Source organism: Microbacterium sp. NPDC077391, from assembly GCF_040686955.1.
GTDB classification, from domain to species: domain Bacteria; phylum Actinomycetota; class Actinomycetes; order Actinomycetales; family Microbacteriaceae; genus Microbacterium; species Microbacterium commune.
The window spans coordinates 53,884-107,895 of the sequence record NZ_JBFBMI010000004.1; the positions used below are offsets into that span (position 1 = coordinate 53,884).

At 70.5% G+C, this 54,012-nt stretch carries 58 protein-coding genes (1 of these 58 only partly in view); 26 read left to right on the forward strand and 32 right to left on the reverse strand.

Annotated features, from left to right (window positions below; translation table 11 throughout):
* Window positions 1-27: 27 nt before the first annotated feature.
* The gene (locus AB0O65_RS11120; RefSeq protein WP_363385139.1) at window positions 28-1,437 is read right to left on the reverse strand and encodes an MFS transporter; all 1,410 of its coding nucleotides are present in this window, start codon (window positions 1,435-1,437) and stop codon (window positions 28-30) included.
* Window positions 1,438-1,557: 120 nt separating this feature from the next.
* On the opposite strand from AB0O65_RS11120, the gene AB0O65_RS11125 reads away from it, so the two are divergent.
* A complete protein-coding gene (locus AB0O65_RS11125; RefSeq protein ID WP_363385142.1) occupies window positions 1,558-1,959 on the forward strand; it encodes a hypothetical protein in 402 nt (133 codons plus the stop codon).
* 88 nt (window positions 1,960-2,047) lie between these two features.
* On the opposite strand, the gene AB0O65_RS11130 is transcribed toward AB0O65_RS11125, so the two are convergent.
* The 6 genes from AB0O65_RS11130 to kynA all read right to left on the reverse strand — a co-directional run bounded on the left by AB0O65_RS11130 (window position 2,048) and on the right by kynA (window position 7,027).
* Window positions 2,048-2,392, reverse strand: coding sequence for a hypothetical protein (locus tag AB0O65_RS11130; protein ID WP_363385145.1), 345 nt, complete (start codon window positions 2,390-2,392; stop codon window positions 2,048-2,050).
* A gap of 106 nt (window positions 2,393-2,498) precedes the next feature.
* Window positions 2,499-3,143 carry a thioredoxin domain-containing protein gene (locus AB0O65_RS11135; protein ID WP_071641639.1) on the reverse strand — a complete coding sequence of 215 codons (645 nt, stop codon included), beginning with the start codon at window positions 3,141-3,143 and terminating at the stop codon, window positions 2,499-2,501.
* Window positions 3,140-3,979 (reverse strand): PaaX family transcriptional regulator C-terminal domain-containing protein, encoded by an 840-nt coding sequence (locus AB0O65_RS11140; protein ID WP_071641637.1) that lies wholly within the window; start codon window positions 3,977-3,979, stop codon window positions 3,140-3,142. Before AB0O65_RS11140 ends, AB0O65_RS11135 begins: the two co-directional genes overlap by 4 nt.
* Entirely contained in the window at window positions 3,976-5,202 is a 1,227-nt protein-coding gene (locus AB0O65_RS11145; protein ID WP_191712735.1) for an aminotransferase class V-fold PLP-dependent enzyme, read from the reverse strand. Before AB0O65_RS11145 ends, AB0O65_RS11140 begins: the two co-directional genes overlap by 4 nt.
* A 1-nt stretch (window position 5,203) precedes the next feature.
* Window positions 5,204-6,172, reverse strand: a complete 969-nt coding sequence (locus AB0O65_RS11150; RefSeq protein WP_363385150.1) for a hydrolase — start codon at window positions 6,170-6,172, stop codon at window positions 5,204-5,206.
* Window positions 6,173-7,027: a tryptophan 2,3-dioxygenase gene (kynA, locus tag AB0O65_RS11155; protein ID WP_071641630.1), complete on the reverse strand. Its 855-nt coding sequence runs from the start codon at window positions 7,025-7,027 to the stop codon at window positions 6,173-6,175.
* 132 nt (window positions 7,028-7,159) lie between these two features.
* On the opposite strand from kynA, the gene AB0O65_RS11160 reads away from it, so the two are divergent.
* Window positions 7,160-8,659, forward strand: coding sequence for a glutamate-cysteine ligase family protein (locus AB0O65_RS11160; protein WP_313480050.1), 1,500 nt, complete (start codon window positions 7,160-7,162; stop codon window positions 8,657-8,659).
* 6 nt (window positions 8,660-8,665) lie between these two features.
* On the opposite strand, the gene AB0O65_RS11165 is transcribed toward AB0O65_RS11160, so the two are convergent.
* The 3 genes from AB0O65_RS11165 to AB0O65_RS11175 are packed head-to-tail and all read right to left on the reverse strand — an operon-like array spanning window position 8,666 to window position 11,061.
* Window positions 8,666-9,220 carry a cysteine hydrolase gene (locus AB0O65_RS11165; RefSeq protein WP_071641626.1) on the reverse strand — a complete coding sequence of 185 codons (555 nt, stop codon included), beginning with the start codon at window positions 9,218-9,220 and terminating at the stop codon, window positions 8,666-8,668.
* A complete protein-coding gene (locus AB0O65_RS11170; protein WP_363385155.1) occupies window positions 9,217-10,662 on the reverse strand; it encodes a cytosine permease in 1,446 nt (481 codons plus the stop codon). Before AB0O65_RS11170 ends, AB0O65_RS11165 begins: the two co-directional genes overlap by 4 nt.
* Window positions 10,663-10,719: 57 nt before the next feature.
* Complete coding sequence (locus AB0O65_RS11175; protein ID WP_363385158.1) at window positions 10,720-11,061, reverse strand: metalloregulator ArsR/SmtB family transcription factor; 342 nt, start codon at window positions 11,059-11,061, stop codon at window positions 10,720-10,722.
* Window positions 11,062-11,143: 82 nt separating this feature from the next.
* Between AB0O65_RS11175 and AB0O65_RS11180 the strand changes: the two genes are divergently transcribed.
* Both AB0O65_RS11180 and AB0O65_RS11185 read left to right on the forward strand, forming a co-directional pair.
* Complete coding sequence (locus tag AB0O65_RS11180; RefSeq protein ID WP_363385161.1) at window positions 11,144-12,442, forward strand: NAD(P)-binding domain-containing protein; 1,299 nt, start codon at window positions 11,144-11,146, stop codon at window positions 12,440-12,442.
* A gap of 36 nt (window positions 12,443-12,478) precedes the next feature.
* Window positions 12,479-12,886: an arsenate reductase ArsC gene (locus AB0O65_RS11185; protein WP_363385164.1), complete on the forward strand. Its 408-nt coding sequence runs from the start codon at window positions 12,479-12,481 to the stop codon at window positions 12,884-12,886.
* Window positions 12,887-12,932: 46 nt separating this feature from the next.
* Here the strand turns inward: AB0O65_RS11185 and AB0O65_RS11190 are convergent, their stop codons facing one another.
* The 5 genes from AB0O65_RS11190 to AB0O65_RS11210 all read right to left on the reverse strand — a co-directional run bounded on the left by AB0O65_RS11190 (window position 12,933) and on the right by AB0O65_RS11210 (window position 16,487).
* Window positions 12,933-14,237, reverse strand: a complete 1,305-nt coding sequence (locus AB0O65_RS11190) for a M18 family aminopeptidase (protein ID WP_363385167.1) — start codon at window positions 14,235-14,237, stop codon at window positions 12,933-12,935.
* Between the two features lie 41 nt (window positions 14,238-14,278).
* Window positions 14,279-15,019 carry a membrane protein insertase YidC gene (gene yidC, locus AB0O65_RS11195; protein WP_363385170.1) on the reverse strand — a complete coding sequence of 247 codons (741 nt, stop codon included), beginning with the start codon at window positions 15,017-15,019 and terminating at the stop codon, window positions 14,279-14,281.
* A 73-nt stretch (window positions 15,020-15,092) separates the two neighbouring features.
* The gene (locus AB0O65_RS11200; protein WP_071641610.1) at window positions 15,093-15,377 is read right to left on the reverse strand and encodes a DUF6412 domain-containing protein; all 285 of its coding nucleotides are present in this window, start codon (window positions 15,375-15,377) and stop codon (window positions 15,093-15,095) included.
* A 100-nt stretch (window positions 15,378-15,477) separates the two neighbouring features.
* Window positions 15,478-16,035, reverse strand: coding sequence for an FHA domain-containing protein (locus AB0O65_RS11205; RefSeq protein WP_363385174.1), 558 nt, complete (start codon window positions 16,033-16,035; stop codon window positions 15,478-15,480).
* Between the two features lie 59 nt (window positions 16,036-16,094).
* On the reverse strand, window positions 16,095-16,487 hold the full coding sequence (locus tag AB0O65_RS11210) for a CBS domain-containing protein (RefSeq protein ID WP_363385177.1): 393 nt from the start codon (window positions 16,485-16,487) through the stop codon (window positions 16,095-16,097).
* 202 nt (window positions 16,488-16,689) lie between these two features.
* On the opposite strand from AB0O65_RS11210, the gene AB0O65_RS11215 reads away from it, so the two are divergent.
* Window positions 16,690-16,812, forward strand: a complete 123-nt coding sequence (locus AB0O65_RS11215; RefSeq protein ID WP_256221014.1) for a hypothetical protein — start codon at window positions 16,690-16,692, stop codon at window positions 16,810-16,812.
* Window positions 16,813-16,814: 2 nt separating this feature from the next.
* The gene (locus AB0O65_RS11220) at window positions 16,815-17,492 is read left to right on the forward strand and encodes a DUF6766 family protein (RefSeq protein ID WP_071641810.1); all 678 of its coding nucleotides are present in this window, start codon (window positions 16,815-16,817) and stop codon (window positions 17,490-17,492) included.
* 18 nt (window positions 17,493-17,510) lie between these two features.
* Here the strand turns inward: AB0O65_RS11220 and AB0O65_RS11225 are convergent, their stop codons facing one another.
* A complete protein-coding gene (locus AB0O65_RS11225; RefSeq protein WP_071641605.1) occupies window positions 17,511-17,816 on the reverse strand; it encodes a hypothetical protein in 306 nt (101 codons plus the stop codon).
* A gap of 69 nt (window positions 17,817-17,885) precedes the next feature.
* On the opposite strand from AB0O65_RS11225, the gene AB0O65_RS11230 reads away from it, so the two are divergent.
* The 3 genes from AB0O65_RS11230 to AB0O65_RS11240 all read left to right on the forward strand — a co-directional run bounded on the left by AB0O65_RS11230 (window position 17,886) and on the right by AB0O65_RS11240 (window position 20,912).
* A complete protein-coding gene (locus tag AB0O65_RS11230) occupies window positions 17,886-18,209 on the forward strand; it encodes an ATP-dependent DNA ligase (RefSeq protein ID WP_071641600.1) in 324 nt (107 codons plus the stop codon).
* A 100-nt stretch (window positions 18,210-18,309) separates the two neighbouring features.
* A complete protein-coding gene (locus AB0O65_RS11235; RefSeq protein WP_363385182.1) occupies window positions 18,310-19,269 on the forward strand; it encodes a TIGR03885 family FMN-dependent LLM class oxidoreductase in 960 nt (319 codons plus the stop codon).
* The gene (locus AB0O65_RS11240) at window positions 19,266-20,912 is read left to right on the forward strand and encodes an alpha-amylase family protein (RefSeq protein WP_363385185.1); all 1,647 of its coding nucleotides are present in this window, start codon (window positions 19,266-19,268) and stop codon (window positions 20,910-20,912) included. The genes AB0O65_RS11235 and AB0O65_RS11240 overlap by 4 nt, the downstream gene beginning before the upstream one ends.
* Here the strand turns inward: AB0O65_RS11240 and AB0O65_RS11245 are convergent.
* Window positions 20,861-21,154: a hypothetical protein gene (locus AB0O65_RS11245; protein WP_071641589.1), complete on the reverse strand. Its 294-nt coding sequence runs from the start codon at window positions 21,152-21,154 to the stop codon at window positions 20,861-20,863. The two genes, AB0O65_RS11240 and AB0O65_RS11245, sit on opposite strands and share 52 nt — an antisense overlap.
* A 207-nt stretch (window positions 21,155-21,361) precedes the next feature.
* Between AB0O65_RS11245 and AB0O65_RS11250 the strand changes: the two genes are divergently transcribed.
* From AB0O65_RS11250 to AB0O65_RS11260, 3 genes are read left to right on the forward strand one after another with little or no spacing between them, the layout of a single operon-like run.
* Window positions 21,362-22,246, forward strand: coding sequence for an SDR family oxidoreductase (locus AB0O65_RS11250; protein WP_071641587.1), 885 nt, complete (start codon window positions 21,362-21,364; stop codon window positions 22,244-22,246).
* On the forward strand, window positions 22,243-22,551 hold the full coding sequence (locus AB0O65_RS11255) for a hypothetical protein (RefSeq protein ID WP_071641585.1): 309 nt from the start codon (window positions 22,243-22,245) through the stop codon (window positions 22,549-22,551). The genes AB0O65_RS11250 and AB0O65_RS11255 overlap by 4 nt, the downstream gene beginning before the upstream one ends.
* A 53-nt stretch (window positions 22,552-22,604) precedes the next feature.
* On the forward strand, window positions 22,605-23,645 hold the full coding sequence (locus tag AB0O65_RS11260) for a DUF561 domain-containing protein (RefSeq protein WP_071641583.1): 1,041 nt from the start codon (window positions 22,605-22,607) through the stop codon (window positions 23,643-23,645).
* Window positions 23,646-23,664: 19 nt separating this feature from the next.
* On the opposite strand, the gene purU is transcribed toward AB0O65_RS11260, so the two are convergent.
* Window positions 23,665-24,516 (reverse strand): formyltetrahydrofolate deformylase, encoded by an 852-nt coding sequence (gene purU / locus AB0O65_RS11265; protein WP_071641581.1) that lies wholly within the window; start codon window positions 24,514-24,516, stop codon window positions 23,665-23,667.
* Window positions 24,517-24,591: 75 nt separating this feature from the next.
* Between purU and AB0O65_RS11270 the strand changes: the two genes are divergently transcribed.
* The gene (locus tag AB0O65_RS11270; protein ID WP_363385191.1) at window positions 24,592-25,053 is read left to right on the forward strand and encodes a glutaminase; all 462 of its coding nucleotides are present in this window, start codon (window positions 24,592-24,594) and stop codon (window positions 25,051-25,053) included.
* 60 nt (window positions 25,054-25,113) lie between these two features.
* Here the strand turns inward: AB0O65_RS11270 and AB0O65_RS11275 are convergent, their stop codons facing one another.
* From AB0O65_RS11275 to AB0O65_RS11300, 6 genes are all read right to left on the reverse strand, one after another.
* On the reverse strand, window positions 25,114-25,827 hold the full coding sequence (locus AB0O65_RS11275) for a GMP synthase (RefSeq protein ID WP_191712750.1): 714 nt from the start codon (window positions 25,825-25,827) through the stop codon (window positions 25,114-25,116).
* A 42-nt stretch (window positions 25,828-25,869) separates the two neighbouring features.
* Window positions 25,870-26,595 (reverse strand): LysR substrate-binding domain-containing protein, encoded by a 726-nt coding sequence (locus AB0O65_RS11280; protein WP_363385194.1) that lies wholly within the window; start codon window positions 26,593-26,595, stop codon window positions 25,870-25,872.
* Between the two features lie 128 nt (window positions 26,596-26,723).
* Window positions 26,724-27,131 (reverse strand): transferase, encoded by a 408-nt coding sequence (locus AB0O65_RS11285; RefSeq protein ID WP_071641573.1) that lies wholly within the window; start codon window positions 27,129-27,131, stop codon window positions 26,724-26,726.
* A gap of 79 nt (window positions 27,132-27,210) precedes the next feature.
* The gene (locus tag AB0O65_RS11290; protein WP_363385197.1) at window positions 27,211-27,984 is read right to left on the reverse strand and encodes a DNA-formamidopyrimidine glycosylase family protein; all 774 of its coding nucleotides are present in this window, start codon (window positions 27,982-27,984) and stop codon (window positions 27,211-27,213) included.
* Window positions 27,977-28,732 (reverse strand): EI24 domain-containing protein, encoded by a 756-nt coding sequence (locus tag AB0O65_RS11295; protein WP_363385200.1) that lies wholly within the window; start codon window positions 28,730-28,732, stop codon window positions 27,977-27,979. The genes AB0O65_RS11290 and AB0O65_RS11295 overlap by 8 nt, the downstream gene beginning before the upstream one ends.
* 12 nt (window positions 28,733-28,744) lie before the next feature.
* Window positions 28,745-33,442 (reverse strand): ATP-dependent helicase, encoded by a 4,698-nt coding sequence (locus tag AB0O65_RS11300; RefSeq protein WP_363385203.1) that lies wholly within the window; start codon window positions 33,440-33,442, stop codon window positions 28,745-28,747.
* Window positions 33,443-33,523: 81 nt separating this feature from the next.
* Between AB0O65_RS11300 and AB0O65_RS11305 the strand changes: the two genes are divergently transcribed.
* The gene (locus tag AB0O65_RS11305) at window positions 33,524-33,934 is read left to right on the forward strand and encodes a DUF6157 family protein (protein ID WP_191712755.1); all 411 of its coding nucleotides are present in this window, start codon (window positions 33,524-33,526) and stop codon (window positions 33,932-33,934) included.
* A 48-nt stretch (window positions 33,935-33,982) separates the two neighbouring features.
* Here AB0O65_RS11305 and AB0O65_RS11310 read toward each other — a convergent pair whose 3' ends face one another.
* Both AB0O65_RS11310 and AB0O65_RS11315 read right to left on the reverse strand, forming a co-directional pair.
* Window positions 33,983-35,647: an ATP-binding cassette domain-containing protein gene (locus tag AB0O65_RS11310; RefSeq protein WP_363385206.1), complete on the reverse strand. Its 1,665-nt coding sequence runs from the start codon at window positions 35,645-35,647 to the stop codon at window positions 33,983-33,985.
* Between the two features lie 260 nt (window positions 35,648-35,907).
* Window positions 35,908-36,564: an alpha/beta fold hydrolase gene (locus AB0O65_RS11315; protein ID WP_313480075.1), complete on the reverse strand. Its 657-nt coding sequence runs from the start codon at window positions 36,562-36,564 to the stop codon at window positions 35,908-35,910.
* A gap of 88 nt (window positions 36,565-36,652) precedes the next feature.
* Between AB0O65_RS11315 and AB0O65_RS11320 the strand changes: the two genes are divergently transcribed.
* The gene (locus AB0O65_RS11320) at window positions 36,653-37,246 is read left to right on the forward strand and encodes an NUDIX hydrolase family protein (RefSeq protein ID WP_071641561.1); all 594 of its coding nucleotides are present in this window, start codon (window positions 36,653-36,655) and stop codon (window positions 37,244-37,246) included.
* Between the two features lie 13 nt (window positions 37,247-37,259).
* On the opposite strand, the gene AB0O65_RS11325 is transcribed toward AB0O65_RS11320, so the two are convergent.
* Window positions 37,260-38,327 (reverse strand): low specificity L-threonine aldolase, encoded by a 1,068-nt coding sequence (locus tag AB0O65_RS11325; protein WP_363385211.1) that lies wholly within the window; start codon window positions 38,325-38,327, stop codon window positions 37,260-37,262.
* A gap of 82 nt (window positions 38,328-38,409) precedes the next feature.
* Here AB0O65_RS11325 and AB0O65_RS11330 point away from each other — a divergent pair, with 82 nt between their 5' ends.
* Entirely contained in the window at window positions 38,410-39,762 is a 1,353-nt protein-coding gene (locus AB0O65_RS11330) for an MFS transporter (RefSeq protein ID WP_363385214.1), read from the forward strand.
* A gap of 24 nt (window positions 39,763-39,786) precedes the next feature.
* On the opposite strand, the gene AB0O65_RS11335 is transcribed toward AB0O65_RS11330, so the two are convergent.
* Window positions 39,787-40,428 carry an SDR family NAD(P)-dependent oxidoreductase gene (locus tag AB0O65_RS11335; protein WP_363385217.1) on the reverse strand — a complete coding sequence of 214 codons (642 nt, stop codon included), beginning with the start codon at window positions 40,426-40,428 and terminating at the stop codon, window positions 39,787-39,789.
* 63 nt (window positions 40,429-40,491) lie between these two features.
* Window positions 40,492-41,922: a DUF6421 family protein gene (locus tag AB0O65_RS11340; RefSeq protein WP_363385220.1), complete on the reverse strand. Its 1,431-nt coding sequence runs from the start codon at window positions 41,920-41,922 to the stop codon at window positions 40,492-40,494.
* A 71-nt stretch (window positions 41,923-41,993) separates the two neighbouring features.
* Here AB0O65_RS11340 and AB0O65_RS11345 point away from each other — a divergent pair, with 71 nt between their 5' ends.
* Both AB0O65_RS11345 and AB0O65_RS11350 read left to right on the forward strand, forming a co-directional pair.
* Complete coding sequence (locus AB0O65_RS11345; RefSeq protein ID WP_191712759.1) at window positions 41,994-42,443, forward strand: Lrp/AsnC family transcriptional regulator; 450 nt, start codon at window positions 41,994-41,996, stop codon at window positions 42,441-42,443.
* A gap of 44 nt (window positions 42,444-42,487) precedes the next feature.
* The gene (locus tag AB0O65_RS11350) at window positions 42,488-43,453 is read left to right on the forward strand and encodes a 1,4-dihydroxy-2-naphthoate polyprenyltransferase (protein ID WP_071641551.1); all 966 of its coding nucleotides are present in this window, start codon (window positions 42,488-42,490) and stop codon (window positions 43,451-43,453) included.
* 54 nt (window positions 43,454-43,507) lie between these two features.
* On the opposite strand, the gene AB0O65_RS11355 is transcribed toward AB0O65_RS11350, so the two are convergent.
* Window positions 43,508-43,774 (reverse strand): DUF4229 domain-containing protein, encoded by a 267-nt coding sequence (locus tag AB0O65_RS11355; RefSeq protein WP_071641549.1) that lies wholly within the window; start codon window positions 43,772-43,774, stop codon window positions 43,508-43,510.
* 85 nt (window positions 43,775-43,859) lie between these two features.
* Here AB0O65_RS11355 and AB0O65_RS11360 point away from each other — a divergent pair, with 85 nt between their 5' ends.
* On the forward strand, window positions 43,860-44,201 hold the full coding sequence (locus AB0O65_RS11360) for a PLD nuclease N-terminal domain-containing protein (RefSeq protein WP_071641546.1): 342 nt from the start codon (window positions 43,860-43,862) through the stop codon (window positions 44,199-44,201).
* Complete coding sequence (menD, locus tag AB0O65_RS11365; RefSeq protein ID WP_363385225.1) at window positions 44,198-45,889, forward strand: 2-succinyl-5-enolpyruvyl-6-hydroxy-3-cyclohexene-1-carboxylic-acid synthase; 1,692 nt, start codon at window positions 44,198-44,200, stop codon at window positions 45,887-45,889. Before AB0O65_RS11360 ends, menD begins: the two co-directional genes overlap by 4 nt.
* A 41-nt stretch (window positions 45,890-45,930) precedes the next feature.
* Here menD and rmuC read toward each other — a convergent pair whose 3' ends face one another.
* A complete protein-coding gene (gene rmuC / locus AB0O65_RS11370) occupies window positions 45,931-47,499 on the reverse strand; it encodes a DNA recombination protein RmuC (protein ID WP_363385228.1) in 1,569 nt (522 codons plus the stop codon).
* Window positions 47,500-47,555: 56 nt separating this feature from the next.
* Here rmuC and AB0O65_RS11375 point away from each other — a divergent pair, with 56 nt between their 5' ends.
* A complete protein-coding gene (locus AB0O65_RS11375; RefSeq protein ID WP_363385231.1) occupies window positions 47,556-48,410 on the forward strand; it encodes a polyphosphate kinase 2 family protein in 855 nt (284 codons plus the stop codon).
* A 9-nt stretch (window positions 48,411-48,419) separates the two neighbouring features.
* Here the strand turns inward: AB0O65_RS11375 and AB0O65_RS11380 are convergent, their stop codons facing one another.
* Window positions 48,420-49,133 carry a class I SAM-dependent methyltransferase gene (locus tag AB0O65_RS11380; RefSeq protein WP_071640324.1) on the reverse strand — a complete coding sequence of 238 codons (714 nt, stop codon included), beginning with the start codon at window positions 49,131-49,133 and terminating at the stop codon, window positions 48,420-48,422.
* A gap of 41 nt (window positions 49,134-49,174) precedes the next feature.
* On the opposite strand from AB0O65_RS11380, the gene AB0O65_RS11385 reads away from it, so the two are divergent.
* The 5 genes from AB0O65_RS11385 to AB0O65_RS11405 all read left to right on the forward strand — a co-directional run.
* Window positions 49,175-49,729, forward strand: coding sequence for a DUF402 domain-containing protein (locus tag AB0O65_RS11385; protein ID WP_363385234.1), 555 nt, complete (start codon window positions 49,175-49,177; stop codon window positions 49,727-49,729).
* A gap of 83 nt (window positions 49,730-49,812) precedes the next feature.
* A complete protein-coding gene (locus tag AB0O65_RS11390; RefSeq protein WP_363385237.1) occupies window positions 49,813-51,081 on the forward strand; it encodes an isochorismate synthase in 1,269 nt (422 codons plus the stop codon).
* A 58-nt stretch (window positions 51,082-51,139) separates the two neighbouring features.
* Complete coding sequence (locus AB0O65_RS11395) at window positions 51,140-52,201, forward strand: polyprenyl synthetase family protein (RefSeq protein ID WP_071640318.1); 1,062 nt, start codon at window positions 51,140-51,142, stop codon at window positions 52,199-52,201.
* Between the two features lie 13 nt (window positions 52,202-52,214).
* Window positions 52,215-53,588 (forward strand): FAD-dependent oxidoreductase, encoded by a 1,374-nt coding sequence (locus AB0O65_RS11400; RefSeq protein WP_071640316.1) that lies wholly within the window; start codon window positions 52,215-52,217, stop codon window positions 53,586-53,588.
* Window positions 53,589-53,615: 27 nt separating this feature from the next.
* Window positions 53,616-54,012: the beginning of an alpha/beta hydrolase gene (locus tag AB0O65_RS11405; RefSeq protein ID WP_363385242.1), read on the forward strand. It continues 689 nt past the right edge of the window; 397 of the gene's 1,086 nt are visible here — the first part of the coding sequence; its start codon is at window positions 53,616-53,618; its stop codon lies beyond the right edge, outside the window.

Below are 54,012 nucleotides of genomic sequence, written 5' to 3' on the forward strand. Positions count from 1 at the left end.
CGCCCGCGGTGCGCACCCCCGGATCGCTCAGCAAGTCGTCTCGGCAGCGGGAGTCGGGTCCGCAGGCTCGGCGGGATTGCGGCGGATGCCGATCCACGACACCACGCCGCCTGCCGCGAACAGGGCGGCGGTGACGACCGCGGCGCTGTGGAAGCCGTCGAGGTCGAGCGACCCGCCGACGATGGTCGACAGCAGTGCGACCACGAGCAGCCCGGCGACGCGCGAGACGGCATTGTTCACGGCCGAGGCGATGCCGCTGCGACGCTCGTCGATGGCGCCGAGGATCGCCGAGGTCAGCGGGGCGACCGTCAGCGCCAGGCCCAGACCGAGCGCGAGCATCGACGGCAGCACCTGCCACCAGTAGTCGAAGTCGCGGCCGACGGTGAGCAGCAGCAGGGCGCCGATCGCCATCAGGATCGGACCGACCGTCATGAACAGGCGGGGTCCGAACCGGCCAGCCCACGCCCCGGCGCGCGACGAGAGCAGGATCATCAGCACCGTCACGGGCAGGCTCGCGAGCCCCGCCGCCGTCGCACTGAGCCCCGGCCCCTGCTGCAGGTAGACGCCGATGACGAACCCGTTCAGCGAGAGCGCCGCGTAGACGAACAGGGTGGAGACGTTGCCCCATCCGAAGTTGCGCACCGCGAACATCGACAGGGGCAGCAGCGGATGCGCCGAACGCGTCTGTCGCCACAGGAACACCGCGAGCAGCGCGGCGCCGGCCAGTCCTGGCATCCAGATGCCCGGACTCGACCAGCCCAGCCGCTCCTGCTCGATCAGCGCGAAGACGACCGCGCCCAGGCCCAGCGCGCAGAGGATGCCGCTCGTCCAATCCACGTCCACGTCGCGCTCGTGCTCAGGCAGATCCAGCCGGCCGAGCAGCACCAGCGTCACGGCGATCGGCAGCACGTTGATGACGAAGACAAGACGCCACGAGAGCAGGTCGACGAACAGACCGCCCATCAGCGGGCCGGCCAGCTGCGCGGCGGTGGTGAATGCCGTCCATACCCCGATCGCCCGGGACTGCAGCTCGCCGCGCATGGTCGCCGTGATCAGCGCGAGAGAACTAGGCACGAGCAGCGCGCCCGCGGCTCCCTGCGCCGCGCGGGCGATGATCAGCACCAGCGGGTCAGGAGCCGCCGCCACGGCGATCGAGGCGACGCCGAAGGCGATGAGACCGATCCGCATCACGCGCACGCGGCCATAGGCATCCGACAGCGACCCCGCCAGCAGGATCAGCGCGCTCAGCGTGATCAGATACGCGTCGACCACCCACTGCTGCGTGGCGATGCCGCCGCCCAGCTCGCGGCTGATCGCCGGCAGCGCGACGGTGACCACGGTGCCGTCGAGGAAGGTGACGAACGAGGCCAGCACGGCCACGGCGACGACGAGTCGCTGCACGGTGTCGAATCCGGGCGCAGGGGTGGACGAGGGCACACGGTGACACTACTCCCGCCATCGACCTGCGGCCCGAGCAGGCGTAGCCTGGCCGGAGGCGGGACGACCTGCCCCGTCTGAGATCCCGGTGTGAAGCCGAAGACGAAGGCGGTTCGAAGCATGGATTCGATGATGATGGACGCGATGGCGTCCGAGATGAAGACCTCCGGCATGGAGATGATGGACATGGCCGTCATGCAGGCGTGCATCGACGCGTGCGCGGCGTGCGAGCAGGCGTGCACGGTCTGCTCGACGCAGATGATGGACTGCAGCGTCGCGTGCATGAACTGCGCCGACATGTGCGGCGCGATGATGCGCACGATGCTGCGGATGCAGGGCATGACCGCACCGGTCATGATGTCGATGCTCGACGCCTGCATCGCGATGTGTCGGATGTGCATGGACGACTGCCAGGCGCACGCCGAGCACAGTGACGTCTGCCGGATGTGCGCTCAGGCCTGCAGGGCGTGCTTGGACGCCTGCATGGAGATGCGCGACGCCATGACGAAGATGGCCTCCTGACGAAGCAGGCAAGCCACGTTCGAATCGCTCATCTGGTCGCCCTCGGCTGTCGTACGCCGCCATTCGAGCGATTCGAAAGCGCTTCGCGTCAGCGCGCGACGTTGTAGAGCACGCGGCCGACGGCCAGCACGTCGTACGCGGCATGCAGCGCGACCGGTGTGCCCGCCGGTGCCTCGAGTGCGGCTCCGGCCGCGCTCCAGATCGAGACCGCATCGCCGGCGAGGGTGCGCAGACCCAGGACGCCGGATGCCGCGTCGGCGGTCTCCACCACGGCATCCGTCCAGCCCAGGGGCGTCGCCGCCGCCATCCGCGCCTGGATCAGGTGCAGGGCGTGACCGGGCGCGTACGAGGAGCACACGTCGCCGTGGTCGCACATGCACGCCGCACGCTCACGCACCTCGAGGGGCGAAAGGCGGGTCGGCGGCGTGTTCACGGTGGGTCTCCTCACGATCGGGTGCACCGAGAATACGTCCGGCCTCGGTGATGCGTCGATCACCGCCGACACGCGGCGAAACACACCCCCGGTGCTCGCTCGGCGGTCAGCGCGACTGCGCCTCGACGATCGCCCTCTCGAGATCATCGGGCGCGCTGATCGCGACCATCCGCCCGTCGACGAAGAACGTCGGTGTGCCCTCGACACCGAGGAAGGTGCCCTCGGATCTGTCGCGCCGCACGCGCTCGGCGGTGGCGGGATCGGCGACGGCCTCGTCGTATGCCGCCATGTCGAGGCCGATCTCCTCGGCCAGCGCACGGAACACCGCCGGGGTCGGTTCGGTGGCACCGGCCCACTCGGCCTGCGTCTGGAACAGCCGCAGGTACATCGCCTCGAACTCGCCCTGCTGGGCTGCGGCCTCGGCGGCGAGTGCCGCGTCCATCGAGTTCACGTGCCCCGGCAGCGGGAAGTACCGCACGGCGTAGGTGATCTGCCCGTCGTACCTCTGCCGCAGATCCTCGACCACGGGGTGGAACGCGCCGCACGCCTCGCACTCGAAGTCGAGGAACTCCACCACGGTCACGGCATCGGCTCCACCGTCGTCGAGCACGTGCGACTCCTCCCGCAGCACCTGCGGCTTCGGGTCGTTCTCGGACTCGGCGCGCTGCGCCACGGCCCACACCAGCACGCCGATCAGCAGCACCATGACCAGGCCGCCGGTGATGATGACGGCTCTGACGGAGTTCTTCATGTCTCGATCCTGTCAGCTCGCGGCACGGCATCCCGCGCGTGGGCGAGCGCCGCCGGGGCGAGCGCGAGCGACAGGCGCTCGAACTCGCGCACGCTGCGCTCGCCGGGCCAGTCGTCGGGCAGCAGTGTGCGGGGCAGACCGGGGTCGATGTACGGCAGCACACGCCAGCTGTCGATCAGGCGGACGTACGCGGCGAACGGCTCGGCGTGCTCGAGATCGGCGAGGGATGCCAGGAACCGCTCGTGCTCCGCCCGCAGCGCGTCGAGGTCCCACCATCGGGCGGCGGCGCAGGCGAGCGGATCGGCGGGCATCGGGTCGCTCGTGCGGAACAGGGTGGCGTAGACGCGGGCATCGAGCTCTGCCAGCAGCTGCTCGGCCTCATCGGCCAGGTGGCCGGGAAGGATCCACAGTCCGGCCGTGACGGCCCCGGCGCCCAGGAACTGCAGCCGCCGCCTCAGCTGATGCCTCAGGTCGCGTCGGGTCTCGGGGATGGTCGCCGAGACGAGCAGCCACTCGTCGTCCGCAGCCATCGTGCGCACCGCGAAGATGCGTCGGTCACCGCGTTCGAGCATGGGCAGCGCCGCCGGGTTGAGGGCGTACCCGGCATCCGCGGTGGCGAGCAGCAGGCCGCGCTGCTTGAGCCGGGTGATCGCGGTGCGCGCGCGAGCGGCCGGGATGCCGAGATCGCCGGCCAGGCGCACGAGCGCGGCAGAGGTGATCTGCCCGCCGAGGGGTCGCAGGTACAGTCCGATCACCGTGCGCAGCAGCGAGGTCGTGCTGCCGGGACGCGCCTCGATGTCGTCGAGCACGATGTCCGTGCTCGCGTGCGCGGTCATGACTGCAGAGCGTCGCGCACGGCGATCACGCCGCGCAGCGTCTCCTCGTGCGAGGTGCTCAGCGGCGACAGGCCGAGCCGGATGCCGTCGGGGAAGCGGAAGTCGGGGATGACCCCGTCGGCCCACAGCCGCGTCGTGACCTCCTGGAACGAGTCGTGCCCGATCGTCACGTGTCCGCCGCGACGCGACGCCTCGCGCGGCGACAGCAGCCGCACCCCGAGCGGGGCGAGCAGCGCGTCGTACGCGCGGATCGCGAACTCGGTGAGCGTGATCGACTTCACCCGCAGTGCCGTGATCCCCTCGAGCTCGATCAGATCGAGCATGCCCTGCATCGCGAGCATCGACAGCACCGGGGGAGTGCCGCTGAGCAGCTGCCGGATGCCGGAGACCGGGGCGTATTCGGGACCCATCGCGAAGATGTCGGCGGCGCCCCACCAGCCGTGGATCGGCTGCACGATCGAACCGTGGTGCTCGGCGCGCAGATAGCCGAACGCCGGCGAGCCCGGCCCGCCGTTCAGGTACTTGTACGTGCAGCCGACGGCCATGTCGACTCCCCACTCGTCGAGCGACATCGGCACGACGCCGGCCGAGTGGCACAGATCCCAGAGCATCAGCGCGCCGGCATCCCGCACCGCGGCGGTGATCTCGGGCATCGCCGCCAGAGAGCCGGAGCGGTAGTCGACGTGGCTGAGCACGACGAGCGCGGTGCGCTCGGAGACGACCGACGCCACCTGGTCTGCGGTGACACCGAGGATCGGATCGGGCTCGACCCAGCGCAGGGTGGTGCCCGTCTCGTTCGCGACGCCGGCGGCGATGAATCGGTCGGTGGGGAAGTTGCCGGCCTCGATCACGATCTCGTCCCGCCCGGGACGCGCGGCGACACCGGCGCGCATGAGCTTGTAGAGCAGCACGCTGGTGGAGTCGGCGACCACCGTCTGTCCGGCCGCGGCCCCGAGGGTGATCGCGCCGATGCGATCGCCGAGCCGCATCGGCAGCGCCATCCACTGCTCGTCCCACGAGCGGATGAGGCGCGTGCCCCAGTCGTCGCGGATGAAGGCGGCGGCCTTCTCGGGCAGATCGCGCAGCGGACGGCCCAGGGAGTTCCCGTCAAGGTACGCGGTGACGCCAGGGGCGTCGGCGAACTCGGCGATGTGATGGGCGAGCGGGTCGGCCTGGTCGAGCTTGCGTGCCTCGGCGAGCAGGTCGTCGATGAGGTCGGTCATGTCACGGCTCCGTGCTGTCGGTGTCGGTGTCGGTGTCGGTGTCGGTGTCGGCGGCGGTGAGGCGGCGAGCCCGGTTCGGGTCGCCATCCGGGAGAAGCAGCAGGGCGCCGCCCGCGAGCGGGTCGGCCGGCGAGAGGGCGGTCAGCAGATCGAGCCCGTCGAGCCCGGCGGCGCGCAGCGCGTCGATCTCCGCCTCGCGCAGGTCGACCGGCGTGGCGCCGTTGCCCATGTCGGTGCCGTAGAGCACCTCGCCGCCGGCCGCGACGAAGCGGCGCACGTTGTCGATCGCGACGGCGCGCGCGTCGTCGTCGTGGATCGCCAGGGTCGAGATCCAGGATGCGGATGCCGCCTGCGCGGCGATCTCCGTATCGGTCAGGCGCTCGCTGAACGGGGCGTGTGCCAGTCGGGTGGCGCCGAGCCGCACCGCACGCTGCGCCTGACCGGCACCCTCGGCGTGAGCCACGACGGGCAGGCGGTGCACGGCCGCCTGGCGCACCACGGCGCGGAACGCGTCGTCGTCGATCGCCGGGCCCGCGTCGCTGTGGGCCACGACCTTGATCAGCGACACCTCGGCCGCCGCGAGCTCGTCGACCGTGCGCGCGGCGTGCTCGGCATCCGCGATCTCCCGCACCGAACCGGTCGGAGCCCACGCGCGATCCGACGGGTACCCGCCAGGCGCGGTCAGGAACGGCCCGGCGTAGTGCACGGTCACACGGTGCCGCGACACCTCGGCGATCCAGTCCGGGTCGGCGCCCAGGTCGATCACGCGGCCCAGCCGCGACGCGGGAAGCAGGTCGGGGTCGACGAGCTGCAGATGCACGTGATGGTCGGTGAACAGGCCGGTGATCACGCCATCCAGGTGCGGGGTGTCGGTCGGCGCGGCCCGCGGCAGGAGGCGGAGGCGGCCATCGCGCACGTCGAGGGTGCCGTCGTGCATCCCCTCGCCGTCGAAGAACGTGACCGCCCGCATTCAGCGGCCGATCTCGGTGCGCACGCTGTACAGCTCGGGGAAGAACGTGAGATCGAGAGCTCGCTGCAGAAAGCTCACGCCGCTCGACCCGCCGGTGCCGACCTTCATCCCGATCGTGCGGGTGACGGTGCGCAGGTGCCGGAAGCGCCAGAACTGGAAGTTGTCCTCGACATCGACGAGCTCTTCGCACGCCTCGTACAGGTCCCAGTGCTCGTGCGGGTTCTCGTAGATCTCGCGGATCGCCGGCACGAGCTCGGGGTGCTCGCGGTACGGCTGACGGACGTCGCGCTCGAGCACCTCGGTCGGGATCGGCAGACCCCGCCGCGACGCGTACCGCAGGAACTCGTCGTACAGGGTGGGGCGCTCCCACTCGGCCGTGAGCATCGCCAGGTTCTCGGGGTGGCCGCGGAACACGCCGAGCATCCGCTCGTTCTTGTTGCCGAGTGCGAACTCGACAGCGCGGTACTGCACCGACTGGAATCCCGAGGAATTGCCGAGGGCGCCGCGGAACTGCGCGTACTCGGTGGGGGTGAGGGTGGCCAGCACCGACCACTGCTGGGTCAGCACCTCCTGGATGTGCTTGACCCGGGCGATGTGCTTCAGCGCCGAGCGCAGATCATCGGCGGCGAGACGGTCGCGCGCGGTGCCCAGCTCGTGCTGCACGAGCTTGAGCCACAGCTCGGTGGTCTGGTGCTGGATGATGAACAGCATCTCGTCGTGGTGCTCGGGGCGCGAGACCGGATGCTGAGCGCCGAGCAGCCGATCCAGGTCGAGGTACGAGCCGTACGTCATCCGATCCTCGAGGTCGGTGACGATGCCGTCTTCGAGCGCGCGTTCGTTGTCGCCGGTGGCCATCCCGGAAACATATCAGTTCTGTTGCGGTCGTCACAACGGTGAAATGCCGCTCGCTAGCACCGATCGGGCGCCCGCGACAAGGGGGCACCGCCCGATCAGGGCGATCGGGCCGCAGCGGATATTCTTCCGAGCATGGGAGACAGCATCAGCTCACAGCGATTCACTCGGCAGGATCGGGCGCGGTTCCGCGAGCAGGTGCAGCGCGGGCTGGAGGCGCTCGAGCACATGCTCGGCGACGGCTGGTTCGAAGAGGCCTCGCAGCCGCAGCTCGGTCTGGAGATCGAGTTGAACCTCGTCGACGGCGAGCGCAACCCCGCCATGACCAACGAGCAGGTACTGGATGCCATCGCCAATCCGGCGTTTCAGACCGAGCTCGGGCGGTTCAACGTCGAGATCAACGTGGCTCCCCGGCCGCTCGGCGGCGACAGCCTGACCGAGCTCGAGAAGGTGCTGGGCTCGGCGTTCGCCGCCGCGGACGAGCGGGCCCACAGCGCCGGCAGCGACCTCGCGATGATCGGCATGCTGCCCACTCTCGACGAGACGCACTTCACCGAGCGCTGGCTGTCGCGGGAACCGCGCTACAAGATGCTCGGACAGCAGATCCTCGCCGCGCGCGGCGAGGACATCGAGCTGCGACTCGACGGGGTTCCCCTCACCGACGACGCAGACCCGGAAGACCTCGACATCATCTGCGACACGATCGTGCCCGAGGCCGCCTGCACCTCGATGCAGCTGCACCTGCAGGTCAAGCCAGAGGAGTTCGCCGCGCACTGGAACGCGGCGCAGGCGATCGCCGGGGTGCAGGTGGCGCTGGCGGCCAATTCGCCGTTCTTCGCGGGCCGTGCGCTGTGGCACGAGACGCGCATCCCGATGTTCGAGCAGGCCACCGACACGCGCTCGCAGGAGCTGAAGAACCAGGGCGTGCGACCGCGCGTGTGGTTCGGCGAGCGCTGGATCACATCGATCTTCGACCTCTTCGAGGAGAACTCGCGCTACTTCCCTGCGCTGCTGCCGGAGAGCTCCGACCAGGACCCGCTCGAGACGCTGCGATCGGGCACCGCCCCCGACCTCAGCGAGCTGCGGATGCACAACGGCACCGTCTACCGCTGGAACCGACCCATCTACGACACGCAGGACGGCGGCTGCCACCTGCGCCTCGAGAACCGGGTGCTGCCCGCCTCGCCCTCGATGGCGGATGCCCTGGCCGACACCGCGTTCTACTACGGCCTGCTGCACTCGCTCGCGCACAGCGAGCGTCCGCTGTGGAGCCAGATGACCTTCGACGCCGCGCGGGAGAACCTGCATTCCGCCGCGCGCCAGGGCATCGAGTCGCAGCTGTACTGGCCCGAACTGGGCTGGGTCGGACCGCGTGAGCTGGTGCTGCGCCGACTGCTGCCGCTCGCCGCGGAGGGGCTCGACGCCTACGGCGTCTCGGCCGAGACGCGCGAGCGCTATCTGGGCATCATCGAGCAGCGCTGCGTCACCGGCCGCAACGGCGCCACCTGGCAGCGCGCGAACGTCGCCGCCAGGGAGGCCGCGGGAGCGTCGCGTCCCGACGCGCTGCGCGGGATGCTCGACGACTACCTCGAGCGCATGCACTCCGGCGAGCCGGTGCACAGCTGGACGGCGTGAGCGCGCTCAGCCCTCGGCGAGCGCGAGGATCTCGGCCGTCGTCGCGAGGGTGATCTGCGGTGGATACAGGCCCAGCACGTGCACCGCGGCGGCGTGATTCTCGGCTGTCGAGCCCGCGCACGCGTCGGTGGCGACGGTGAGGTGCGCCCCGGCATCCGCTCCGGCCAGCGCGGTCGACAGCACGCAGCAGTCGGTCGAGACCCCGGCCAGCACGACGTGCGCGCCGCGACCGACGATCGTCTCGAGCTCGACGCCCCACTTGCCGAACGTCGGCAGATCGAGAGTCGGTCGCGCCGACAGGCTCACCGCTTCGGGCACGAGATCGAACAGGGCGTCGCCCGCCGGCTGATCGGCGAACGGCCACGCGGTGAAGTACGCCCCCCACGACGTGGAGCGGTCGGCCGTGGGCATCCACCTGGTCACCACCACCCGCTCGCCGAAGCGCTCGGCCAGTCGCCCGATGTTCGCCATCGCCTCGGCGAAGAAGGGCGACCCCCACTCGGACTGCGGCGAGGCGAAGATGTTCTGCGGGTCGACGACGACCAGCCAGCCCTCCGTCACGCCTGCTCCTGACGGCGGATGCGTCCGGCGCGCGCGAACCACGTGACGACGAACGAGAGCACCAGGGCGACGAAGACGCCGAGGTTCGCGTACGCCCACTCGCCGTCCTTGCCGCCGATGAGCGGCAGCAGGTAGCCCTGCCAGTTGTTCCAGGCCGCGTCGTCGGCGAACAGGTTCACGACCAGACCCCAGCCGATGACCGACGCGACGATCATGGTGCCGATCGAGGTCCAGTCCCAGGCGCCGTAGCGTCCGTTCGGATCGAACAGCGCGGCCTCGTCGTAGTCGCGCCGACGGCGCAGGATGTCGGCGATGAGGATGCCCGCCCACGATGCCAGCGGAACGCCGAGCGTGATCAGGAACGACTGGAACGGGCCGAGGAAGCCCTGGTCGCCGAAGACGACGAGGATCGTCACGACGGTGAGGATGAGGCCGTCGATGCCCGCCGCCGCCGGACGCGGGATCCGGATGCCGAGGCTGAGCAGCGTGAGGCCCGAGGAGTAGATGCCGAGCACGGCTCCCGAGACGAGGGCGAGTACGGCCGTCAGCAGGAACGGCACGAGAACCCAGGTCGGGAGGATCGTGGCGAGGGCTCCGATCGGATCGGCGCCGACGGCCGCCATGAGCTTCTCGTCGGAGCCGGCGAGCAGCAGGCCGAACACCACGAGGATGACGGGGGCGATCGCCCCGCCGAGCGTGTTCCAGAAGACGATCGCGCCGTCGGATGCCGTGCGCTTCTGATACCGCGACCAGTCGGCGGCGATGTTGATCCAGCCCAGCCCGAACCCGGTCATGACCATCACGAGCGCGCCGATGACCTGTGCCGCGCTGCCGCTCGGCTGGGCGAGCACGGCGGCGAGGTCGATGGTGGGCGCGGCGAGGATCACGTAAAGGACGGTGACGACGCCGGTGACCCAGGTGAGCACCGACTGCAGCTTCATGATCGTGTGATACCCGAGCACGGATGCGGTCACGATGAGGGCGGCGACGATGACCGTGGCGATGATCTTCAGGGTGACGCTGTCGCCGTCGCCGCCGAGGCGGGTGATCACGGTGGCGGTGGCCAGCACGGCCATGATCGCGAGGAACGTCTCCCAACCGATCGAGGTGAGCCACGACACGATGCCGGGCACCTTCTGCCCGTGCACGCCGAACGCGGCCCGCGAGAGCACCATGGTGGGCGTCGATCCGCGTTTGCCCGCGATGGCGATCAGGCCGCAGAGCAGGAACGACACGACGATCCCGATGATCGAGACGACCGTCGCCTGGTAGAACGAGATGCCGAAGCCGAGCACGAACGAGCCGTACGACATGCCGAACACCGAGACGTTGGCGGCGAACCACGGCCAGAACAGGTCGCGGGGCCTCGCCGTGCGCTGGGATTCGGGGATGATCTCGATGCCCGCTCGCTCGATGAGCGCGGGCGGCGTGATGTCGGTCATGCCCTCATCCTGGCACCGCGGACCGCGGACCGCGGACCGCGGCGCGGCAGATCGAGGTCAGGAGGGGCGCAGCGCGTCGGCGGCCGCGGCGAGTGCGTCGCCGTCCACGGCGAAGTACGCCCATCTGCCGCGCTGCTCCCTGGTGACGAGCCCGGCCTCGGCGAGCAGCTTCATGTGGTGGGAGACCGTGGCCTGGGAGAGGCCGACCGGATCGGTGAGATCGCAGATGCACGCCTCGCCCCCCTCGCTGCGCGCGATGAGCGAGAGGAGGGCGACGCGGGTCGGGTCGCCGAGGGCCTTGAAGACCCGGGCGACCTGCTCCGTCTGCTGTGCGGTCAGCGGAGACGTGACGCGCGGCACGCAGCAGGCGGATTCGTCGATGGTCGCGGGCAGGCTCATGCCGATATCCTGACACGTATTGACAATCTTCGATAGGTGCGGCACCGTTTCATATTGACGTTCTTCGATCTGAGGAGATGAGATGTCCGGACTTCCCGTCGTGGTCGTCGGCGCGGGCCCGCAGGGGCTGGCTGCGGCCGCTCACCTCACCGAGCGCGGGATCGCGTCGGTGGTCGTCGAACGGGGCAGCTCCGCGGGTGCCGCCGTCACGGAGTGGGGACACGTCAGGCTCTTCTCGGCGTGGCCGGAGCTGATGGATGCCGCCGCTCGGCGCCTGCTCGAGGCATCGGGGTGGGCGGCACCCGATCGCGGATACCCGACGGGGGCGGAATGGGTGCGCGACTACCTCGCGCCCCTCGCGGATGCCCTGGGCGAGCGCGTGCGCTACGGCACGACCGTCACCGGGATCGCTCGTCGCGGGCGCGACAAGGTGGTCGACGGCGGCCGCAGGAGCCAGCCGTTCGTCGTGCACACGCAGGACCGGCACGGGCGTGACGGGCGCATCCTCGCGCGAGCGGTGATCGACGCGAGCGGCACCTGGAACCAGCCCAACCCCGCGGGGGCCGACGGATTCCCGGCGGTCGGCGAAGCAGCGGCATCCGGACGGATCTCATACCGCATCCCGGACGATGTCTCGTCGTGCGCCGGCCGTCACGTGGCCGTCGTCGGGGCCGGTCATTCGGCGACGCACGCGGTGCTGCGGCTCAGCGAGCTCGCCCGCCGAGACCCGAGCATGCGCATCACGTGGCTGCTGCGCCGCGGGAGCACGACGAATCTGTTCGGCGGCGGTGAGCGGGACGAGCTCGCTGAGCGCGCGGTGCTCGGATCGCGCGCCCGCAAGGTGATCGAGGCCGGCGTCGTCGAGGTCGTCACGGGATTCCGGGTCGCGGAGTTCCGACGAGAGGGCGCCGGACTGGTGATCGTCTCAGAGGCGGGTCGGGAGATCGCCGGGGTCGACCGTGTCGTCGCGCTCACCGGGTTTCGCCCCGACCTCGGCATCCTGCGCGAGCTGCGCATCGACGTCGACCCCTCCCTCGACGCGGTCGCCGGTATCGCCGCCGAGATCGACCCGAACATCCACTCCTGCGGATCCGTGTCGGCGACCGGTGCGCGCCAGCTGCGGCATCCGGAGGACGGCTTCTTCATCGTCGGTGCGAAGTCCTACGGCCGGGCGCCCACCTTCCTCGCGCTGACCGGCTTCGAGCAGGTGCGCAGCGTCGTCGCCCATCTCGCCGGCGATCACGAAGGTGCCGAGCGCACCGAGCTCGTGCTGCCCGACACCGGTGTCTGCGGGGGTGCGAGCGCCTTCGACTCGCCGCAGGGCGGATGCTGCGCTCCCGCGCTCATCCCGCTCGGCTCTCGTCCCGTCACCGCAGGCTGACCAGCCTCTCCCATCACCCGCCGCTGAGGAGCCCCCATGACCAGCCCCGCGTTCAAGCCGTCCGTCCTCTTCGTGTGCGTGCACAACGCCGGCAGATCCCAGATGGCCGCCGGCTTCCTGCGCGACATCGCCGGCGACCGCATCGAGGTCCGCTCTGCCGGATCGATGCCAGCCGAGCAGATCAACCCGATCGCCGTCGAGGCGATGGGCGAGGTCGGCATCGACATCACCGCCGAGCAGCCCAAGGTGCTCACGACCGAGGCCGTGCAGGCATCCGACGTCGTGATCACGATGGGCTGCGGCGACGCCTGCCCGTTCTTTCCCGGCAAGCGCTACGAGGACTGGAAGCTCGACGATCCCGCCGGGCAGGGCATCGACGCCGTCCGACCGATCCGCGACGAGATCCGCTCGCTCATCGAGACGCTGGTGCGAGAACTGGTCTGAGCGTCCGTCGGGCCTAGGCCCGACGGCGCGTCGTCGCGCGTCGGGCTCAGCCGGCGAAGAACGCGCGGGCGACGCGCGACAGGTCGTACAGATCGCTCACGCCCGCCAGTTCGCGTGCGGAGTGCATCGACAGGATCGGGATGCCGACATCGACCGTCCGGATGCCCAGACGCGTCGCCGTGATCGGGCCGATCGTCGACCCGCACGGGACGGCGTTGTTCGACACGAACTCCTGCGAGCCGACGCCGGCGCTCTCGCACCACCGGGCCCACGCCGCCGCGCCGACGGCATCGGTGGCGTACCGCTGGTTCGCGTTGATCTTGAGAATGGGGCCCGAGCCGAGCACCGGCTGCACGACCGGATCGTGCCGGTGCGCGTAGTTCGGGTGCACGGAGTGGCCGACGTCGCTCGACAGGTGCCACGACGCGGCGAACGCGCGGCGCTGCTCGGTGACGTCGGCGCCGAGCGAGGCGTACACGCGCGCGAGCACGTCTTCGAGGAAGGGCCCTGCCGCACCCGAGCGCGACTCGGAGCCGAGCTCCTCGTGGTCGAAGGCGGCGAGCACCGGGATCACCGCGTCGCCCTGGGGCGCGGCGTCCGTCGACGGGCCTGCGGCGTCGATCAGCGCGACCACCGCGGCGTGCACCGACGCGAGGTCGTCGAGGCGACCGGATGCGAAGAACGCGTCGTCCTTGCCGAAGACGGCGCCGCGAGCGGCATCCGCCACCACGGCATCGAAGCCGCGGATGTCGAGGGCGTCGACTCCCGCTGAGGCCGCGAGCTCGGCGAGGATGTCGGCGGACTCGGCATCACCGAGTCCCCACACGGGCTGCGTGCCGGTCTGCTTGTCGAGCGCCAGGCCGTCGTTCACGCCGCGGTCGAGATGGATCGCCAGGTGCGGCAGGCGCAGCAGCGGTCCGGTCGCCGCGAGCACGACCCGCCCGTCGGCCAGTGCGAGGCGCCCGGCGAGGCGCAGCTCGCGATCGAGCCAGGAGTTCAGCAGCGGGCCGCCGTAGACCTCGACGGCCGCCTGCAGCCAGCCGCGCGACCCGGTGGTCGGCTTGGGCTTCAGCTTGAAGCCGGGGGAGTCGGTGTGCGCGCCGAGAACGTGCACCGGGGTCGTGGCCGCGGCATCGGCGGGAACGGCCCACGCGATCGCCGCGCCGTCGCGCACGACGACGAACCGCCCGCCGGCCTGTGCGGGCCACTCCGCGGTCTCGTCGAGCCGGGTGAATCCGGCCTCCTCGAGACGACGCGCGACCTCCGCGGCGGCGTGGTAGCTCGACGGCGAGGCGGCGACGAAGTCGGCGAGGTCGGCGGCATGCGTGTGGGCGGCGGAGACGACGGGCATGGCTACGAGCCTAATCCGCCTGTCCCGATGCGGCCCGCCCGTCACGCATCCGGCAGCGGGTAGCGCCGTCGCAGCGCCCAGCGCTGTCCGAGCGTCCAGGTGACGGTCACCACGAGGTAGAGGGCTGCGGCGAGCGGCACGAACACCGCGAAGACCGCAGTGAGGTAGTGCATCGTGTTCATCACGCCGAGCATGCCCGGGGCCGCCAGCGGCCCGTCTGCCGGCACCTGCGGACGGAACACGCGGCGCGTGACGTCTGCGACGACCACGATCACCACGAGCACGACCGCCCAGACGGCGGCTGTCTGCCCGTTGAGGCCGGAGCCGACCGCCGCGATCAGCGAGTCGCCCAGGGGAGCTCCGAGCAGGTCGTGCGCCAGCAGCGCGTTCGGGTGCCCGGCGATCTCCGGGCGCAGGAACAGCGTGTACAGAACGCCCACGACGGCGGCCTGCACGATCAGCGGCAGGCAGCCGGCCAGGGGTGACGTCTGCTCGTCGCGGTACAGGGCCATGGTCTCGCGCTGCAATCGCTCGCGGTCTTTGCCGTGCCGCTGCTGCAGAGCACGCAGACGCGGAGCGAGTCGAGCGCGCAGCTGCTCGGCTCTGGCCTGGGAGATGCCGACGGGGATGAGCGCGGCGCGCACCCCGATGGTCACGAGCATCACCGCCAGCGCGGCAGACGCCGAGCTTGCGACGGGGTCGAGAACCCCGGAGAGGGAGAGGAGAGCGGAGTACGCGGCGTCGAGAAGAAGGGTCAGTGGCGGGATGGCGAAGATGTCCATGAGCGTCCGTTCGCAGGAGGGGGGGGTGGGCCGGAGGCCACGAGACCCGCCCCTCAGCGAGTGCGAGGACGGATCAGGCGGCGGGCGCTGCCCCCGGCGCTCGCGGACGAGGATGACCGTCGGCGTCCGGATCGCTCTGCGCGAGCAGCACAGACGCACCGATGGCGCGTCGCGGATACGGCGCCGAACGGACGCCGAACCGCGGTGTCAGCAGAGCGAGCGCGATCGCGAGCACGGTCGCTGCGACGAGAATCGCGGCGATGCCGAGCATGCCTCCGGCGGTCAGCCCAGGGGGGAGGGGCACGGCGCCGAGCGCCACGAGCAGCGTTCTCAGCAGCGTCCCGATCGCGTCGATCATCACCCCTCCTTCCGGCCCGACGCTACCACTCCATCCGGTCGCGGACATGCGAAGGGCGAGAGGACCGCCGTCCCCTCGCCCTTCGCACCCTCCGGGGGCTTCAGCCGTCCTTGACCTCCAGGTCACCGTGCTGCCCGTCGGCGTCGCCGTCCGCATAGTCGGGGCGCGCCGGCTGCGGCGGCTGGTCATCGAGCTCACCGCCCTCGCGACCGCCGAACGGACGACCGTGGTCGGCGAACTCTTCGCGGCCGAAGACGAGGATCCAGTCGGCGACGGTGAATCGCGCGCCGGTGCGCAAGATCTCGCTGCGGTCCCCGGCGATGCCCTCGGCCGGGTTCGCATTCATCAGGCCCTCGCCGTGCAGTGTCAGGACGTACTCGTCGCGCTCATCGTGCACGATCGTCGCGTGCACGGGGTCTGCGCCGGCGATCACGAGCGAGCATTCCGCGCCCGAGCCGATCGTGGTGCGCTCGTCGACGAGCTCGAGACGGCTTCGATCACCCTCCGGGCTCGTGATGCGCAGGTGCGGCTCCCCTACCCCTCGCTCGGCGTGCGTGGTCGTGGGCTGCGCGCCGTCCGAGTTCGCGAGCTGATCGAGCTGGTCATCGACATCGGGTGCGCTGTGCGCGGGTGTCGTGCCGGCGGTCTGGTCGGTCATGTGATCCTCCTCTGTGGGGATGGGCTTCGGGCGGTCCGGGGCGGAGCCCGTGAACGGCGTCAGCGGGAGATGACTCCCACTGTCTCGCCGGTGGTCGACGGGGCGAGGTGCCGGGCGATGTCGGCCTGGCTGATCATGCCGACCAGGCGGTCGTCCTCCAGCACCGGGACACGGCGGATCCGGTGCTCGCGCATGAGTGCGAGAGTGCGGTCGATGTCATCGTCGGGGGAGACCATCACCGTCACCCCGGCGGCGAGCCGCCCGGCGTTCGTCGTCTCAGGGTTCAGCCCCGCCGCGATCGCCTTCACGACGATGTCGCGATCGGTGAGCATGCCCTTCAGGCGGCCGTCTTCTCCGCAGATCGGCAGGGCGCCGACATCCAGCTCGAGCATCCGCTCGGCGGCGATCGAGAGTGCGTCGTTCTCGCCGATGCACTGTGCGTTCGGTGTCATGATGTCTCGCGTCCGTGTCATGGTCGCGTTCCTTCCCGCCTCGGTGTTCGCCTGTCTCCATCAGTGATCTCGACCGTAGACAGACTGATTCGCGGCGGTAATGGGGTTGACAGCCTGCTGCCTGCTCGTCAACCCCGTTCTCTTTCCGCTGTGATCTGGCCAGCATCCGAGGTGGGGAGGGCCTGACGACGAGGAGAAGCGGATGTCGCAGCAGCACGAGTCGAGACAGGATGCTTTCGGCCCACGGGTCATGTTCTGGATGTGGATGGGCACGATCGTCGCCGGCTTCGCCGTCATGTTCGCCGTGGTCGGAAGCGGGCGATGATCATGAAGAGGTTCCTTCGCGACAACGGCTTGAGCCTGTTCTTCTTCGCACTCTTCGCCCTCGCTCTGCTCGGCCAATCGGTCGCCGGGCTGCTGCGCACGAACCAGGAGCTCGCCCAGCACGGACAGCCGCCCGAGACCTATCTCTCCTTCGTCCTCTCGAGTGATTTCGTCGTCGACGTCGCCGAGAACTGGCAGAGCGAATTCCTGCAGTTCCTGCTCTTCATCGCGGCCACCGTCTGGCTGGTTCAGCGCGGCTCACCCGAGTCGAAGAAGCCCGGCGACGAGGGTGTCGACACCGATGAGAATCAGATGGTCGGCGCGTACGCGCCTGCCGACGGCCCACGCTGGGCCCGGGTCGCAGGCCTGCGGCGCACGGTGTACGAGAACTCGCTGGTGCTCGTGATGGGCGCGATCTTCCTCGGCTCATGGCTGCTGCAGTCGCTGAGCGGGCTGGTGGTGATGAACGAGGAGAACGCGCAGCACGGCGAGCCCGCGATCGACTGGGCGCAGTACGTCGTGTCACCCGAGTTCTGGGACCGCACGCTGCAGAACTGGCAGAGCGAGTTCCTCGCGGTGGGGACGATGGTCGCCTTCTCGATCTTCCTCCGTCAGCGCGGTTCGGCGGAGTCGAAGCCCACCGGGCTGCCGCATACCGTCGCCGCTCAGGAGTCGGAGTGATCTCCCGAGCAGGAACGTTCAGCCCTCGAGGTGCTCCGGCAGCAGGCACAGCCCCCCGCTGCTGCTGGCGGAGTTCGCGAGAGCCATGATCCACGCGCTGCTGAGCTCGGGTGTCTCCGGTTGATCGAAGACGAAGCGCAGAGGGATGGACGGGTGCAACCAGATGGTCGACCGGCCGGTGGGGTTGAGATGCGGATGCTGCCACGACAGAGTGAACGATTCGTTGCGGCGCAGCTTCGTGGCGATGACGACCTTGAGGTGAGCGAGCGCACGGTCCTCGATCTCGATGGGATCCGGACTGGCGCCGTAGAAGAGCATGCCCATCTGACTAAGCTAACTGCAGGCGTTCGGGGGACGCCAGAGCAATGTCGGACGTCGGAGAGGTGCACTTCCTTGGGAAAGTTCGTTTATGAGGGCTCGGTCAAGACCGAGATCGAAGACCGCGCCCTGACCCACCTGCAGCTCGTGATGACGGCGAAGCTGCGCCGCGGTGAGCCCTTCCCGTTCAGCTGGCGCGAAGACGCCAGCGTCGGCGGCGGGCGCACCACCGTCTGGGTGCAGCCCAGCAGCTCACTGGTGTTCAAGTACTTCGGCAGCCGTCAGCCGGCCATCAATCGCGCCTGGATCGAGGCGCTCGCCTACACGGCCAACACCCCGACCGGCCTGCACATGGTGCCCGAGCCGCCGGACGACCCGAACGCCGGCATCGAGGGCTGATCGCGCTGGCGTTGCACGGCGCCGATGCCAGGGTCAACCCCGTGTATCGGCATCCGCGGTCTGTCTAACCTGCTGTCCTCCGACGAGAGGACCGCAGACGATGACTCGCATCGGGTTCCACGCCTCCCATGAGCAGCACGCCCCGGGCAGGCTTCTCAGAGACATCGCCCACGCCGAGCGCATCGGGTTCGACGAGGCGATGTGCTCAGACCACCTCGCCCCCTGGCTGAAGGCGCAGGGGCAGTCCGGTCACGCGTGGTCGTGGCTCGGGGCGGCACTGGCTCTCACGCGCTTCCCGATCGGTGTGGTCACCGCTCCCGGTCAGCGCTACCACCCGGTCATCACCGCGCAGGCACTGGCCACCCTGGCCGAGATGTTCCCGGATCGCGCGTGGGCGGCGCTCGGCAGCGGTGAGGCGCTCAACGAGCACGTCACCGGCGACGAGTGGCCCCCCAAAGAGCAGCGTGACGAGAGACTGCACGCCGCGGCGGACGTGATGCGTCGCCTGCTGTCCGGCGAGCAGGTCGACGCAGACGGCCCGGTGCGCGTGCACGAGGCGAAGCTCTGGTCGCTGCCCGAGACGCCGCCGCCGCTGCTGGCCGCGGGGATCAGCACCCGAACGGCCGCCCAGGTCGCGGCATGGGCCGACGGCCTGATCACCGTCGGCGCAGACCCGGAGGCGACGGCGCAGACGGCGACGGCGTATAGGGATGCGGGAGGCCGAGGCGACGTGCTGCTGCAGATCCACATCAGTCTCGAGGACACCGACGAGCAGGCCCTGGCCGCCGCGCGCGAGCAGTGGGCGCAGGCGACGGTGCCGCCCCAGCTGATGTGGGAGCTGAGCGACCCGGAGGAGTTCGAGGCGCACGCCGACCCCACTGACGAGAAGCTGCGAGCCGCCGTGGTGGTCGGATCCGACGCCGCCGACGTCGCCGACCGGATCGCCGCCGCCGCATCCGGATTCGACCGGGTGTTCCTGCACCAGGTCGGTCGTGATCAGCGCGGATTCCTCGACCGGTGCGAACGGGAGCTGCTGCCACTGCTGAGGGAGCGGCTGTGAACCCGGCCGACACGAGCGATCTGTGGTGGCGCACGGCGGTCTTCTACTGCCTCGACGTCGAGACGTTCCAGGACTCCGATGGCGACGGGCACGGCGACTTCGCCGGGCTCACCAGGCGGATTGACGACCTCGACGCGCTCGGGGTCACGTGCATATGGCTCATGCCGTTCCAGCCCACGCCCGAGCGCGATGACGGCTATGACATCTCCGACTTCTACAGCGTCGACGCCCGCTTCGGTGACCTCGGACGCGTGGTCGAGGCCGTCCGGGTCGCCCACGACCGCGGCATCCGGGTCGTCATCGATCTCGTGATCAACCACACCTCCGACCGCCACCCGTGGTTCGTCTCGGCGCGGCGTTCGCGCACCTCGAGGTTCCGCGACTACTACGTGTGGCGCGACACGCCGCCACGCAAGAAGGAGAAGCTCGTGTTCCCCGGCGAGGAAACGAGCATGTGGGAGTACGACGAACGCACCGAGCAGTACTTCCGGCACAGCTTCTATCGCCACCAGCCCGATCTGAACTTCGCGAACCCCGAAGTGCGCGCCGAGGTCGCGCGCATCATCGGGTTCTGGCTCAAGCTCGGCGTCGACGGGTTCCGCGTCGACGCAGTGCCCTTCCTCATCACCGGTCAGGGGGTCGCCGACGAGCAGGATCCTCATGCCTTCCTGCGCGAGCTGCGTCGCTTCGTCAGCAGGCGGGAGGCCTCGGCGATGCTGCTCGGCGAGGTGGGGCTCCCGCACCAGGAGCAGCTCGCCTACTTCGGCGACCAGGGCAGCGAGCTCGACCTGCAGTTCGACTTCCTCACCACGGCGAAGCTGTTCCTGGCGCTGGGCAGACAGCAGGCGACGCCGCTCGCGGAAGCGCTCGCGGCGCGTCCGACAGTGGATGCCAGGCACGGGTGGGCGATCTTCCTGCGTCACCACGATGAGCTCAATCTCGGACTGCTCGACGACGCCGAGAAGGAGGAGGTGTTCGACACGTTCGCCCCCGATCCCGATCAGCGGGTGTACGACCGCGGCATCGTGCGACGCCTGGCACCGATGCTCGAGTCGGATCCCCGCCGGCTGCGCCTGGCGTACAGCGTGCTGTTCTCCCTGCCGGGGGCGCCGATGATCTTCTACGGCGAGGAGATCGGGATGGGCGAGCTGAGCGTGGAGCTGGGGCGCGGTGCCGTTCGCGGACCGATGCAGTGGGACACGGGACCGCTCGGCGGATTCACCACCTCGAAGCCGTCGAAGCTGCGCAGGCCCATCGCCGACGGTGCATACGCGCCCGCGCACGTGAACGTGCACGATCAGAGACGCGATCCGGAATCGCTGTGGTCGTTCGTCGCAATGCTGGCGAGCCGCTACCGTTCCACGCCCGAGATCGCGTGGGGTGAGGTGCGAGTGCAGGATGCCGGTGATCCGCGGGTGCTCGTGCACCAGGCGACCTACGGAGACGCCGCATTCATCGCCGTCCACAACTTCTCGGCCGAGCCGGTGACCGCGCGCCTCGAGCCTCTCGACGAGGGATGCGCGGCCACCGTGCTGCTCGAGAATCGTGGCAGCGCACCCCAGGGCGAGCACACCGAGCAGCTGCTCGACGGCTACGGGTTCCGCTGGTTCCGGGTGTCGCCCGACGCTGAGTCGGTCGCCTGAGCGCTCTTCTCGTGTACCTCGCCCGAGGGTGCCTCGGTGCGCAGATCCGTGGGCGCGTCACCTGAGTGGAGCTGTTCGTCACCCTCGGCGAGGTCGCCCTGGCCGTCTTCGCCCAACTCGGCGTCGAGAGGCACGTCGCCCTGCGAGTCGGGCTGCAGGTCCGGTCGGCCCGCGACAGCGGCATCCGTCGCCGGGACCTCGGTGGTGGAGTCGTCGTCGGGAATGAGGGAATCGCTGCTCATGGTGCAGTCCTTTCGTCGTGGACACCCAGCGTGCGCGATCCAGGGTGGTCGCAGCACGCCCCTTGACAGCATCCGGCCGAGCCCGCCCTCGCGCGTGCCCTGGGTCGCGCGAGCTGTCAACCCCCTGGCCGGACCGCTCGCGCGGGGAGAGGGTGAGCAGACTGGCAGAGGTGCCGGCACTCCCCACCGACTTCAGAGAGGCGCACGATGAGCGACAACACCCCAGATCCTCGCCACCAGCACCACGATGAGAAGTTCCCCCCTCAGCAGCAGACCCAGCCGGGTCTGACCGAGGAGACCAGGCCCACGCCCGATCACGGCGAGTCGTCATACCGGGGTCACGGTCGGCTCACCGGGCGTCGCGCGCTCATCACGGGCGGAGACTCAGGCATCGGTCGCGCGGTCGCCATCGCGTTCGCCCGGGAGGGCGCGGATGTCGCGATCGTGCACCTGCCGGAGGAGCAGAAGGACGCCGATGACACGATCGCGCAGGTGGGCGACGCAGGGCGTCAGGGGCTGAGCATCGCGGGCGACCTGCGCGACGAGCAGTTCGCAGAGCAGGCCGTCGCCCGCGCCAGGGAGACCCTGGGCGGTCTGGACATCGTGGTGCTCAACGCCGCGTACCAGCACGACGTCGACGGCTTCGAATCGCTGAAGACCGACGAGATGCGCCGCGTGTTCGACACCAACATCCTCGGCACCCTGTTCACGGCGCGGGCGGCGTACCCGCACCTGGAAGCCGGCGCGAGCATCATCGTGACCTCCTCGATCCAGGCCTACAACCCGTCGCCCGGCCTCATCGACTACGCCATGACGAAAGCGGCCCAGGTGGCGTTCGTCAAGGCGCTCGCAGCAGAGGCGGGGGAGCGCGGAATCCGCGTGAACGCCGTCGCACCGGGGCCCATCTGGACCCCGCTCATCCCGGCCACCGGCTGGGATGACACGAAGGTCGAGCAGTTCGGCAGCGACACCCCGCTGGGCAGGGCCGGTCAGCCGGCCGAGCTCGCCGGAGCGTACGTGTATCTCGCCACAGCCGAGTCTTCGTACACCTCGGGCACGGTGCTCGCGGTGACAGGAGGTAAGGCGCTATGACCGTCATGCTCGACGACCCGATACCAGCCACCCCGCACGGGGACTGGGAGCTCACGCCGCTGGGTCGTGACAGCTGGCGCATCTGCGACCCGGCGCGACGTCATGCCGACGCCGACTGCCTGATCGCCTACGTCGACCGCTCGCCGACCGGCGTGCTCGACGTGCTGTGGCTGCGCACCCCGTGCCCGCGGACGACGCGGTTCCGGGGCTTCAAGCAGCTGTTCGAGGCGCTGGACCTCGCCGTCGCGAACGCGTCGAACCGGTCGCAGAAGCCGACGCCGATCCCCGGGCGCCCTCCGCTCTGAACCGCCCGGACGGCCACCGACACACACCGGCGGGGGACGCGTAGCCTCGAGTCATGAGTGATCTGCGCGCCCTGCTGGGCATCCGGCATCCGGTCGTCCTCGCACCGTTCGGCGGCCTCTCGTCGGTCGAGCTCACCGCAGCCGTGAGCAGCGCCGGTGGCCTCGGCTCGTACGGTCTGTACGGATACGACGGCGATCGCATCCGACAGACCGCTGCCGCGCTGCGCGCCGCCACCGCGGCGCCGTTCGCCCTGAACATCTGGCTGCCGACGGGCGACGAGGTGGCACCGGGCGACGAGCACGAACGGCACGCCGCCGCTCTCACGGACTTCTTCGATGAGGTCGGCATCGACGTGCCGGCCCGCCCCGAGCGGTACCTGCCCAGCCTCGACGAGCAGCTCGACGCCATCTGGCAGGCCGCCCCCGCCGCGCTGAGCGTGGTCTTCGGCGTGCCCTCGGACGCGCTCGTCGACGAGGCCCGCGGCCGCGGCATCCGGGTCATCGGCACCGCGACGACGGTCGCCGAGGCGCGCGCGCTCGAGCAGGCGGGTGTCGACGCCATCGTCGCTACGGGCGCCGAGGCCGCCGGGCACCGGGTGTCGTTCCTGCGACCGGCTGAGGAGTCGCTGGTCGGGCTGGTCTCGCTGGTGCCGCAGGTGGCGGATGCCGTGCGCGTGCCCGTCATCGCCGCCGGTGGCATCGCCGACCGGCGCGGCGTCGCGGCTGCGTTCGCGCTCGGAGCGTCAGGCGTGCAGGTCGGCACGTCCTTCCTCGTGACCGCGGAGTCGGCGGCCAACGACGCGCACCGCGCGGCGATCCGTTCCACCGCCGCCGACGAGAGCGTGCTCACCCGGGCGATGAGCGGACGGCTGTCACGCGGAGCCGCCAATCGCGCTGTGCGGCAGATCGAGGCATCCGCGACCATCGCCCCGTTCCCGGCGCAGAACTGGCTGACCGGCCGCTTCCGGGCCGTGGCCGCTCAGCGCGGCATGGGCGAGCTGCAGTCGCTGTGGCTCGGCCAGTCCGCTCCGCTGGCCCGCGGCCGCACAGCCGCCGAGGTGTTCGCCGAGCTGGTGGCGGGTCTGCCCGCCTGACCCACCGCGCGGTGGATCCTCAGAGGATGACGGTGGATCGACCGTGCACGATCACGCGGTCCTCGGCGTGCCATTTCACGGCACGCGCGAGCACGTAGCGCTCCACGTCGGCGCCGCGCCGCTGCAGCTCCGCCGCCGACTCGGCGTGCGTGACACGCGTGACGTCCTGCTCGATGATCGGGCCCTCGTCGAGGTCTGCGGTCGCGTAGTGCGCGGTGGCCCCGATGAGCTTCACGCCGCGTTCCTTGGCGCGCGCATACGGGTTCGCGCCGATGAACGCGGGCAGGAACGAGTGGTGGATGTTGATCACCGGGGCGCCGAGGCGCTCGATGAAGTCGTCGGTGAGGATCTGCATGTACCTGGCCAGCACGACCAGGTCTACATTGCCCTGCAGCAGCTCGAGCTGACGGGCCTCCATCGCGGCCTTGTCGCCGGCGGGGATGTGCATGAACGGCACCCCGAACGAGCGCACCGACTCGGCCAGGTCGGGATGGTTCGAGATCACCATGGTCACATCGATGTCGAGCTCGCCACGCTGCGTCCGCCACAGCAGCTCCATCAGGCAGTGGTCGTACTTCGACACGAAGATCGCCACGCGCTTGCGCTTCGAGGTGTCGTGCAGCGACCAGTCCATCCCGAAGCGCTCGGCGACCTCGGTGATCGAGGCCTCGAGCTCCGGACGACGCGCGGTGAGGCCTTCCAGGTGGATCACCGTGCGCTGGAAGAACCGCCCGCCCTCCTCGTCGGTGGAGTGCTGGTCGAGGGAGATGATGTTCGCCCCGTGCGCCGCCAGAACTCCGGCGACGGCCGCGACGATGCCCGGCTGGTCGTCGCAGGCGATGAGAAGGCGTGCGGTGTCGGTGTGCGGCATGGATGCTCCTGAACTGGGGTGTGTGTCGATTCTGCCCGCATCCTGCGGGGCGCGCCCAATCGTTACCCTTGACGCATGGGCGCCACCGAGGATCTGCTGCGGGATGCGAGGGCTCGTCTCGTCGGCGCCCCGCGCGAGTCGCTCGGCCGCGAGCGCACCTCCCGGTGGCGCGCGGATCGGATCGTGCGGGCGGGTGCCGCGTGGCATCTGGGCGTGCTGCTGCTCACCGACGACGAGGTGCTGTCCACCGCCGAGATCCTGCGCGCTGCCGAGCTGGTGCGCCGCGGGTACCCGGCCGAATCGGCCCGTGCCAGAGCCGAGCGGCGGGCGCAGGCGCGCCGGGGAGGCTTCGCCGAGGGCGAGGTCGTGCACGTCGGCTGGCACGTGCTCGATGTCGCGGCGGTGGACGCCGGCGGGGCGTCCGGCCCGCTGGCCATGGTCGATCAGGTGCCGAGGGTGCGCTGGTCGCCGGGCGGCGCGCTCGTGCCCCTGCAGGGCTATCTCGACGAGCGGATCGTCCTGGCGCTCGGCGGCTGAGCGCATCCTCGGCGCCCGAGCGATCTCTCGACCGTCTGACCGTGCCCGCGGGTGGCGCGGTCAGTCGCCGACCAGTCGCGAGAATCGGGCGAGCAGGTCGTGGCCGTCGACGGAGGCGTCGAGGATCGCACGCTCGGTGCGCTCGTAGTCGCGCGGGTCGAAGTAGCCGGATGCCCGGTACACCGCCATGCGATCGGCGAAGTCCTGCGGCGACGCCTCGGGATGGAACTGCGTGGCGTACAGCCGCTCTCCGACGCGATAGGCCTGCACCGTGCAGGCGTCGTTCGTGGCGAGCAGCACCGCGCCGGGAGGTGTCTCGCGCGCCGACTCCTTATGCGCGGTGAACACCGACAGGGCAGGGCCGGGGCCGAGCACGGGATCCGCGACGCCGGCGTCGGTCAGCTGCACGGTGGTCGCGCTGGCAGGCTCGGGCTGATCGGTGTGCACGCCACCGCCGAGCATCCTCGTCACCACCCCGATGCCGTAGCAGGTGAACAGGGCGGTCGCGTGGCCGTCGAGCGCTCGGCGGGCGATGCGCTCGAGGTCGTGCTCGACCGCCCGCTGGTGCTCGCCCTTCTCGGCATCCGTCACGTTGAACGGCGACCCGCCGACGACGAAGCCGTCGTATTGCTGCCACTCCACCGTCTCGAGCGACGCGTGCAGCAGATCGACGCGGTCGAGTGTCGTCAGGTCCAGCCCACGGCGAAACGAACGGTGCTCGGCATCGGCCGCCATCCGCTCGGGTCGAACGCACACGTACAGCACCGAGGACATGCGCCGATTCTATTGGCCCCGAGCCCCGCGACCCCGCCGGGGTCAGCGCGACGAGTTCGCGGTGCGTCCCCGCACCACTCCGACGAACGTCTCGACGTCCGGCGTCGTCGCCTCCCGCTTCCAGGCGAGGGCGACGGTCGAGGTGCGCCCGCCGACGAGCGGGCGGTAGTCGACGTCCTTGCGGTGGTGCAGCCGGGCGAGCGACATCGGCACGATCAGGATGCCGACGCCGGTCGCGACGGTCGCGACGGCGTCTTCGGTGGTCTCGATCGTCGGGAAATCCGGTGCCCGGGTGGGCAGGTCGAGCGGACCGAGCACGTCGTCGGCGGGGGTGATCAGCACCTGCCCGGCGAGGTCGTCGGCCTCGATCCGGTCGGTCGTCATCAGGAAGGAATCGATGGATGCCAGGACCACCGGGACCTCGTCGTAGAGCGGGATCACGTGCAGCTCGTCACGGTCATCGAGCGGCAGACGCACGAGGGCCGCGTCGAGGTCGTCGAGGGCTGCACGCTGGACGGCGACGGCGATCGGGACGAGCTCGATGTCGACGTGCGGCATCCGCTGCTTCCAGGAACCCACCCACTTGCCGGGCGTGGCGCCGGGGATGATGCCGAGGCGGAAGCTGCGCGGCGTCTCGTCGACAGGCGGCGTGGGCGCGGGCTGCGCCGCAGGGCGAGGGGTGCGCTTCTGTGCCGGCTTCTGCGGCTTCTGCGGCTTCGCGGGGCGCGGCCGCCCGCCCTTCGGAGCGCGGCGCCGGTCGTTCTTCACCGGTTCAGCGTACCCGCCGCCAGGCCGTTCTCCTCCAGGACCCCGCCACTTCCCGATCGTGACGGTGGCTGCTGCGAGCGCAGAAGAGCCCGCCGGTCGGTGCCGACCGGCGGGCTCAGGCGGAGGGGTCAGGCTGCGAGCCAGAGCCCCTTCCGGTCGGTGATGATCGTGAGGCCGGGAGCCACGTTCTCGTCGTGCCCGATGCGCGTGCCCCGCGCGACCTGCGCTCCCGCGCCGATCTCGGTGCGCACGCCGATCCACGCGCCGTCGCCGACCGCCGCTCCGGCGCCGATGTGTGCGTGTGCGTCGATCCGCGCGTTCTCGCCGATCACGGCATCCGGCTCCACCCAGGCGCCGCGCGCGACACGCGCTCCGGCCCCCACTCGGGCGCCGGGTTCGACATAGGCGCCGGCTTCGATGAGAGCCTTCGGATGCACCTTCGCGCCGTGCGCGACGAGTCCGCGGCCGTTGACATGCTTGCGGTACCGCAGCGTGGCGCCCTGGTCGTCCTCGATATCGATGTAGTTCTTACCCACGTTTCCTCCCGTGTCCGGAGTCTTCCGGAGATATCTACAACAGGGAGGGGGCTTGATTCATTCCCCGTTTGGGATTAGCTCACCGTTGGCAGTTCGGACACCAGAATGTGATGCGCTCGCGGGTCGGATCCGCGCCCAGTTCGCCCCTGCGGATGGGCGTGCCGCAGCGCCGGCACGCGCGCCCCGCCCGGCCGTAGACCCAGTCGGTGAACCCGCGTCTCGCGTCACCGGTGAAGGTGCGATCCATCCGGTCGCGGTTCGCCCGGATCGTGCGCACTCCGAGGTCCAGCAGGGCGGGAACATCGACATCCGCGGTCGGCGTCTCGGGGCGGACACCGCGGAGGAACAGCAGTTCGGCGGCGTACTCGTTGCCGAACCCTGCGACGTTGCGCTGATCGAGCAGGGCGACATGGATCTCGCGGGTGTCGGCGCTCAGCCGCCGGATCGCCTCTTCACGGTCCCAGTCCTCGGCGAGCGGATCGGGCCCCAGATGATCGACCAGCTCACCCTCGTTGCGGGTGGGTACGAGCTTGACGTCCGCGATGTCGACGCCCACCGCCTCGTGCTCGGCGGTGCCCACGATCGCGCGCACCTTGAACGCCGGGTGCCGCCACTTCTCACCCGGCCGGTAGATGAACCAGGCGCCATCCATGCGCAGATGGGAATGCAGGGTGAACTCGCCGATGCGCATCAGCAGGTGCTTGCCACGGGGGACGACGTCGTGCACCGTCTGCCCCGTGAGATCGGCCGTCGCGAGGCGTGGCACGCGCAGATCGAAGCGCGTGACCTCCTGGTCGCGCAGCGCGGCGTCGAGGCGCTTCGCGGCGCGGTAGATGGTGTCGCCCTCAGGCATGGCCCGCCGCCGTCGAAGAGCGGTCGGACAGCAGGTCGCGCGCCAGCACGGTGGCGCCGGCGACCGCGGGCGGCATGACGAACACCGCACCGAGCGGCACCATGAAGCACAGCTGCACGGCCGCGCCGAACCCGAGCAGGCGCGCGCGACGCCCCGCGAAGAGCCGCGAGCGGTCGACGGTCGGGATGTCGCGGGCGTTCAGCGCGCGGCCGGTGAGCTCGCGAGCGAGCAGACGGCCGGTGAGCAGCACGCCGGCGACCGCGGCGAGCGGGGCGCCGACGAGGGGGACGAAGCCCAGCGCGAGGGCGAGCAGGGCGACGAGGGCGCCGAGGGCGATCAGGCGGATGCTCTCGCCGAGTGCCACGAGGAATCCGCCGTCCCCCTCGGGCACCTCGCCGCCGAGATCGGTCTCGATCGCACGCCAGATCCGCTGGTAGAAGGGGTCGCCGATCAGCAGCGTGAGGGCGGTGAACGTCACGCTCGCCAGCGCCAGCACGGCGATCATCGCGACCACCCCGACGACGGTACGCACGGCATCCCGCCAGAACGGCTCCCACCCATCGGCGAACGGCGTCGCCCAGGCGGTGAGGCCACCGAGATTCAGCAGCAGCGGGATGATCGCCGCGGCCAGCAGCGCGAGGGCGATCAGGCCGGGCACGAGGCCGAGCGCCATCAGGCCAGGGCGGCGCCGCCAGTACGCGAAGCCGCGTCCGAGGCAGCGGATGCCGGTGAAGAACTCGCTGACCATGAGTGAAGTCAATCAGACGGCTTTGCGCAGGGTGTAGCCACGCGGGGTGGCCACGAACCCGGCTTCCTGCAGGGCGAAGGCGAACGGCGTGCCGTACACGCCCTCGCCGTTGATCTTCTCGACGGTAAGGGTCTCGAGTCGCCGTGCTCGCGACGTCGCGCCCAGGTCGGCCGCTGCGGCTTTCAGCACGTCGGGGTCATCGTCGAACGCGAGCACGGTTCGACCGCCCCGCTCGAGGTAGAGCACGAGCTCGCCGTCGACGAGCACGACCAGACCGCCGGCTTTCCGGCCGGGACGGTGCGATACGGTCTCCAACCTCGGCCAGGAGAGAGCCGCGCCGTAGGGGTTGGCCGGATCTGTGGCCGCGAGCGTGACGGCGTCGCGAGGTGGCGGGTCGGCCAGGGCCGCGAACGTGCGCAGCCGGTCGACGGTGGTGGATGCCGCGAACTGCGCGGCACCGAGTCTCTCGATCACGTATCCGCGTCGGCAGTGCCCGGCTTCCTCGAACCCGGCGAGCACGCGATACACCTGCGCGAAGCCGCCGGGAACGCCCTCCGCCTGCACCGCGCCGCGGGTGACGACACCGTAGCGGTCGAGCAGCAGCCCCGCGGTCACGGTCGCGCGGCGCGCGGCATCCGGATCGGTCTCCGGCAGCACCGCCCAGCGGCCCCCCGCGCCGGCCGCGGACGGCTGGGCGGTCGGACGTGCGAGCGAGATGCCCCGATAGGTGCGAGTGCGCGGGGCGCGGCGTGCGGTCTTGTGCGCCTGCGAACCGCCGGCGATGAGGGCGCGGACAGGCGCGAACGTGTCGTTGGTGATGTGCCCCTGCCAGGCCAGCGACCAGAGCGCCTCGAGCACCGACTGCTGGTTCTCGGCTCCGATCATGGTCTTCAGCGCTCCGGCGAACGACGCCCCGCTCAGGCGCAGCGCATCGATCACCCGCTCTTCGAGCGAACCCGCCGCCGGTGTCTCCTCGGGCACGGGAAGAGTGAACGGTGCGAGATCGACGGGGTGCAGCGAGACCCACCCGTCGCGACCGGGCAGTGACCCGTGACCCGCCCAGACGACCTCCCCGGCGGCGGTGAGCTCATCCAGCAGCGCGGGGGAGTAGTCGCGCACGCGGCCGGGTAGCACGAGCGACTCCCATGCGCTGGCGGGGATCGGCACGCCGGCGAACTGCTCGATCACGCTGAGCACACCGTCGACGCCCTCCGTCGGGCGCGTGAGGTGCTGCCAGTCGGGCAGGAAGCGCGCGTAGGCCTGCGGGCTGACCGGCTCGACGCTGCCGCGGATCGCGGCGAGGGAGCGCATCCGCAGGCGGCGCAGCACCTCGACGTCGCACCACTCCTTCGACCCGTCGACGGCCGCGGTCGCCGCCGGTAGGAAGAAGCCGCTCGTCAGCCGTCCGGCCGACTCCAGACGCTGCAGGGTGTGCCTGGCGACCGCCGCACCGATACCGAAGCGACCCGCGACGTCCTCGGTCGTGAACGGCCCGTGCGTGCGCGCGTGACGCGAGACGAGATCGCCGAGCGGGTCGGCCACCGGGTCGAGGAACGCGACCGGGATGCCCGTGGGCAGCGCCACACCCAGCGCATCGCGCAGCCGACCGGCATCTTCGATCACGGCGACCCGTGACCGGCCGGCGATGGTGACCGGAATGGCGCGGCGAGCGGTGATCAGCTCGGCGAGGAGGGCGGCGGCATCGTCGGGCGCCGCGGACGACGTCTCGTGCCCGGCACCGTCTCCGGCGGCTGTCGCGACGCCCTCGAGCCTGAGCGCCACCTCCTCGGCGTCCAGCGGCCCGAGCATCCGCAGCAGGTCGGCGACACCCTCCACCCCGCGCACGCGGCGCTGCGGGTCGAGGCGCTGGGCCTCTCGTTCGAACTGGGCGATGACGTCGGGGTCGAGCAGCTCGCGCATCTCGACCGTGCCGAGCAGCTCGCCCAGCAGCGCCGGGTCGACCGACAGCGCGGCGGCACGTCGTTCAGCGAGGGGAGAGTCCCCCTCGTACATGAAGGCGCCGACATAGCCGAACAGCAGGTCGCGCGCGTACGGCGAGGGCTGCGCCGGCTCGGTCTCGACGAGCCGGACGCGGCGCTCGGCGATGTCGGTGATGAGGCGGCGCAGCGAGGGCAGGTCGTAGACGTCCTGCAGCACCTCGCGCAGCGTCTCGAGGATCACGGGGAAGGTCGGATGCCGCCGCGCGACCTCGAGCAGCTGCGCCGAGCGCTGCCGCTGCTGCCACAGCGGTGTGCGCTTGTTCGGATTCATCCGCGGCATCAGCAGCGCGCGGGCTGCGCACTCGCGGAAGCGCGAGGCGAACAGCGCCGATCCGCCCACCTCAGCGGTGACGATCTGCTCGAGCTCGTCGGCGTCGAAGACGAACAGATCCGCTCCGGGCGGCTGCGCGTCGGCATCCGGGATCCGCACGATGATGCCGTCGTCGCTCGCCACAGCCGAGCCCTCGACGCCGAGCCGCTCGCGCACCCGCGCGTTCAGCGCCAGCGCCCACGGTGCGTGCACCTTCATGCCGTACGGGGAATGCAGGATGATCCGCCAGTCGCCGACTTCGTCGCGGCCGCGCTCGACCGTGAGCGTGCGATCGGTGGGCAGGGTGCCGGTGGCCTCACGCTGCTCGGTGAGGTAGCCCATCAGGTTGTCCCGGGCCCGCTCGTCGAGTCCCGCGTCGATGAGACGCTGCTGCGCCTTCGCGGGCTCGGCGGTCGACACCTCGCGTGAGAACCGGCCGAGGGCCTCACCCAGCTCAAACGGGCGGCCGATGCCGTCGCCGTGCCAGAACGGCACCTTGCCCGGCTGCCCGTACGCGGGCAGCACGTTCACGCGATCGTGGGTGATCTCGGCGATGCGCCAGCTCGTGGTGCCGAGGGTGAAGACATCGCCGACCCGCGACTCGTAGACCATCTCCTCATCGAGCTCTCCGACGCGGGCGCCGGTGGTCTCGCCGGCGACGAAGACCCCGAACAGGCCGCGGTCGGGGATGGTCCCACCGCTGGTCACGGCGATGCGCTGCGCCCCGGGCCGGCCGGTCAGCGTCCCGGCATCACGATCCCAGACCACGCGCGGGCGCAGCTCGGCGAACTCGTCCGACGGATACTTGCCGGCGAGCAGGTCGAGGGTCGCCTCGTACGCCGAGCGGGGCAGTGTCTGGAACGGCGCACTGCGCCGCACGGTCTCGAACCACTCCTCCACCGAGATCGAGTCGAGCGCGCACGCGGCGACGGTCTGCTGCGCGAGAATGTCGAGTGGGTTGCGGGGTACGGCGATCGCCTCGATCTGCCCCGCGAGCATGCGCTCGGTGACGATCGCGGTGTGCAGCACGTCGCCGCGGTGCTTGGGGAAGAGAGCCGCCCGGCTGATCTCGCCGACCTGGTGACCGGCGCGTCCCACGCGCTGCAGGCCGGACGCGGCGGAGGGCGGCGCCTCGACCTGGATGACCATGTCGACCGCGCCCATGTCGATCCCCAGCTCGAGGCTGCTGGTCGCGACGACGCAGCGCAACGCGCCCGACTTCAGCTCGTCTTCGACGATCGCCCGCTGCTCCTTCGACACCGAGCCGTGGTGGGCCTTGGCGAGCACCGGCTCGGCGCCGGCCGTGGCGCCCGCCTGTGCCGCGCCGTTCGCCCGTCCAGCCGGCGCATGCGCGCCGCCCGGAGCCTCTGCTCCGTGGGCCCTCGCCGCGGGAGGCCCTGCCGCCTCGGGCACGGGCGTCCCGATCCGCTCGGCGTAGATCTCGTTCAGCCGACCGGTGAGCCGCTCGGCGAGGCGGCGGGAGTTGGCGAACACGATGGTCGAGCGGTTCTCGAGCACCTTGTCGACGATCGCCTCCTCGACGTGCGGCCACACCGATCCGGTGATCTCGGTGTACTCGGCCGGCTCGTCGGGCATCGCCGCCGCGCCGGGCGGCGGAGGAGGGTTGCGCATGTCGTCGATCGGCACGACCACGCCGAGCTCGAACGTCTTCACCGCGCGCGGCGCGACGATGTCGACCGGCGCGGATCCGCCCAGGAATCGCGCCACCTCATCGATGGGCCGCACGGTCGCCGACAGGCCGATCCGCTGTGCCGGGCCTTCGGCACCACGCGCGGTGCGCAGCGCGTCGAGCCGTTCGAGGCTGACGGCGAGGTGCGCGCCGCGCTTGGTCGCCGCGACCGCGTGCACCTCGTCGATGATCACCGTGTGCACGTTCTGCAGGGTCTCGCCGGCCCGGCTGGTGAGCATGAGGTACAGCGACTCGGGGGTGGTGATGAGGATGTCGGGCGGGTCGCTGACGAGCTTCCGCCGGTCGCTCGAGGTGGTGTCGCCCGAGCGCACGCCGACGGTGATCTCGGGTGCCGCGACGCCGAGGCGCCGCGCCGACTGCCCGATCCCGATCAGCGGTGAGCGCAGGTTGCGCTCGACGTCGACGCCCAGCGCCTTCAGGGGAGAGATGTAGAGCACGCGGGTGCGCGAGGCCCGCTCAGTGGCATCCGGAGTCTCGCCCGAACCGGACGTCCGCTCGCGGAACACGCTGTCGATCGCCCACAGGAAGGCCGACAGCGTCTTCCCCGACCCGGTCGGCGCGACGACGAGGGCGTTGCGCCCGGCGGAGATCGCGTCCCACGCACCCGCCTGCGCGGGAGTGGGCGCGTCGAACGCCCCGCGGAACCAGTCCTGCGTCGCGGGCGTGAATCTGTCGAGCACATCGCTCATCCCTCCATCTTGACGCCACCTTCCGACATCGAGCCCTGCCTTGCTCTCGACAAGGTCGGAGGGGTAGGGGATGCTGGCCGCATGACGCACACGACGAACTACGTCAACACGTTCATCGAGGTCAGCGACGACTGCCCAGTCGAGTACGGCGTCGAGCCTCCGATCGCCGAGAACCTCTCGATCGCCGCCCTGCACTACCGGCTGCTCAGCGACGAGCCGTACACGCGCACCTCAGACGACCTGCTGTTCGAGGCGCACGCGCTGCGCAAGGGCATCGACCCGGCTGATGCGGATGCCAGGGCCGAGTTCTTCTCGAAGGGTCAGGCCTGCCTGCGCGCGTCGCCGCTGAGCAAGCGCTACGGCTGGGGCACGCACCACGACGAGCAGGGCCGCGTCGCGATGTTCCCGCGCGACTCCGAGGAGTATGCGGCGCTCGCCGCGGATCCGTCGATCGAGCACAAGCGGGCGATGCGCTCGAGCCGGCGCAGCTGAGCGGAGGGCGGGAGTGCCCGGCCGCGCACCGCGCCGCAGGCCGGCTCCTCAGCCGACCTCGCTGAGCCGGCCCTCGGCATCCAGCTCGAGGGTGAGATCCAGTCCCAGCCGTTCCAGGAACTGATCGTCATGGCTGACGATCAGCACGGCTCCGCGGTAGGCACGCAGTGCCTCGACCAGCTGGTCGACGGTGTCGAGGTCGAGGTTGTTGGTCGGCTCGTCGAGCATGACCAGGTGCGGCGCCGGCTCGGCGAGCAGCACCTTCGCCAGCGCGACCCGGAACCGCTCGCCACCTGAGAGATCGCCGACGGCCCGGTCCATGGTCGCTCCGCGGATCAGGAACCGTGCCAGCCGGTTGCGCAGCTCCCTGTCCGGCACGTGCGGCGCCGCCGCCGCGATGTTCTGCACCACCGAGGCCTGATCGTCGAGCCCGTCGACCCGCTGCGATAGGTACCCGATGCGGTCGGTGTGCGCGTCGGAACTCCGGAGAATCGGCCGGATCCGCGCCGGGACAGCTGATTCCTGGTCAGATCCGCCCCGATCTCCGGAGTTGTCAGCCCCGGATGCCACCAGCCGCTGCAGCAGCGTGGTCTTGCCGACCCCGTTGCGGCCGACCAGGGCCACCCGCTCCGGCCCCTGCACGATCCACGACCGCTCCCCGTCGCCGATGGTGGCGACGCGCCGCGACGCCGACAGCTCGGGATCGGGCAGGTCGATCCTCATGGTGTCGTCATCGCGCACGCGACGACCGGCCGCGTCGAGGGCCTGATGAGCGGCGTCCTCCTTGCCGCGCACCTCGTTGCGCAGCCTGCCGGCCGACACCTGCGCGGCCATCTTGCGGCCGTTCGCGATGATCTTCGGCACGCGCTTCTCATCGAACGCCTTGCGGCCCATCTGCGCACGGGTGGCGAGCTTCGCCTCGGCCTCGATGCGCTGCCGCTTCTCCTTCCGATACGCCTGCGCCGCGTCGCGCTCGGCCTGGCGAGCTGCGCCCTGCTCGGCATCCAGCCACGCTCGCCACTGCGAGTAAGGTCCGCCGAACACGCTCAGCTCGCTGCCGTAGATCTCCGCGGTGTCGTCCATGAGCTCGAGCAGCGACACGTCGTGGCTGACCACGATGAGCGCGCCCTTCCACGTGCGCACCATGTCGGCGAGTCGCAGCCGCGCCTCGCGGTCGAGATTGTTGGTGGGTTCGTCGAGCAGCGTGATCGCGGCACGACGAAGCCGGATGCCCGCGACCGCGACGAGCACGGCCTCGCCGCCCGACAGCTCTCCGACGGTGCGGTCGAGGAACGACGGGTCGAGTCCGGCTTCGGCGAGGGATGCCTCGGCTCGAGCCTCGATGTCCCAGTCGTCGCCAACGGCATCGAAGTGCGCGCGGTCGACGTCGCCCGCGGTGATCGCGCGCACCGCGTCGAGCGGAGCGGCGATCCCGAGCAGGTCGGCGACCCGTCGATCCGTCTCGAGGGTGAGACGCTGCGGCAGGTGGGCGACCTCGTCGGAGCGCAGGATCTGCCCGGATGCCGGGGTCAGCTCGCCCGCGATCAGGCGCAGCAGCGTCGACTTGCCGGCACCGTTGCGCCCGACGAGCCCGGTGCGACCGGATCCGAACGAGCCGCTGACGGCGTCGAGAGCGATGGAGCCGTCTGGCCAGGCGAAGGAGACCCGGTCGAGCGTGACGGCGGCGGTGGTGAAGATGTTCGGTGATGACATGAGCGACTCCCGGAAGTGGGGTGCGCGGATGCCGACGAAGAGGGCTTCGCGAGAGACGTCGGACGACGTCGGATCGAAGAGCCCGTAGAGGGGCTCGAATTCGGAGCGGGTCCTGCCGGAAGGCGGGTTCGTCGGATCAGCGCGTGGATGAGTTACGCGGAGAGGCGACGAATCAGATCAAGGGACTTCCAGACACGGCGGACAGGACTCTGCGACATTACCCCCGCCTCGCGAAGAAGCGCAACCCGGGCGTGTCGCGCTCACGCGGTCTTCTTCTCGACCGAGTCCTTCCACTGCGACAGGAAGACGTGCACGTCGGTGAGCTCCTGCTCCGAGATGGAGTGGGTGAGTCCCTGGTAGACGCGTCCGGAGAGCTCGGAGTGCGCCGGCAGCCACTGGGCGGTGTGCTCGACCAGGCCGGCCGGAATCACATCGTCGTGTGTTCCGCGTCCCCAGAACACCGGTGGACGCTGCTCCTGCAGCACAGCGTCCTTCGGCAGCTCGCCCACGGCGGCGTACCCGCTCAACGCCACGACCGCGTCGATCCGCGACGGCTGCAGACGCAGCGCCTGCAGCGAGACGGCCGCGCCCTGGGAGAACCCGAGCAGCGCCACCGAGCTCGCGTCGGCCGCAGCCTCGGCGAGCCATGCGAGCAGCGCCTCGGCCGCCGTGGTGATGCCCACGGCATCCCGAGTGGTCAGCGAATCGATCGCGTACCACGACCGGCCCGGCATCGGCCAGGGCGGTGTGAGCGGAGCGCCGACGGCCGCGACCGCGATGCCCTCGGGCAGGTAGGGGATCAGCCCGAACAGGTCGCGTTCGTCGGCCCCGTAGCCGTGCAGCAGCACGAGAAGAGGCTTGCCCTCGCGCGGTTCGGGTGACCACAGGGTCACGGACGGATCGATCGAGACTGTCACGAGGCCATCCTGCCAGCCGCCTCGGACGCCGGCGGAATGGATCGCGTCGACGTGCGGTCGATCGCCTCGACGCTGGTAGAAATGAGCCATGGCGGTGCGCACTCCTGATCCCGGCCCCGAGCCCGACGACGACTTCGGCTTCGACGGCGCGCGGCCGGTCGACGCGAACCCGGGCTGGCTCTCCGACATCGAGCTCGAGGAGGCCCGTCGGCGCCTGCCCATGCTGTACGTCGAGGCGGTCCCCGTCATCACCGACGGGTCGGGACAGGTCACCTCGATCGGCGTGCTGCTGCGCTCCACGCCGCTCGGTGAGATCACTCGCACCATCGTGTCCGGTCGCGTGCGGTACGGAGAGACCATCCGCGACGCGCTGTTCCGGCACGTCGAGAACGATCTCGGCCCGATGGCGTTCCCGCTGCTGCCCGCGTCGCCTGCGCCGTTCGCCGTGGCCGAGTACTTCCCGATCCCCGGCGTGAGCGCCTTCCACGACGACCGCCAGCACGCCGTCTCGCTCGCCTTCGTGGTGCCGGTGACCGGTACGTGCGAACCGAGGCAGGATGCCCTCGAGGTCACCTGGTTCTCACCCGAGGAAGCCGCCTCCGATGCGCTCGCGGCGGATCTCGAGGGCGGTCGCGGCACGCTGATCCGCCAGGCCCTCGCTCACCTCGGTCTGCTGCGCTGACCCGCCCGGACGGTCAGGCCGAGGTCAGGCGCGACAGCTCGGCGACGAACGCGTCGACGTCGGACTCCTGGGTGTCGAACGAGCACATCCAGCGCACCTCGTTGCGCGCGGCATCCCAGTCGTAGAAGCGGAACTTCTCGCGCAGACGGTCGGCGACGCCGTCGGGCAGCGTCGCGAACACGCCGTTCGACTGCGTGGGCTGCGTGAAGCCGACGCCCTTGATGCTTCCGTCGGCGATGCCCTGCTCGACCTCGGTGCGCAGCCGCTGAGCCATCGCGTTCGAGTGCCGGGCGTTGCGCAGCCACAGATCCCCCTCGAGCAGGGCGATCAGCTGCGCCGACACGAAGCGCATCTTCGACGACAGCTGCATGTTGAACTTGCGGCTGTACAGCAGGCCGTCGGCGGCATCCGGATTCAGCACCACGATTGCCTCACCGAGCATCGCCCCGTTCTTCGTACCGCCGAAGCTGAGCACGTCGACGCCGGCGTCGGTGGTGAAGGCGCTGAGCGGCACGTCGAGGGCCGCAGCCGCGTTCGAGATGCGTGCGCCGTCGAGGTGCAGCTTCATCCCGCGCTCGTGCGCGTGGTCGGCGAGGGCCTTGATCTCGTCGACCGTGTAGAGGGTGCCGAGCTCGGTCGACTGGGTGATCGACACCACCAGCGGCTGCGCGCGGTGCTCGTCGCCCCAGCCCCAGGCCTCGCGGTCGACGAGCTCGGGGGTGAGCTTGCCGTCGTCGGTGGGCACGGTGAGCAGCTTGAAGCCGCCGATGCGCTCGGGGGCACCGCCCTCGTCGACGTTGATGTGCGCCGTGGATGCGGAGATCACCGCGCCCCAGCGCGGAAGCATCGCCTGCAGGCCGGTGACGTTGGCGCCGGTGCCGTTGAAGACGGGGAACGCCCGCGTCCGCTCGCCGAAGTGCGAGCGGAACACCTCCTGCAGACGCTCGGTGTACTGGTCTTCGCCGTACGCGATCTGATGTCCGTCGTTCGCTGCCGCGATCGCCGCCAGCACCTCGGGGTGGATGCCGGAGTAGTTGTCGGATGCGAAGCCGCGGACGGCCGTGTCATGCAGAGTGCTCACCATCCGACTGTAGTCGTAGGCGGATGCACGGGTCCGGGACCCGCACCTGTCGGATGTCGGCGGCCAGGACTACCCTCGATCCGTGACCGCAGCCGCGAAGACGAGGGCGTTCGCGAATGTCCTCGTGAACACGCTGATCGCCAATGTGACGACCAGCTTCCTGTGGTTCGCGCTCACCTTCTGGGTGTACATCGAGACCCGGTCCGTGCTCGCCACCGGCATCATCGGCGGCGCGTACATGCTGCTCATCGCCTTCTTCTCGATGGTGTTCGGCACCATCGTCGATCGCTACCGCAAGCACACCGTGATGCTCGTCTCGAGCGTCGTGTCCGCCGTCGCGTTCGCCGCGGCCGGCGTGCTGTACCTGTGGCAGCCCGAGTCGGCGCTGCTCGACATCGGTCGTCCGTGGTTCTGGGCGCTCGCGCTGATCATCCTGTTGGGCGGGGTCATCGAGCAGCTGCGCAGCATCGCGCTGTCGACCACGGTGACGCTGCTGATCCCCGTGGAGAAGCACGCCAACGCGAACGGTCTGGTCGGCACGGTGCAGGGCATCGCCTTCCTCGTGACGAGCGTGTTCTCGGGGCTGTCGATCGGCTTCCTCGGCATGGGGTGGACGCTGATCATCGCCATCGTCGCGATGGCGGCGACCTTCGTGCACCTGCTGTTCGTGCGCATCCCCGAGCAGACGCCGCAGCGCGATCCCGATGCGCCGAGCGCGCTCGACTTCCGCGGCAGCGTGCGGGCGATCCGCGAGGCGCCGGGGCTGTTCGTGCTGATCGTGTTCTCGACGTTCAACAACCTCATCGGCGGCGTCTACATGGCGTTGATGGATCCATACGGGCTCACGCTGTTCTCGGCACAGATGTGGGGCATCGCGCTGGCGTTCGCATCCACCGGATTCCTCATCGGCGGCGCGCTGGTCGCGAGGTTCGGACTCGGCAGACGCCCCGTGCGCACGATGCTGCTCGTCGTCGCGGGCATGGGCGTGCTCGGCGCCGTGTTCATGCTGCGTGAGTGGTGGCCGCTGTTCGTGGTCGGCATGTGGGTGTACATGATGATGATCCCGCCGGTCGAGGCGGCCGAGCAGACCGTGATCCAGAAGGTCGTCCCGTACACCAGGCAGGGCCGCGTCTTCGGCGTCGCGCAGGCGATGGAAGCCGCCGCTGCGCCGGTGACCGCCTTCCTGATCGCGCCGCTGGCGGAGTTCCTGATCATCCCGTACATGCGTGGCGATGAGGGGCGGATGCGGTGGGGCTGGCTGCTCGGGGAGGGAGAGACGCGCGGCATCGCCCTGATCTGCCTGTTCGCCGGCCTGGTCATGGTGGTCGCGGCGGGGCTGGCGTTCCTCACGCGCTCCTATCGCCGGCTCACCGAGCTGTACGCCCTGGCGCCGGCGCCGGAGCCGGCGCCGATCGATGCCGACGAGCCGACGTGACCGGCGTGCTGAGGCCGCGCACGCTCAGCTCAGCGCGATGACCGTGTCGTTCAGCTCCGCGGCATCGCGATCCCACAGGGCGACGACGGCGCGTGCCAGAGCATCGGGTTGCAGAGCCCCCTCAGCGCGGAAGACGGCGGATGCCGCCCGCAGCTCGGCGCCGGCATCCCGCGCGGCCTTGGCGTAGCCCTGTGCGACGGCCTGCGTCCACGCCTCACTCGCGGCTTTCATCGCCGCGTAGTTCGCTCCGCCGGCGAGCGGTCGGGTGACGACGGTGGACGACACGATCGCGAAGCGACCGGCATCCGACGCTCTGAGTGGCGCGTCGAAGGCGCGGCTCGTGGCGCGCACCGCCTGCAGGGCTGGCAGCAGCGCGTCGAAGTCCTCGTCGCTCTGCCCCGCGAGGCCCCCGCCTCCGCGCCAGCCGCCGACCAGCGGGATCACCGCGTCGACGGTGCCCAGCCGCGCCGCCAGCGCGGTCATCTCGACGAAGGAGGTGGCGTCGGCGATCTCGGTCTGCGCCCCGGCATCCCGCAACGGTGTCAGACGATCCGCCGCGCGACCCGTCGCGATCACCCGCGCTCCGGCGGCGATCAGCGCGGTCGCGGTGGCCAGGCCGGCGTCGCTGGTGGCGCCGGCGAGGACGACGGTGCGGGTCGCGGTCATGGTTCGCTCCTCGGTGCGAGAGGGGGGCGGGAGGCCATCTGCTCCCGCCCCCTCCGATGCGTGTCAGTCGTCGGTGCCGCGGATGCCGACGGTCGACTCGATGACCGGCTTCATCTTCTTGTCGAGCGTCTCGAAGAACATCGACAGCGGGAACTCGTCATCCAGCACCGCGTCGGTGTACCCCTTCGGCGCCCCGGCGAGGATCTCGTCGGGCAGGCCCCGGGCCCACTGCGATGCCGGATGCGGGGTGAGCGTGCCGCGCACGAGCTCGTATGCGGCGAGCCAGTGCGCCACCTTCGGACGGTCGATCGAGTGCCAGTACAGGTCGTCGATCGCGTCTCCGAGGGCGACGACCGCGTCGGGCACGTTGTCCCAGTCGAAGGCGAGAGCGGTGTCGGTCCAGTGCAGCACGCCGCGCTGGTGCAGCCAGGCGAACAGCAGCTGCCCGCCGACCGCGTCGTAGTTGCGCACCCGGGTGCCGGTGATCGCGAAGCGGAAGATGCGGTCGAAGATGACCGCGTACTGCACGAGGTGCGCGTAGTCGTGCATCTCCTGCTCGGTCTCGGTGAGGGTCTCGCCGGCCGCGACGCGGGCGTCGAACGCGCGCTCGATCTGCACCGACTCGCGGAAGGCGGTCATGTCGCAGCGCATCTCCTCGAGCGAGTAGAGGAAGAACGGCATGCGCTGCTTGATCATGAACGGGTCGAACGGCAGGTCGCCGCGCATGTGGGTGCGGTCGTGGATGATGTCCCACATCACGAACGTCTTCTCGGTCATCTGCTGGTCGTCGAGCATCGCCTTCGCGCGCTCGGGCAGATCGAGGTTGGTGATCTCCGATGCCGCGCGCACGACCCGGCGGTAGCGCGCCGCCTCCCGATCCTGGAAGATCGCGCCCCACGTGAACGAGGGGATCTCGCGCATGGCGACGGTCTCGGGGAAGAGCACCGCGGAGTTGGTGTCGTAGCCGGGGGTGAAGTCGATCAGGCGCAGCGAGACGAACAGCTTGTTGCCGTAATCGCCGGCCTCGAGCTCGGCGATGAACTCGGGCCAGATGGTCTCGACGATCAGCGCCTCGACCAGACGGTCGCTCGAGCCGTTCTGTGTGTACATCGGGAAGACGACGAGGTGACGGATGCCGTCGACGCGGTGCTGCTGGGGCTGGAACGCCATCAGCGAGTCGAGGAAGTCGGGCACGCCGAAGCCGTCGTCGGCCCAGCGCTCGAAGTCGACGACCAGGGCGTCGAGGTAGGCCGCGTCGTGCGGGAAGGCGGGGGCGAGAGCCCGGATGCCCGCGACGATCGCAGCGACGTGACCGGCTGCGGCCTCGTGGTCGTCGACGTTCGGGATCGAGCCGTCCTTGATCTGCAGTGGGCGCACCGCGATCGCGGCGTCCTTGAGCAGATTCCATGCTGCGCTGTGCTCTGCGGTGGAGGCGTCCTCGACGACCTCGGGCTCGCCGATGATGCTGGACATGGCGCTGGTGATGATGGACATCGAAGCCTCCGATCCGAGACAGGCCGGAAAATTTCCGGCGATAGACATGTTTCACCTCTATTATTCCACCTATGGATGACTCTGTCGATCATGCGCTCCTCGCCGCCATATCCCGCGACGGGCGAGCCACGCTCGCGCAGCTCTCCGCGACCGTCGGCCTGTCCACCTCCGCCGTGCAGTCGAGGCTGAAGCGACTCGAGTCGCGCGGAGTGATCGTCGGCTATCAGGCGGTGCTCGATCCCGAGCAGGTGGGGGCGCCCCTGTCGGCGTTCATCGAGATCACGCCCCTCGACCCGGCCCAGCCCGACAACGCCCCCGAGCTGCTCGAGCATCTCAGTGCGATCGAGGCGTGCCATTCGATCGCGGGCGACGCCGCCTACATGCTCTTCGTGCGCGTCGCGTCACCGCGTGCCCTCGAGCAGCTCGTGCGTGACATCAGGAGCGCGGCGAACGTCCGCACCCGGACGACCGTCGTGCTGCAGACCTTCTACGAGCGCCGGCCGATCGTCACCACCGCCTGAGCGAGGCGGCAGCGCGCAGAGACGCGAACAGTAGGATCTCTGCCGTGGCAGGTTCCTCCAAGAAGACCAAGAAGCGCGCTCCGCAGCGGCGTCGCAGCACCGGCAACCCGGCGAAGCGTCCCGTGCTCGCCCTCGAGCCGGTGACCGCTCGGGACTGGATCGGCGCCGCGCGCCTGCGCACCCTGCCGCTCGCGATCGCCCCGGTGGTGCTCGGCACGGGTGCGGCGCAGACCGTCGACCACCTCTTCCACTGGGCCATCGCGCTCGCCTGCCTCGCCGTCGCCGTGCTGCTGCAGATCGGCGTCAACTTCGCGAACGACTACAGCGACGGCATCCGCGGTACCGACGCGGAGCGCATCGGCCCCGCCCGCCTGACCGCCTCGGGTCGCGTCCCGGCCAAACGGGTGCTGCTGGTCGCCCTCGTCTTCTTCGCGCTCGCCGCCGTGGCGGGGCTTGCCGTGATCGTCCGATCCCAGCAGTGGTGGATGCTCGCGGTCGGCGCGCTCTGCATCGTCGCCGCCTGGTTCTACACCGGGGGCAAGCGCCCCTACGGCTACAACGCGATGGGTGAACTGTTCGTCTTCGTGTTCTTCGGGCTGGTCGCAACGCTCGGCACGACGTGGGTGCAGGTGCAGTACCTGCCGACCGTCGCCTGGGTCGTCGCGGTCGCCGCCGGACTGTTCGCGTGCGCCGTGCTGCTCGCCAACAACCTGCGCGACATCGATCAGGATCGAGCTGTCGGCAAGCGCACCCTGTCGGTGCTGATCGGCAGGCGCGCCACGCAGGTGCTGTTCACCCTGTTCGTGCTGATCCCGTTCGTGCTGGCCGCGTGGATCGCGCTGCTCTATCCGATCGCCTGGCTGGCGATGCTCGCGCTGCTATCCGGGCTGGTGGCGATCGTGATCGTCTGGTTCCACCGCGACCCGCGCGAACTCGTCGCCGCGCTCGGACTCACATCGCTCACGGCGCTCGCCTACGCGGGGGTCGTCTACTGGGCACTGGTCGGCTGACGCCGGACGGACGGCACGGCCGGTGATCCGGCATCCGCCAGGTCCTCGCCCACGTCAGGCGCCGGAGGCCGAGTCCTCCGCGTCTTCGTCGCTCTGACTCCGGTCCTGATCGCGGTTGCGCTTGGCGTAGATCTCTCGGGATGCCCGCGACAGCGGCGCCCGCAGGAACAGCAGCGAGATGCTCATGCCGATCAGCGCCGCGAACAGCGCCGCGAGCCACCAGTACTCGCGGAAGACGGGGAACAGCCACAGGATCCCCAGCGGCACGATGAACGCGAGCAGCCGCAGCACGGTGTACACGAGGAGGGGTGGCAACTTCACGCCGTCAGTCTACGAGCGGGGTCTAGGCACCCGCTGTACGGCGACCGGCCGAACCCGCGCGCTCTGGGAGATCTACACTGGGAGTATGGCTCGTCTCCTGATCGTCGGCGGTTTTCTGGCTGTCATCTTCTGGGTGTTCAGCATCGTCGACGTGGCGGCGCAGCCCGCCGACCGGCATCGCGGAGTGTCGAAGGGCACCTGGATCCTGATCGTCGTGCTGCTGCCGGTCATCGGCGGCATCCTCTGGTTCTGGATCGGGCGGCGTCGTCGCGGAGAACGGGTCAGCGATTTCGTGATGGGCCCCGACGACGATCCGGTGGCTCTGCAGCACATGAGCACGGCCGAGCAGGATGCCCGCATCCGTCAGCTGGAAGAGGAGCTCGCGCGCCTCGACGATGAGACCGACGGCACGGACCCGCGCTCGTGACGGCCTCGCCGGCGAGCGACGCGGCGGCTGATCTGATCGCCGAGCTCATCGCGCACGGTGTGCGCGACCTGGTGCTCTCGCCCGGCTCGCGCTCCCAGGCCCTCGCCCTCGCGGCGACCGCGCTCGCCCGGAGCGGGGCACTGCGCGTGCATGTGCGCATCGACGAGCGGGCGGCCGGATTCACGGCCCTCGGGCTGGCGCGCGAGACAGGTGCTCCGGCGGCCGTGGTCTGCACGTCGGGCACGGCAGCGGGCAATCTGCTGCCGGCGACCATGGAGGCCTTCCACTCCGGGGTGCCTCTGCTGCTGCTGACCGCCGACCGCCCGCCCGAGCTGCGGGGCGTCGGCGCGAACCAGGCGACCATCCAGCCGGGGATCTTCGGCCCGTTCGTGCGCCTGCACATCGATGCCGCCGTGCCCGGACACGCCCGCGGAGGGAGAGCCGCTCTGCCCTCGCCGACGGCATGGTCCGGGCTCGGCGAGCGAGCCGTGCGCGCCGCGCTCGGTCTCGAGGGTGACGGCCTGGCAGGAGTCCACGGCCCCGTGCACCTGAACCTGCCCAGTCGCGAGCCGCTCTCCGCGGCCGCCGACGTCGCGGCGACACCCGGTGAGATGCCGACCCCGGGCGCTGTCGAGCCGGTGCTGCTGTCGCGCGGGCCCCGAACGGTGGTCGTCGCGGGGGCGGACGCCGGGCCGGATGCCGAGGAGCTGTCGCACGCGGGAGGCTGGCCCCTCATCGCGGAGATCGTCAGCGGGTCGCGCTTCGGCCGCCTGCTCGTGCACGGGTATCGAGAGCTGCTGCGAGACGAGACGCTCGGGGGCCGCATCCAGCGGGTCGTGGTGTTCGGGCATCCCACCCTCAGCCGCGAGGTCGCCGCGCTGCTCGCGCGACCCGACGTCGAGGTGGTCGCCGTGCGTCGAGGCGGCGAAGCGCTGAACCTGAACGGGCGCACCCGCGCCGCGTCGGCGCTGGCCGTCGAGCCAGGCGTCGCGGATCGCGCCTGGCTGGGGGAGTGGATGACGGCCTCGCAGGCACGGGTGGTCGATCTGAGCGCCCCGGCACCCGATCAGAAGGGCCTGTACTCCGACCACAGCGCCGAACGCCTCGACGCGGTGCGCGCCGAGCTCGATGCGGTGCGCAAGCGCGTCGACCGGCAGATCCTGGTGGATGCCGTCTGGCGCGCCACCTGGCCGCACGATCGGCTCGTGTTCGGGTCGTCGCGTCTCGTGCGCGTGGCGGATCAGGTGCTCGGCGGCAAGAAGGTTCCGGTGCACGCGAACCGGGGGCTGGCGGGCATCGACGGCACGGTCGCGACGAGCATCGGCATCGCCCTGGCCAGCCAGGCCGATGGGGCACCGGGCGTGACCCGGGTGCTGCTCGGCGACCTCGCCTTCCTGCACGATGTCGGCGCGCTGCTGCTTCCGGGCGACGAGCCGGCGCCGCGCATCCAGGTGATCGTCGGCAACGACGGGGGCGGCACGATCTTCGACGGGCTCGAGGTCGCCGCATCCGCAGCGCAGGACGACCTCGATCGCGTGTTCTACACGCCGCACCGGGTGCAGCTGGCCGAGCTCGCGGCCGCCTACGGGTGGCAGTACGAGCGGGTGACGACGCGCTCCGCGCTCGATCAGACGCTGACCTCCGCCATCACAGGACCGCAGATCATCGAGGTGCCGCTCGAACGCTGAGCCCGACGGCTGCGGCGCGGACCACGCCGGCCAGTGCCTGGTCAGTCCAGGCGCTGCGCGATCTCGCCCAGGTCGGCGCTCGCGAAGCGCTCGTCGGAAGCGTCTGCGCCGGCCGCCTCGATCTCGTACAGGTCGCTCTTCTGCGGAGCGACCGCCTGGGCCTCCACCGGCTGCGTCTCGGTGAGCACGTCGTCGAGCCCCTGCAGGGCGCTGAAGCGGCGGGCCTGCGTGACGACGTTGCGGTCGAGGGACCCGGCGAACCGGTTGTACGCGTCGACTGTCGAGTTGAGACTGCGGCCCAGCTTCGCCAGATGCTGACCGAGGGTGCCGAGCCGCTTGTGCAGCTCTTTGCCCACCGTGAAGATCTGCTGCGCCTCCTGGGCCAGCTGGTCCTGCCGCCACGCGTGCCCCACGGTGCGCAGCAGGGCGATGAGCGTCGACGGCGTCGCGATCACGACGTTCCGCTCGAAGGCGTACTCGTAGAGCGTGGCGTCCTGATCGAGGGCGGCAGCCAGGAACGGCTCGGCGGGCACGAACATCACGACGAACTCGGGAGACCCGGCCACGACATCCCAGTACTGCTTGGTGCTCAGGTCGTCGATGTGTTTGCGCAGATGACGCGCGTGGGCCTGCAGGCGCTGTGTGCGGACGGTGTCGTCGGTGGCCTCCATCGCCTCGAGATACCCGCTGAACGCGACCTTCGAGTCGACGACGACGCGCTTGTCGCCGGCAAGGTGCACCACGAGGTCGGGGCGCAGGGCACCGTCGTCGGTCGAATGGTGCAGCTGCTCGTCGAAGTCGACGTGGTTCACCATGCCCGAGGCCTCGACCACGCGTCGCAGCTGCAGCTCGCCCCAGCGGCCTCGCACCTGCGGCGCGCGCAGCGCGTTGACGAGATTGCGGGTCTCGGAGCCGAGCGTCTCCGACGACTGGCGCATCATCTGCAGCTGCTCGGCGAGCGCGGCGTGCGCCTCCAGCCGTGTCTTCTCGGCGGTCGTCATCTCCGACTTCACGGTGTCGAGCGTCTTCTGGATCGGCTCGATGAGCTGCTGCACGGCATCCTGTCGCTTCTGCAGCTCGGCGGCACCTTCGCTCTGGCTGCGCTTGAGCCGCTCCTCGGCCTGCTGCAGGAACGCCTTCGTGTTGGCCTCCAGCGCCCTGCGACTGAGCGCGTCGAACTCGTCGGCGAGGCGCTTCTGATCGGCTTTCAGCTCGTCAAGGCGTTCCGCCGCGCGTCGACGCTCCGCGAGCACGTCCGCGTCGGCTTCGTCGCGCACCTCGGCCAGGCGGCGGGCGTGCTCGGCACGCTCGTGCGCGAGCCGCTCCTGCGCCTCGCGTCGGGCATCCGCCAGCGCGGTCTCAGCCAGCTGCCTGCCCTCCGCGACGCGACGGTCGGCCAGAGCCCGCTCGTCCTGCACCCGGGCGGCGGTCTCGGCGCGCAGCGCCTCGGCCTCCCGCTCGAGGGCGGCGACGCGCAGCACCGCCGCAGCGGCCTCGGCACGCTGGTCGGCATCGGCCGACCGGCCGCGCTGAGCGCCGACCGCGAATCCGAGCGCTCCGGCGAGGGCGGCGGCGATCACCGCGATGACGACGACGAGAACGGTGTCCATGCATCCGATTGTGAACCAGGGCGCCGACATTACCGTTCCAGGGGCATGATGTCTGCATGGCGACGCACACGTGGACGACCGAACCGGCAGAGCTGCTCAGAGTGCGAGAGGGATTCTCGCTCGCCGACGTCGACGCCGACGCGCACCCCGGCTTCGACGGTGACAAGAGCAGCGGCACCGCGCTGCTCGAGGAACGCGAGCAGCGACTCGACGAGCTGCAGGAGCGCCTGTTCGCAGCCAGCCGCGTGGGCGACGGGCACGACGCGGTGCTTCTCGTGCTGCAGGCGATGGACACCGCCGGCAAGGGCGGGATCGTGCGTCACGTCGTCGGCGGAGTCGATCCACAGGGCGTCGACTTCGCGGCGTTCAAGGCGCCCACCGAGCAGGAGCTCGCGCACGACTTCCTGTGGCGCGTCGAGAAGCGGCTGCCGCGGCCGGGGATGATCGGCGTCTTCGACCGCTCGCACTACGAGGACGTGCTGATCGGTCGCGTGCGCGCTCTGGCCGACGAGTCCGAGATCGAGCGCCGGTACGCCGCGATCATCGATTTCGAACGCCGCGTCGCGGCATCCGGAACCCGCATCGTCAAGGTCATGCTGCACATCTCGCGCGACGAGCAGAAGGAGCGGCTGATGGAGCGGCTGGAACGCCACGACAAGCACTGGAAGTACAACCCCGGAGACGTCGACGAGCGGATGCTCTGGGACGACTACATGGACGCCTATCAGACCGTGTTCGACCGCACCTCGACACCGGAGGCGCCGTGGTACGTCGTGCCCGCGGACCGCAAGTGGTACGCGCGCCTCGCGGTGCAGGAGCTGCTCATCGACGCACTGGAGGACATCGACCCGCAGTGGCCGCCCGCCGACTACGACGTCGAGGCGGAGAAGAAGCGACTCGCCGCCAGCTGAGCCGGAGGCTCAGGCCTGGGGCTTGCGGGCGCGGTGCAGGGCGACGATGCCGAACGACAGGTTGCGGTACTCGACATCCGTCCAGCCCGCCTCGCGGATCCATCCCGCCAGGGTGCGCTGGTCGGGCCAGTCGCGGATCGACTCGTTCAGGTAGTCGTAGGCGTCGCCGTTGGTGCCGGCCAGACGTGCGATGCGCGGCAGGACCTGCGCGTTGTAGAAGCGGTAGAACCCGCGGAAGAAGCGCCCGGGAGGGGTCGAGAACTCGTTGATCACCATGCGGCCGCCGGGTTTCGTGACGCGCAGCAGCTCGCGCAGCGCCTTCTTCGGCTCCTGCACGTTGCGCAGGCCGTACGACATGGTGACCGCGTCGAACTCCTCGTCGCCGAAGGGCAGGTCCGTGGCATCCGCCTCGATGAAGGTGATGTTGTGCAGGTGCCCGTGCCTGCGGCGGCCCTCGGCCAGCATCCCCGGGGAGAAGTCGGCGGCGACGACCTGCGCTCCGCCGGCGGCGAGGGACGCGGAGGAGGATGCCGTGCCGGCGGCCAGATCGAGGATCCGTTCCCCACGCCTCGGCGCGACCGCACGCGTCGTCGCCGCCCGCCACAGGGCGTCGTTGCCGAGGGTCATGACCGTGTTCGTGCGGTCGTACCCCTTCGCGACCTGGTCGAACATGCCGCTGACACGGGAGGGGTTCTTGCCGAGATCGGCGCGGTTCGGCTGCATGCTTCGATCCTAAAGCGCGCACTCGCCCATAGACTCGCCGCGTGATCGCGAACCGCCCCGCACCCGGCACGCCGATGGCCATGACCTGGCGCAAGTGGGACGGGTCGCCGCACTGGAACAACCACGTCGTCTACCTGGGGGCCGACGGGTGGGGCGACTGGGTCGGCCAGCCGGTCGGCTGGCGCAGCCACCGGCCCGGTGCCGACTTCGTCGCCGAGTCGCCCAACGTCACGCTCGTGCCGCGCGACCACACCGACTTCGCGCTCACCGTGCACCGCGGGCACCCGCGCGGCCTGCGCGCCTACATCGACCTCGCGTGGGACCTGCGCTGGACAGACGACCCGCGGGTGTCGACCGCGATCGATATGGATCTCGACGTCGTGCGGCGCCTGAACGAGCGGGGCACCTACGTCGACGACCGCGACGAGTGGGCCGAGCACAGCATCCGCTACGGATACCCGGCCGAGGTCATCGACCACCTCGAGGGTCGCGCCCTCGAACTGGAGCGGCAGGTGCGCGCGCAGCTGGCTCCCTTCGACGACGCCACCGCCGACCCGTGGCTCGACCGCCTCATCGCCCTCGGCCTCGACCGCTGACCCCCCGCATCCCGTGACGAAACGGGGAATGTGACGCCCGCCGCGCCGATCCCGCGCCCCCGCCGCGCGGATAGGCTGTACGGGTGAGCAGCATCCGCCTGGTCGCCGAGACCCGCGAGATCCCACCCGTCGGGGATCTGCTGGCGCACACCTCCGCCGTCCGGCCTCTCGTCTGGCTGCGCCGTGGCGAGGGCATCGTGGCCGCCGGCGACGGGATCGCCGCGGTCGTCCGCGCTCCCGCGGGCAGCGGCCGCAAGCGCAGCGAGGTCATCGCCGACGCCTGGCGCGAGATCACCGCGCTGGCCGACATCGACGACGAGGTGCGCCTGCCGGGCACCGGGCTGGTCGGCTTCGGCGCGCTGGCCTTCGATGAGGACTCCTCGTCCGACAGCGTGCTGCTCGTGCCGCAGACGGTGATCGGGCTGCGTGACGGACGCAGCTGGATCACCCGCATCCGTCCCGCGTCCGATGCCGGCTTCGCCTCGCTCCCCGCCCCGGCCGTCCTCGGTCCGCACTGGGCCGGTCGCGTGGGACCCGGCGCCCAGGCCCCGCAGGGGTATCAGGATGCCGTGCGCGGCGCGCTCGACGAGATCGCCGCCGGCGCGTACAGCAAGGTCGTGCTCGCACGCGACCTGACGGGCACCGTCCCCGGCGACGCCGACCTGCGCCGCCTCGTGCGTGCGCTGGCGATCGGGTACCCCGACACGTGGACATTCGCCGTCGACGGCCTCATCGGCGCGAGCCCCGAGACCCTCGTCACCGCACACGAGCGGGTGGTCACCGCGCGCGTGCTGGCCGGCACGGCAGGCCGCGGGGCCGACCCGTCCGAGGACCACGCGGCGTCCGCCGCGCTCGCCGCGAGCGGGAAGGACCTCGACGAGCACCGGTACGCCGTACACAGCGTTCTCGCCGCGCTCGGCCCGCACACCAGTGCGCTCGACGCCGACACCGAGCCGTTCGTGCTCGAGCTGCCCAATCTCTTCCACCTCGCGACCGACGTCGCGGGGCGACTCAGCGACGGCGCCTCATCGCTCGATCTGGTCGGGGCGATGCATCCCACCGCCGCTGTCGCGGGTACGCCGACGGATGCCGCGATCGCCGCGATCCGGCGCATCGAGCCCTTCGACAGGGGGCGCTACGCCGGGCCGGTGGGCTGGATCGACGCAGCCGGGGACGGCGAGTGGGCGATCGCGCTGCGCTGCGCGCAGTTCGGTGACGTGCCCGGCGCCGCATCCGGCGCGAGGCGCGTCACGGCGTACGCCGGTGCGGGCATCGTCGCGGGCAGCGAGCCGGAGTCGGAGCTGCTGGAGACGCGCGTGAAATTCCGGCCGCTCGTCGACGCGCTCGCGTGAGCGGCTTCTGGGCGCCCGTCGTGCCGTCGTCCTCTGTGGCGAAGGTAGGGTTGACTACGTGACTTCAGGCCCCGCGACCCCGGGCACGCGACTGGCGAGCCGACTCGGCTTCAGCGACCGCATCTTCCTCGGCCCCGGTGCGCGGCGGGTCGCCTCGCGCATCGAGGCCGGTCTCGACCTGGTCGAGGCGGGCATCGCCGAAGAGGTCAAGGTGGCTGATTCCATCGCGGATGCCGCGGCCCGCTACCTCTACGAGGCCGGCGGCAAGCGCATCCGGCCGGTGCTCACCCTGCTCACCGCCCAGCTCGGCGACGGCGGCACCGCCGCGGTCATCGACGTCGCCAAGGCGCTCGAGCTCACCCACCTCGGCTCGCTGTACCACGACGACGTGATGGACGGCGCCGACACCCGCCGAGGCGTCCCCGCAGCGCACGCGGTCTGGGGCAACAACGTCGCCATCCTCACCGGCGACATCCTGTTCTCGCGGGCGAGTCAGATCATGTCGCGGTACGGCGATCGCGCGATGCGCCTGCAGGCCGACACGTTCGAGCGGCTCGTGCTCGGCCAGCTTCGCGAGACCGTCGGCGCGCAGCCCGGTGATGACCCGATCGACTTCTACATCCAGGTTCTGGCCGACAAGACCGGCTCGCTGATCGCCGCGGCGACACAGGGCGGTGCGATCTTCTCGAACGCCCCGGCCGAGTTCGAAGAGCCGCTGCGCGTCTACGGCGAGAAGGTGGGTGTCGCCTTCCAGCTGCTCGACGACGTGCTCGACCTCTCGGCCGACGCAGAGGAGACCGGCAAGGTGCCGGGCACCGACCTGCGCGCCGGTGTGCCGACCATGCCGTCGCTGCTGCTCAAGACGAGCACCGCACCCGACGACGTCGACCTCGCCCGCCGTATCGATGAGGGCGTCGCCCGCATCGCCGAGGGTGCAGACTCGTCGGTGCTCGACGGACCGCTCGCCGAGCTGCGTGACAACGATGCCACTGCACAGACTCTGACTCTCGCCCGCACCTGGACGGCCGACGCCGTCGCCGCGCTCGCGCCACTGCCCAAGGGCACCGTGCGCGACGCGCTGACCCGGTTCGCGGAGACTCTCGCTGATCGCAGCAGCTGACGGAAGGAACCCCATGACGAAGCTCAAGCTGGCCATCGTCGGGGCGGGACCGGCAGGCATCTACGCCGCCGACCTCCTGCTCAAGGCCGAGCGCAAGTTCGATGTCTCCATCGACCTGTTCGAGCAGCTGCCCGCGCCCTACGGTCTGGTCCGCTACGGCGTCGCCCCCGATCACCCGCGCATCAAGGGCATCATCACGGCGCTGCGCGACGTGCTCGACCGCGGTGACATCCGCCTGTTCGGCAACGTGCGCTTCGGTACCGACATCACCATCGACGACCTCAAGCGCCACTACAACGCGGTGATCTTCGCCACCGGCGCCGTGCGCGATTCGTCGCTCGACATCCCGGGCATCGACGCCGACCACTCGTTCGGCGCGGCCGAGTACGTGAGCTGGTTCGACGGGCATCCGGATGTGCCCCGCGAGTGGAGTCTGGATGCCGAGTCGGTCGGCGTCATCGGCAACGGCAACGTCGCGCTCGACGTCGCGCGCATGCTCGCCAAGCACGCTGACGATCTGCTCGTCACCGAGGTGCCCGACAACGTCTACCAGGGTCTGAAGGCCAGCCGCATCACGGACGTGCACGTGTTCGGTCGCCGCGGCCCGGCCCAGGTGAAGTTCACGCCGCTCGAGCTGCGCGAGCTGGGGGAGCTGCGCGATGTCGACATGGTCGTGTACGACGAGGACTTCGACTACGACGAGGCGTCACGCCAGGCCGTCACCAGCAACAAGCAGGTCATGGTGATGGATCGCATCATGCAGTCGTGGCGCAAGCTCGACTCGGTGAACAACGCGGGTGGCACGGCATCCCGTCGCCTGCACCTGCACTTCTGGGCTCGCCCGGTCGAGGTCAGGAAGGACGAGAACGGCCGCGTCGCGGCGCTCGTCTACGAGCGCACGACGTCCGACGGCGCCGGCGGTGCGGTCGGCACCGGCGAGATGCGCGAGGTGCCGATGCAGGCGCTCTACCGCGCGATCGGGTACTTCGGCTCGCCGCTGCCCGGAGTGCCGTTCGACAAGAAGCACGGCGTGATCCCCAACCGCGAGGGACAGGTGCTCGAGACGAAGTCGAACCAGCGCGTGCCCGGCATCTACGCGACAGGCTGGATCAAGCGCGGTCCGGTCGGCCTGATCGGCCACACCAAGTCGGATGCCATGGAGACGGTGCGGCATCTGATCAACGACCAGGGCTCGTGGTGGCAGCCCGAGGATCCGTCCGACGAGGCGATCCCGGCACTGCTCGCCGAGCGCGGCGTGGCATGGACCGACCTCGAGGGCTGGCACCGTCTCGACGCGCACGAGATCGAGCTCGGCGCGCCGCACGAGCGTGCACGGGTGAAGCTCGTGCCGCGCGACGAGATGGTGCGCGTCTCGCGCGGGGAGTGAGATCTCCGCGCCCGGTAGGTTGAAGGCATGGCCGACTGGGTTCCCGATGTGCTCGGTGAGGGCTTCCAGCAGCTCACCCTCCCGCTGGGAGAGGACGTCGAGGGGGAGATCGTCGCGACCGTCGTGCGCGCTCTGCCCCGTCCCGTCCCGTGGTGGCGGCCGGGTGGTGACCGCCGCCCGCTGGCCGACGTCGACGTGCTCTACGTGCACGGGTGGTCGGACTACTTCTTCCAGAAGCGGCTCGCGCGGTCCTGGAACGATCGCGGTGCCCGGTTCTTCGCTCTCGACCTGCGCAAGTACGGTCGCAGCCTGCGCCCCGGGCAGACACCGGGATACGTGACGGATCTCGACGAGTACGACGCCGACATCGCGGCGGCGCTCGAGGCGAGGGGGGATGCCGCTGGCCGGCGTCTCGTGCTGCTCG

What these genes read in the sequence shown, in the direction of transcription:
- AB0O65_RS11345 (WP_191712759.1), top strand. Translation starts at nt 41,994, where the DNA reads ATGGATGACTCTGTCGATCATGCGCTCCTCGCCGCCATATCCCGCGAC.
- kynA (WP_071641630.1), bottom strand. Translation starts at nt 7,027, where the DNA reads ATGGCCACCGGCGACAACGAACGCGCGCTCGAAGACGGCATCGTCACC.
- AB0O65_RS11360 (WP_071641546.1), top strand. Translation starts at nt 43,860, where the DNA reads ATGGCTCGTCTCCTGATCGTCGGCGGTTTTCTGGCTGTCATCTTCTGG.
- purU (WP_071641581.1), bottom strand. Translation starts at nt 24,516, where the DNA reads ATGCCGCACACCGACACCGCACGCCTTCTCATCGCCTGCGACGACCAG.
- AB0O65_RS11270 (WP_363385191.1), top strand. Translation starts at nt 24,592, where the DNA reads ATGGGCGCCACCGAGGATCTGCTGCGGGATGCGAGGGCTCGTCTCGTC.
- AB0O65_RS11160 (WP_313480050.1), top strand. Translation starts at nt 7,160, where the DNA reads ATGGGAGACAGCATCAGCTCACAGCGATTCACTCGGCAGGATCGGGCG.
- AB0O65_RS11185 (WP_363385164.1), top strand. Translation starts at nt 12,479, where the DNA reads ATGACCAGCCCCGCGTTCAAGCCGTCCGTCCTCTTCGTGTGCGTGCAC.
- AB0O65_RS11205 (WP_363385174.1), bottom strand. Translation starts at nt 16,035, where the DNA reads ATGACCGACCAGACCGCCGGCACGACACCCGCGCACAGCGCACCCGAT.
- AB0O65_RS11235 (WP_363385182.1), top strand. Translation starts at nt 18,310, where the DNA reads ATGACTCGCATCGGGTTCCACGCCTCCCATGAGCAGCACGCCCCGGGC.
- AB0O65_RS11140 (WP_071641637.1), bottom strand. Translation starts at nt 3,979, where the DNA reads ATGACCGCGCACGCGAGCACGGACATCGTGCTCGACGACATCGAGGCG.
- AB0O65_RS11210 (WP_363385177.1), bottom strand. Translation starts at nt 16,487, where the DNA reads ATGACACCGAACGCACAGTGCATCGGCGAGAACGACGCACTCTCGATC.
- AB0O65_RS11305 (WP_191712755.1), top strand. Translation starts at nt 33,524, where the DNA reads ATGACGCACACGACGAACTACGTCAACACGTTCATCGAGGTCAGCGAC.
- AB0O65_RS11180 (WP_363385161.1), top strand. Translation starts at nt 11,144, where the DNA reads ATGTCCGGACTTCCCGTCGTGGTCGTCGGCGCGGGCCCGCAGGGGCTG.
- AB0O65_RS11275 (WP_191712750.1), bottom strand. Translation starts at nt 25,827, where the DNA reads ATGTCCTCGGTGCTGTACGTGTGCGTTCGACCCGAGCGGATGGCGGCC.
- AB0O65_RS11320 (WP_071641561.1), top strand. Translation starts at nt 36,653, where the DNA reads ATGGCGGTGCGCACTCCTGATCCCGGCCCCGAGCCCGACGACGACTTC.
- rmuC (WP_363385228.1), bottom strand. Translation starts at nt 47,499, where the DNA reads ATGGACACCGTTCTCGTCGTCGTCATCGCGGTGATCGCCGCCGCCCTC.
- AB0O65_RS11135 (WP_071641639.1), bottom strand. Translation starts at nt 3,143, where the DNA reads ATGAAGAACTCCGTCAGAGCCGTCATCATCACCGGCGGCCTGGTCATG.
- AB0O65_RS11225 (WP_071641605.1), bottom strand. Translation starts at nt 17,816, where the DNA reads ATGGGCATGCTCTTCTACGGCGCCAGTCCGGATCCCATCGAGATCGAG.
- AB0O65_RS11220 (WP_071641810.1), top strand. Translation starts at nt 16,815, where the DNA reads ATGAAGAGGTTCCTTCGCGACAACGGCTTGAGCCTGTTCTTCTTCGCA.
- AB0O65_RS11190 (WP_363385167.1), bottom strand. Translation starts at nt 14,237, where the DNA reads ATGCCCGTCGTCTCCGCCGCCCACACGCATGCCGCCGACCTCGCCGAC.
- AB0O65_RS11295 (WP_363385200.1), bottom strand. Translation starts at nt 28,732, where the DNA reads ATGGTCAGCGAGTTCTTCACCGGCATCCGCTGCCTCGGACGCGGCTTC.
- AB0O65_RS11125 (WP_363385142.1), top strand. Translation starts at nt 1,558, where the DNA reads ATGGATTCGATGATGATGGACGCGATGGCGTCCGAGATGAAGACCTCC.
- AB0O65_RS11215 (WP_256221014.1), top strand. Translation starts at nt 16,690, where the DNA reads ATGTCGCAGCAGCACGAGTCGAGACAGGATGCTTTCGGCCCACGGGTC.
- AB0O65_RS11300 (WP_363385203.1), bottom strand. Translation starts at nt 33,442, where the DNA reads ATGAGCGATGTGCTCGACAGATTCACGCCCGCGACGCAGGACTGGTTC.
- AB0O65_RS11200 (WP_071641610.1), bottom strand. Translation starts at nt 15,377, where the DNA reads ATGATCGACGCGATCGGGACGCTGCTGAGAACGCTGCTCGTGGCGCTC.
- AB0O65_RS11310 (WP_363385206.1), bottom strand. Translation starts at nt 35,647, where the DNA reads ATGTCATCACCGAACATCTTCACCACCGCCGCCGTCACGCTCGACCGG.
- AB0O65_RS11150 (WP_363385150.1), bottom strand. Translation starts at nt 6,172, where the DNA reads ATGCGGGCGGTCACGTTCTTCGACGGCGAGGGGATGCACGACGGCACC.
- AB0O65_RS11340 (WP_363385220.1), bottom strand. Translation starts at nt 41,922, where the DNA reads ATGTCCATCATCACCAGCGCCATGTCCAGCATCATCGGCGAGCCCGAG.
- AB0O65_RS11245 (WP_071641589.1), bottom strand. Translation starts at nt 21,154, where the DNA reads ATGAGCAGCGATTCCCTCATTCCCGACGACGACTCCACCACCGAGGTC.
- AB0O65_RS11250 (WP_071641587.1), top strand. Translation starts at nt 21,362, where the DNA reads ATGAGCGACAACACCCCAGATCCTCGCCACCAGCACCACGATGAGAAG.
- AB0O65_RS11170 (WP_363385155.1), bottom strand. Translation starts at nt 10,662, where the DNA reads ATGACCGACATCACGCCGCCCGCGCTCATCGAGCGAGCGGGCATCGAG.
- AB0O65_RS11375 (WP_363385231.1), top strand. Translation starts at nt 47,556, where the DNA reads ATGGCGACGCACACGTGGACGACCGAACCGGCAGAGCTGCTCAGAGTG.
- AB0O65_RS11145 (WP_191712735.1), bottom strand. Translation starts at nt 5,202, where the DNA reads ATGACCGACCTCATCGACGACCTGCTCGCCGAGGCACGCAAGCTCGAC.
- AB0O65_RS11380 (WP_071640324.1), bottom strand. Translation starts at nt 49,133, where the DNA reads ATGCAGCCGAACCGCGCCGATCTCGGCAAGAACCCCTCCCGTGTCAGC.
- AB0O65_RS11260 (WP_071641583.1), top strand. Translation starts at nt 22,605, where the DNA reads ATGAGTGATCTGCGCGCCCTGCTGGGCATCCGGCATCCGGTCGTCCTC.
- AB0O65_RS11335 (WP_363385217.1), bottom strand. Translation starts at nt 40,428, where the DNA reads ATGACCGCGACCCGCACCGTCGTCCTCGCCGGCGCCACCAGCGACGCC.
- AB0O65_RS11255 (WP_071641585.1), top strand. Translation starts at nt 22,243, where the DNA reads ATGACCGTCATGCTCGACGACCCGATACCAGCCACCCCGCACGGGGAC.
- AB0O65_RS11175 (WP_363385158.1), bottom strand. Translation starts at nt 11,061, where the DNA reads ATGAGCCTGCCCGCGACCATCGACGAATCCGCCTGCTGCGTGCCGCGC.
- AB0O65_RS11400 (WP_071640316.1), top strand. Translation starts at nt 52,215, where the DNA reads ATGACGAAGCTCAAGCTGGCCATCGTCGGGGCGGGACCGGCAGGCATC.
- AB0O65_RS11290 (WP_363385197.1), bottom strand. Translation starts at nt 27,984, where the DNA reads ATGCCTGAGGGCGACACCATCTACCGCGCCGCGAAGCGCCTCGACGCC.
- yidC (WP_363385170.1), bottom strand. Translation starts at nt 15,019, where the DNA reads ATGGACATCTTCGCCATCCCGCCACTGACCCTTCTTCTCGACGCCGCG.